This is a genomic window from Streptomyces sp. NPDC034037, from assembly GCF_055575715.1.
The window spans coordinates 169,359-225,087 of the sequence record NZ_JBVISC010000005.1; the positions used below are offsets into that span (position 1 = coordinate 169,359).

The 55,729-nt window shown below is 70.6% G+C and carries 54 protein-coding genes and 3 pseudogenes (2 of these 57 only partly in view); 30 read left to right on the top strand and 27 right to left on the bottom strand.

From position 1 onward, the window contains the following. Positions 1–324 carry the 5' portion of a GntR family transcriptional regulator gene (locus tag ACZ516_RS18950; RefSeq protein ID WP_469011150.1) on the bottom strand. Its footprint begins 465 nt before the window's first position, so 324 of the gene's 789 nt are visible here — the first part of the coding sequence; the start codon lies at positions 322–324; the stop codon falls past the left edge of the window. A gap of 107 nt (positions 325–431) precedes the next feature. Here ACZ516_RS18950 and ACZ516_RS18955 point away from each other — a divergent pair, with 107 nt between their 5' ends. The 3 genes and pseudogenes from ACZ516_RS18955 to ACZ516_RS18965 form a co-directional block, all read left to right on the top strand. Then, the gene (locus ACZ516_RS18955; protein ID WP_469011357.1) at positions 432–839 is read left to right on the top strand and encodes an NUDIX hydrolase; all 408 of its coding nucleotides are present in this window, start codon (positions 432–434) and stop codon (positions 837–839) included. A 46-nt stretch (positions 840–885) separates the two neighbouring features. Beyond that, positions 886–1,303 (top strand): annotated as a pseudogene (locus ACZ516_RS18960) (ATP-binding protein). 11 nt (positions 1,304–1,314) lie between these two features. Continuing rightward, positions 1,315–1,707 (top strand): annotated as a pseudogene (locus ACZ516_RS18965) (hypothetical protein); the annotation flags it as partial. Positions 1,708–1,747: 40 nt separating this feature from the next. Here the strand turns inward: ACZ516_RS18965 and ACZ516_RS18970 are convergent. The 5 genes from ACZ516_RS18970 to ACZ516_RS18990 form a co-directional block, all read right to left on the bottom strand. After that, positions 1,748–2,203: a hypothetical protein gene (locus tag ACZ516_RS18970; protein ID WP_469011358.1), complete on the bottom strand. Its 456-nt coding sequence runs from the start codon at positions 2,201–2,203 to the stop codon at positions 1,748–1,750. 614 nt (positions 2,204–2,817) lie between these two features. After that, positions 2,818–3,732 (bottom strand): HNH endonuclease family protein, encoded by a 915-nt coding sequence (locus tag ACZ516_RS18975; RefSeq protein ID WP_469011364.1) that lies wholly within the window; start codon positions 3,730–3,732, stop codon positions 2,818–2,820. Continuing rightward, positions 3,674–5,158 (bottom strand): AAA family ATPase, encoded by a 1,485-nt coding sequence (locus ACZ516_RS18980; protein ID WP_469011152.1) that lies wholly within the window; start codon positions 5,156–5,158, stop codon positions 3,674–3,676. Before ACZ516_RS18980 ends, ACZ516_RS18975 begins: the two co-directional genes overlap by 59 nt. Positions 5,159–5,232: 74 nt before the next feature. Beyond that, entirely contained in the window at positions 5,233–6,852 is a 1,620-nt protein-coding gene (locus ACZ516_RS18985; protein ID WP_469011153.1) for a restriction endonuclease subunit S, read from the bottom strand. Next, a complete protein-coding gene (locus ACZ516_RS18990; RefSeq protein WP_469011154.1) occupies positions 6,849–8,255 on the bottom strand; it encodes a class I SAM-dependent DNA methyltransferase in 1,407 nt (468 codons plus the stop codon). Before ACZ516_RS18990 ends, ACZ516_RS18985 begins: the two co-directional genes overlap by 4 nt. Positions 8,256–9,405: 1,150 nt before the next feature. On the opposite strand from ACZ516_RS18990, the pseudogene ACZ516_RS18995 reads away from it, so the two are divergent. From ACZ516_RS18995 to ACZ516_RS19040, 10 genes and pseudogenes are all read left to right on the top strand, one after another. Continuing rightward, positions 9,406–9,950: pseudogene (locus ACZ516_RS18995) on the top strand (DUF5994 family protein). 691 nt (positions 9,951–10,641) lie between these two features. After that, a complete protein-coding gene (locus ACZ516_RS19000) occupies positions 10,642–10,845 on the top strand; it encodes a cold-shock protein (RefSeq protein ID WP_004986771.1) in 204 nt (67 codons plus the stop codon). A gap of 432 nt (positions 10,846–11,277) precedes the next feature. Beyond that, complete coding sequence (locus tag ACZ516_RS19005; RefSeq protein WP_469011156.1) at positions 11,278–12,732, top strand: DEAD/DEAH box helicase; 1,455 nt, start codon at positions 11,278–11,280, stop codon at positions 12,730–12,732. Positions 12,733–12,773: 41 nt separating this feature from the next. After that, positions 12,774–13,109, top strand: coding sequence for a CBS domain-containing protein (locus ACZ516_RS19010; protein ID WP_469011157.1), 336 nt, complete (start codon positions 12,774–12,776; stop codon positions 13,107–13,109). 41 nt (positions 13,110–13,150) lie between these two features. Next, positions 13,151–13,510, top strand: coding sequence for an SCO5918 family protein (locus tag ACZ516_RS19015; RefSeq protein ID WP_469011158.1), 360 nt, complete (start codon positions 13,151–13,153; stop codon positions 13,508–13,510). Positions 13,511–13,689: 179 nt separating this feature from the next. Continuing rightward, positions 13,690–19,368: a caspase family protein gene (locus tag ACZ516_RS19020; RefSeq protein WP_469011159.1), complete on the top strand. Its 5,679-nt coding sequence runs from the start codon at positions 13,690–13,692 to the stop codon at positions 19,366–19,368. A 29-nt stretch (positions 19,369–19,397) separates the two neighbouring features. Then, positions 19,398–19,817, top strand: coding sequence for a hypothetical protein (locus ACZ516_RS19025; RefSeq protein ID WP_469011160.1), 420 nt, complete (start codon positions 19,398–19,400; stop codon positions 19,815–19,817). After that, positions 19,814–20,449, top strand: a complete 636-nt coding sequence (locus ACZ516_RS19030) for a hypothetical protein (protein WP_361079961.1) — start codon at positions 19,814–19,816, stop codon at positions 20,447–20,449. Before ACZ516_RS19025 ends, ACZ516_RS19030 begins: the two co-directional genes overlap by 4 nt. Before the next feature lie 62 nt (positions 20,450–20,511). Then, the gene (locus tag ACZ516_RS19035; protein WP_469011161.1) at positions 20,512–20,889 is read left to right on the top strand and encodes a hypothetical protein; all 378 of its coding nucleotides are present in this window, start codon (positions 20,512–20,514) and stop codon (positions 20,887–20,889) included. A 248-nt stretch (positions 20,890–21,137) separates the two neighbouring features. Then, the gene (locus ACZ516_RS19040; protein WP_358582866.1) at positions 21,138–21,911 is read left to right on the top strand and encodes a mechanosensitive ion channel family protein; all 774 of its coding nucleotides are present in this window, start codon (positions 21,138–21,140) and stop codon (positions 21,909–21,911) included. 29 nt (positions 21,912–21,940) lie between these two features. On the opposite strand, the gene ACZ516_RS19045 is transcribed toward ACZ516_RS19040, so the two are convergent. From ACZ516_RS19045 to ACZ516_RS19055, 3 genes are all read right to left on the bottom strand, one after another. Next, on the bottom strand, positions 21,941–22,237 hold the full coding sequence (locus ACZ516_RS19045) for a DUF6401 family natural product biosynthesis protein (RefSeq protein ID WP_358700073.1): 297 nt from the start codon (positions 22,235–22,237) through the stop codon (positions 21,941–21,943). A 209-nt stretch (positions 22,238–22,446) separates the two neighbouring features. After that, a complete protein-coding gene (locus ACZ516_RS19050) occupies positions 22,447–23,391 on the bottom strand; it encodes a DUF2382 domain-containing protein (protein WP_361079957.1) in 945 nt (314 codons plus the stop codon). A gap of 253 nt (positions 23,392–23,644) precedes the next feature. Further along, positions 23,645–24,859, bottom strand: coding sequence for an FAD-dependent monooxygenase (locus tag ACZ516_RS19055; RefSeq protein WP_361079955.1), 1,215 nt, complete (start codon positions 24,857–24,859; stop codon positions 23,645–23,647). Positions 24,860–25,050: 191 nt separating this feature from the next. Between ACZ516_RS19055 and ACZ516_RS19060 the strand changes: the two genes are divergently transcribed. Together ACZ516_RS19060 and ACZ516_RS19065 are read left to right on the top strand one after the other, a co-directional pair. Continuing rightward, a complete protein-coding gene (locus tag ACZ516_RS19060) occupies positions 25,051–25,239 on the top strand; it encodes a hypothetical protein (protein WP_358582858.1) in 189 nt (62 codons plus the stop codon). Between the two features lie 116 nt (positions 25,240–25,355). Further along, positions 25,356–26,009: a M23 family metallopeptidase gene (locus tag ACZ516_RS19065; protein ID WP_361079952.1), complete on the top strand. Its 654-nt coding sequence runs from the start codon at positions 25,356–25,358 to the stop codon at positions 26,007–26,009. 12 nt (positions 26,010–26,021) lie between these two features. Here the strand turns inward: ACZ516_RS19065 and ACZ516_RS19070 are convergent, their stop codons facing one another. Then, entirely contained in the window at positions 26,022–26,306 is a 285-nt protein-coding gene (locus tag ACZ516_RS19070; protein WP_361079950.1) for a hypothetical protein, read from the bottom strand. A gap of 247 nt (positions 26,307–26,553) precedes the next feature. Here ACZ516_RS19070 and ACZ516_RS19075 point away from each other — a divergent pair, with 247 nt between their 5' ends. Next, positions 26,554–26,958 carry a chaplin gene (locus tag ACZ516_RS19075; protein WP_361079948.1) on the top strand — a complete coding sequence of 135 codons (405 nt, stop codon included), beginning with the start codon at positions 26,554–26,556 and terminating at the stop codon, positions 26,956–26,958. Between the two features lie 99 nt (positions 26,959–27,057). On the opposite strand, the gene ACZ516_RS19080 is transcribed toward ACZ516_RS19075, so the two are convergent. The 8 genes from ACZ516_RS19080 to ACZ516_RS19115 all read right to left on the bottom strand — a co-directional run bounded on the left by ACZ516_RS19080 (position 27,058) and on the right by ACZ516_RS19115 (position 32,086). Beyond that, positions 27,058–27,930 carry a tyrosinase family protein gene (locus tag ACZ516_RS19080; RefSeq protein WP_358700402.1) on the bottom strand — a complete coding sequence of 291 codons (873 nt, stop codon included), beginning with the start codon at positions 27,928–27,930 and terminating at the stop codon, positions 27,058–27,060. A gap of 37 nt (positions 27,931–27,967) precedes the next feature. After that, a complete protein-coding gene (locus tag ACZ516_RS19085) occupies positions 27,968–28,402 on the bottom strand; it encodes a tyrosinase family oxidase copper chaperone (RefSeq protein ID WP_361079946.1) in 435 nt (144 codons plus the stop codon). A gap of 2 nt (positions 28,403–28,404) precedes the next feature. Then, entirely contained in the window at positions 28,405–28,911 is a 507-nt protein-coding gene (locus ACZ516_RS19090) for a hypothetical protein (protein WP_358701532.1), read from the bottom strand. A gap of 97 nt (positions 28,912–29,008) precedes the next feature. Then, a complete protein-coding gene (locus tag ACZ516_RS19095) occupies positions 29,009–29,677 on the bottom strand; it encodes a vitamin K epoxide reductase family protein (RefSeq protein WP_361079944.1) in 669 nt (222 codons plus the stop codon). After that, complete coding sequence (locus ACZ516_RS19100; protein WP_358701225.1) at positions 29,677–30,177, bottom strand: DUF5949 family protein; 501 nt, start codon at positions 30,175–30,177, stop codon at positions 29,677–29,679. Before ACZ516_RS19100 ends, ACZ516_RS19095 begins: the two co-directional genes overlap by 1 nt. Before the next feature lie 282 nt (positions 30,178–30,459). Then, the gene (locus tag ACZ516_RS19105; RefSeq protein WP_358701227.1) at positions 30,460–30,738 is read right to left on the bottom strand and encodes a hypothetical protein; all 279 of its coding nucleotides are present in this window, start codon (positions 30,736–30,738) and stop codon (positions 30,460–30,462) included. A 229-nt stretch (positions 30,739–30,967) separates the two neighbouring features. Further along, a complete protein-coding gene (locus ACZ516_RS19110) occupies positions 30,968–31,666 on the bottom strand; it encodes a hypothetical protein (RefSeq protein ID WP_469011162.1) in 699 nt (232 codons plus the stop codon). Positions 31,667–31,846: 180 nt separating this feature from the next. Continuing rightward, a complete protein-coding gene (locus ACZ516_RS19115) occupies positions 31,847–32,086 on the bottom strand; it encodes a chaplin (protein ID WP_358701484.1) in 240 nt (79 codons plus the stop codon). A gap of 318 nt (positions 32,087–32,404) precedes the next feature. Here ACZ516_RS19115 and ACZ516_RS19120 point away from each other — a divergent pair, with 318 nt between their 5' ends. The 8 genes from ACZ516_RS19120 to ACZ516_RS19155 are packed head-to-tail and all read left to right on the top strand — an operon-like array spanning position 32,405 to position 41,750. Beyond that, entirely contained in the window at positions 32,405–33,544 is a 1,140-nt protein-coding gene (locus ACZ516_RS19120) for a glycosyltransferase (RefSeq protein ID WP_469011163.1), read from the top strand. Beyond that, positions 33,541–35,019, top strand: coding sequence for an exopolysaccharide biosynthesis polyprenyl glycosylphosphotransferase (locus ACZ516_RS19125; RefSeq protein WP_469011164.1), 1,479 nt, complete (start codon positions 33,541–33,543; stop codon positions 35,017–35,019). The genes ACZ516_RS19120 and ACZ516_RS19125 overlap by 4 nt, the downstream gene beginning before the upstream one ends. A 5-nt stretch (positions 35,020–35,024) precedes the next feature. Further along, positions 35,025–36,377, top strand: a complete 1,353-nt coding sequence (locus ACZ516_RS19130) for an O-antigen ligase family protein (protein ID WP_469011165.1) — start codon at positions 35,025–35,027, stop codon at positions 36,375–36,377. Next, entirely contained in the window at positions 36,374–38,005 is a 1,632-nt protein-coding gene (gene murJ, locus ACZ516_RS19135; RefSeq protein WP_469011166.1) for a murein biosynthesis integral membrane protein MurJ, read from the top strand. Before ACZ516_RS19130 ends, murJ begins: the two co-directional genes overlap by 4 nt. Beyond that, a complete protein-coding gene (locus tag ACZ516_RS19140) occupies positions 37,995–38,813 on the top strand; it encodes a polysaccharide deacetylase family protein (protein WP_469011167.1) in 819 nt (272 codons plus the stop codon). The genes murJ and ACZ516_RS19140 overlap by 11 nt, the downstream gene beginning before the upstream one ends. Further along, positions 38,810–39,973: a glycosyltransferase gene (locus tag ACZ516_RS19145; RefSeq protein WP_469011168.1), complete on the top strand. Its 1,164-nt coding sequence runs from the start codon at positions 38,810–38,812 to the stop codon at positions 39,971–39,973. Before ACZ516_RS19140 ends, ACZ516_RS19145 begins: the two co-directional genes overlap by 4 nt. After that, complete coding sequence (locus ACZ516_RS19150) at positions 39,970–40,623, top strand: YveK family protein (protein WP_469011169.1); 654 nt, start codon at positions 39,970–39,972, stop codon at positions 40,621–40,623. The genes ACZ516_RS19145 and ACZ516_RS19150 overlap by 4 nt, the downstream gene beginning before the upstream one ends. Then, on the top strand, positions 40,620–41,750 hold the full coding sequence (locus tag ACZ516_RS19155; RefSeq protein WP_361079927.1) for a GNAT family N-acetyltransferase: 1,131 nt from the start codon (positions 40,620–40,622) through the stop codon (positions 41,748–41,750). The genes ACZ516_RS19150 and ACZ516_RS19155 overlap by 4 nt, the downstream gene beginning before the upstream one ends. 24 nt (positions 41,751–41,774) lie before the next feature. Here the strand turns inward: ACZ516_RS19155 and ACZ516_RS19160 are convergent, their stop codons facing one another. The 4 genes from ACZ516_RS19160 to ACZ516_RS19175 all read right to left on the bottom strand — a co-directional run bounded on the left by ACZ516_RS19160 (position 41,775) and on the right by ACZ516_RS19175 (position 45,340). Next, positions 41,775–42,959 (bottom strand): glycoside hydrolase family 26 protein, encoded by a 1,185-nt coding sequence (locus ACZ516_RS19160; protein WP_469011170.1) that lies wholly within the window; start codon positions 42,957–42,959, stop codon positions 41,775–41,777. A gap of 571 nt (positions 42,960–43,530) precedes the next feature. Further along, a complete protein-coding gene (locus ACZ516_RS19165) occupies positions 43,531–44,328 on the bottom strand; it encodes a chaplin (protein WP_469011171.1) in 798 nt (265 codons plus the stop codon). Positions 44,329–44,448: 120 nt separating this feature from the next. Next, positions 44,449–44,640, bottom strand: coding sequence for a chaplin (locus ACZ516_RS19170; protein WP_467465619.1), 192 nt, complete (start codon positions 44,638–44,640; stop codon positions 44,449–44,451). A 295-nt stretch (positions 44,641–44,935) separates the two neighbouring features. Further along, positions 44,936–45,340, bottom strand: coding sequence for a rodlin (locus ACZ516_RS19175; RefSeq protein WP_361079923.1), 405 nt, complete (start codon positions 45,338–45,340; stop codon positions 44,936–44,938). Between the two features lie 292 nt (positions 45,341–45,632). On the opposite strand from ACZ516_RS19175, the gene ACZ516_RS19180 reads away from it, so the two are divergent. The 6 genes from ACZ516_RS19180 to ACZ516_RS19205 all read left to right on the top strand — a co-directional run bounded on the left by ACZ516_RS19180 (position 45,633) and on the right by ACZ516_RS19205 (position 50,698). Then, on the top strand, positions 45,633–46,043 hold the full coding sequence (locus ACZ516_RS19180; RefSeq protein WP_358698387.1) for a rodlin: 411 nt from the start codon (positions 45,633–45,635) through the stop codon (positions 46,041–46,043). A 207-nt stretch (positions 46,044–46,250) separates the two neighbouring features. After that, a complete protein-coding gene (locus ACZ516_RS19185) occupies positions 46,251–46,658 on the top strand; it encodes a rodlin (RefSeq protein ID WP_469011172.1) in 408 nt (135 codons plus the stop codon). Positions 46,659–46,730: 72 nt separating this feature from the next. Next, positions 46,731–47,228 carry a hypothetical protein gene (locus ACZ516_RS19190; RefSeq protein ID WP_361079920.1) on the top strand — a complete coding sequence of 166 codons (498 nt, stop codon included), beginning with the start codon at positions 46,731–46,733 and terminating at the stop codon, positions 47,226–47,228. 123 nt (positions 47,229–47,351) lie between these two features. Continuing rightward, entirely contained in the window at positions 47,352–47,885 is a 534-nt protein-coding gene (locus ACZ516_RS19195) for a GNAT family N-acetyltransferase (RefSeq protein WP_361079918.1), read from the top strand. A gap of 97 nt (positions 47,886–47,982) precedes the next feature. After that, positions 47,983–49,827: a S9 family peptidase gene (locus tag ACZ516_RS19200; RefSeq protein ID WP_358582812.1), complete on the top strand. Its 1,845-nt coding sequence runs from the start codon at positions 47,983–47,985 to the stop codon at positions 49,825–49,827. Positions 49,828–49,900: 73 nt separating this feature from the next. Continuing rightward, positions 49,901–50,698 (top strand): SURF1 family protein, encoded by a 798-nt coding sequence (locus ACZ516_RS19205; protein WP_469011173.1) that lies wholly within the window; start codon positions 49,901–49,903, stop codon positions 50,696–50,698. A 13-nt stretch (positions 50,699–50,711) separates the two neighbouring features. On the opposite strand, the gene ACZ516_RS19210 is transcribed toward ACZ516_RS19205, so the two are convergent. The 5 genes from ACZ516_RS19210 to ACZ516_RS19230 form a co-directional block, all read right to left on the bottom strand. Continuing rightward, complete coding sequence (locus tag ACZ516_RS19210) at positions 50,712–51,863, bottom strand: hypothetical protein (protein ID WP_469011174.1); 1,152 nt, start codon at positions 51,861–51,863, stop codon at positions 50,712–50,714. Further along, positions 51,860–52,522, bottom strand: coding sequence for a SigE family RNA polymerase sigma factor (locus ACZ516_RS19215; RefSeq protein ID WP_358582804.1), 663 nt, complete (start codon positions 52,520–52,522; stop codon positions 51,860–51,862). Before ACZ516_RS19215 ends, ACZ516_RS19210 begins: the two co-directional genes overlap by 4 nt. Positions 52,523–52,886: 364 nt before the next feature. Next, entirely contained in the window at positions 52,887–53,945 is a 1,059-nt protein-coding gene (locus tag ACZ516_RS19220) for an aspartate-semialdehyde dehydrogenase (protein WP_358697704.1), read from the bottom strand. Then, the gene (locus ACZ516_RS19225) at positions 53,942–55,216 is read right to left on the bottom strand and encodes an aspartate kinase (protein WP_358582800.1); all 1,275 of its coding nucleotides are present in this window, start codon (positions 55,214–55,216) and stop codon (positions 53,942–53,944) included. The genes ACZ516_RS19220 and ACZ516_RS19225 overlap by 4 nt, the downstream gene beginning before the upstream one ends. Positions 55,217–55,433: 217 nt before the next feature. Next, a protein-coding gene (locus tag ACZ516_RS19230; RefSeq protein ID WP_358582797.1) for a DUF5063 domain-containing protein crosses the window boundary here: on the bottom strand, positions 55,434–55,729 show its 3' end. Its footprint extends 379 nt past the window's final position; 296 of the gene's 675 nt are visible here — the last part of the coding sequence; its start codon lies beyond the right edge, outside the window; it ends in the stop codon at positions 55,434–55,436.

A 55,729-nucleotide genomic window follows, 5' to 3' on the forward strand; every position in this document is an offset into this window, starting at 1 on the left:
GGCGGACTTGCCCTGCTCCCGATGCCGTCGCGCGAACCGGTCTGAGGCGAGACGTCGTACGGGGGGCCGTGGTCGGACGAAGACGCCCTTGCCGTGCCTGGCGTGCACGAGTCCTTCCCCTTGGAGGATGGAGAAGGAGTTTCGGACCGTCATTCGGGATACGCCGTAGTGCTCGACAAGGTCTGCTTCCGAGGGCAGCTTGTCGCCCTCGTGGAATCGCCCGCGGTCGATGGCCTCGCGCAGCTGGTCGGCGATCTGGCGGAAGACCGCACGATCACTCGTGGGGTCGAGGTCGCCGAGGAGGCCGGAAGGAAGAGGGCTCACGCGTACTCCTTTAGGTATCTAGACGTGTGGCCGAGTCTAGTTGCTACGGTGGAGAGCCTAGCTAGCCGAGAGAGCCGAGCAACGTGAGCATGGACCGTCCGCACTCCGTGAGCGTCGCCGGAGTGATCGTCGACGCCCAGAACCGCGCCCTCTTGATCCAGCGCCGCGACAACGGCAAGTGGGAGCCCCCGGGCGGCATCCTCGAACGCGAGGAAACCGTCCCCGAGGCCCTGCAACGCGAAGTCCTCGAAGAGACCGGTATCAAGATCGCGCTTCCGGCGACCCTGACCGGCGTCTACAAGAACATGGCCGGCCTGATCGTCTCGCTGGTCTTTCGCTGCGAAGCCGCCGACGGCGTGCCCACCACCGGCGACGAGACCCGTGCCCTGCGCTGGGCGACCCGTGAAGAAGTGTCCGACCTTGCCGACGAGGCGTACGCGATCCGCGTCCTGGACGCACTCGACGCGGCGTCCCCGCCGGCCCTCCGCGCTCACGATGGCGTGAAACTCGTCTAGCCCGAACCCGCTACACATGGCGGCCTACCAGCATGAAGAAACTTGCATACACGAGTATACGAGTACAGTCCGGGTCTGGGGACTCACTTGCCCAGGATTTCCCGAACAGGTCAGCCGGGCCCGCCGCTGGACCCGTGACATCCTGCGCAGCTCACCCCTGGCCGAGGGCGCCGAACTGATCGTGAGCGAACTGAGCGCGAACGCCATCCTTCACACCGCCAGTGGCCGGGACTCGGGCAGCTTCCATCTGGCCCTGGCAGTCTCCGCCCAGGTCGGTGACGGACGGCGGAGGCGCCGGCACAGCACCCAAGGCCGAGCACCAGGACCAAAACGCCGAGCACGGCCGGGGCCTGGGGATGGTCAGCGCCATCGCCCACCGAGTCGTCGTCCACAAAAGTGACGGCGGCCACACGGTCACGGCGGAACTCTTCACCGGCACGCACGCAGGAGGTCACCCGTGCTGAACACCTAGACCCGCCGCGGCTACTGGTGCGAGTGCTGGACCCAAGAGCTCCCAGAGCAGGATCGGCCGGCACTCCGAGCCTCCTTTGACGCCTACTCGGCCCCTCAGGCAGACCGATGGGTCGCGGTCATACTCCGCACGATCTCACCGGCACTCGACCCCGCAGCCTCCGACGAAGCATGGGTCTGGCTGTACCAGGGGCGCATCGCAACCCGGCAGGCACTCTTACGGGGGCAGCCCTGCGAGGTCTCAGTGACCCACGGCAGCACCACCATCACGTGGACCATCCGGCCAGTGACCTTCCTACCGCTCGCACACCGACAAGGGGTCGAACTCCCCGCCTGGGTAGACGACTACAAGCCCCACGCAATCGACCACCAATGCAACAGTCCCCAAGGAAGCTGATAAGGGACTGGGCTGTTTCTGAGTCGACAACGGGTGACGCTCACCCCAGCGTGGCCCCGAATCCGCTACCTCTAGCCTCCGCCTCCGTCAGCTGCACAGCCCCTCGGTGAGACACCTCCACCTTGTAGAACCGTTTGCCCGTAGGCACACCACCGACGGCCACGTCGAATCGACATGTGCTGCCCGCTCGCGTCGACTCACCAAGGCCGCCGGTAGCCACCACCGTCCCAGCCGCGTCGTACACCGTGACAGCCGTGCCTTCAGAGATGTCGCTATAGCCCTCACTGCCCTTACACCCACCAGCACCGTCGCCAACAACCCCGTCGGTCAGCTCGAAGGTGCCGGTCAGGACAAACGTCGTTGGTGTCGGGTGCGTGACGCGCGATGGAGTCGCGGTCGGAGTCTGCTTCGCGGTGTGCCGGCTGCCCCCTGTGAGGCCCCAGGCGACTCCGACGGCGCCAGCCCCAACGACGGCACCAATGAGAGCCGCGAGCATGAGATGCACACGGCTTCGCCCTGCCGCGCCCGAAGACTTCGGAGGCGGATGGGTTGATGGCGCTGGATAGCCCGTGGTCATGGCCGGGCCAAAGCTTCTCGCTGCCGACGGGCAGAGCTCCCGCCGTTCATAAGCTCAGAGTGCGCCCAGTGGGACAGCTACGCATCCGGGGTGTTTCGCGCCAGCCTCGGGCAATGACAGCAGGGTGATCTGGCACCCCAAACAGCCGACTGCGTTACAACTTTCTCTACTGGTTCAAGGCGGCTCGCTCCGCTCCCCGCGCGGCACGGACGCCGGCCGGGCCTGCGCTCCTGTCTCCGCCCCGCTCCGGCCCGGCCGGCGTCCGTGCCGCGCTCAAAGCGTGCAGCCGCCTGACGCCAGAGAAGGGGTGCATCGTGGCTGGGGCGGTCGGCTCCACGGCTTGACGGAGCCACTTTGACGCGAGCCTCGAAGATCATGGCCCCAACGTCGTGCTTTACCGGGCAGGTCCACAGACTGCCCGACGCGCCGGAAGCTTACGGGGCCATGATCACTCGCGCCAAAGCAGCGTCACCCCAAAGCCACTCCACCGACCTCGACGGCTACCTGCATGTGCCGTCAGGCTCTGAGAAGCATCACAAGGGAGCATCACAGAGAACATTCGCTGTGAGACTGGCCTCTCTGTGACCACGAATAGCACATCGAGCGACAGCCGAGTACTCCGCCGACCGAGTGAGAAACTGCGCCAATTCCGCTAGGCGCTCTTTATACAAATACTGCAAATCTGGATTTCCGCTAGAATACTCCTTATAGATCAAATCCGCCTTATTGCAGAGAGATATGATCTTCAGGTAGATCCGTTTCCTTTCTTCGACAGTATACGGGTGATCTAAATGCAAAATGGTTCGCGATATATCGATACGATTCTGAGATACTGGATCAGCGATGACCGTAGAAGGGTTTAGCTTGATCTTTCCCTCCTCGTCATACCAAACCATGGAAACGTCGATAACTGAGCACGGGTCGAGAAGGAGCGGCCGCTCAAGGTCTACAGAGTCACTTGACCTATAGGCTCGAAACGATCCTACAGCGAGAGGAAAGTGGTCCTGCTTCCCTCCGGCGCTTCCCGATTGAACATGTTTACGTCTACTATTGCAATACGTGCAGGAGAATCGATAGTTCTTATAATCGAAGGCAAGCCACCAATACCCGGGATGGTTGGAATCTTCAGCAACTCTCCCCTTTGGCCTGAAGTGGTCCACAGCATTATCCGCTCGGACATTCTTCGATTCGCAGTACCAACATTTTCCGTGAGAAGCCTCAGCAAGCTTCTCTTTGACTTCGCGCCATAGATCAGAATTCGCTTTTAGGATTTCATCTCGATCTTCAGCGGTGGCCGCCTTCTCCAGCTCCCGAGTGACAGAGAGACAGTGATTCTTCCATTTGGCGGGTAGAAGGGCAGCAACCTCTTCGAGATCTACAAAAATCACGTTACTCTCCCCCGAGTGATTCGCTGCCTTGTTCGCCAAGAACTTCTCGCAGAAGATCATGAGCTGCCTCGCGATTTTCCTCAATCTCTTCACGCGAGAAAACAAGGGGTGCATCCCCTTCAGTCACATCGCTAAACTTCGCGCGAAGGTACTCCTGGAACTCTGGGTCGCGATCTTCCATCAGCAAACCGAGCGCTTGAAGCTGTTCACTAAGATCACGAAGTTCATCCGCCTCGACTGGAGACAGATGACCTCGGGATGCGAGGTCTCGTTTTCGGTCCAAAATTTGCAGCGTTTCGAGATCCAACTGCGAACGGAGGCCGTAGACGTCACTTGTAAGCAAGTTGCCGACCCCCATTCCTCGCGGATCCTCAAGGGGTTCTGATGCTGAAACCGTTCCGTCGTCATGGCGCTCAAGAATGCGTACTTCAGACTTGAGGAGGCCGGCGACCACCAAGGGGTCGTGAGTGGCCATTAGGACGTGCGACCCCTCGTCAAGAGCCCCGAAGTCGTGCAGAAACTTCCGGTACTGCACACTCCATGCAGGATTAAGATGAGTGTCCGGCTCATCAAGGAGAAATAGTGATTCTTCCTCTCTGGTAAACCTCATCAAGCCAAGAACGAGCAACAACTGTTGTTCGCCTTCGCTGAGCTGCCTAAAGGTGAGAGAGGTGGTGCCGCGTGCCGTCGAAACTCGTATGCGAACGTCGTGAATGAGTTCCGACATGTATGTGCTTTCAAGAGCTTTAAAGAACTCTTGATTGCTCGTATATGCACTCGCCAGAGCACGTGTCTCCGCAAGACCGGATAGATAGAGAAAAAGGTGCTCGGAACGAGCAAACCTGGCCAACCCAACCGGCACCCTTCTGTCGAGTCTCATTGGGGCCAGCGCGAGTGCATACAACCTGTCGAGAAAACCTCGCACGGTACCACGAGCGTTCCAGAAGCGCTTGTCGCCAGCTCTGCTACTCCATGAGGGCTTTTGCATCACAAACATGACGGAGTCGAGATCGTGAATACCGAGTTGCCCTCTGAGGAGATCCTGGACAGTAGGATCATCGTCAAGAAAGAAGGCGAGCAAGACAAAGCTGGAATATACATTCCGCGCATAAAACAATGGGCGTAGAGGTTTCTCTACACCTCGGAGGAGATCTCTATAGAATCGCTCCTGATGGGCGCTAAAGTGTTCCTCAAGTCGATTACTGGGACCGGAATAGTAGCCAAAAACATGCCGCGGTCGGTACCGAGCCCCAGCAGTACCTACAAACTTGCTAGCCGGCACTTGCTCGCCATTAACCGAACAAGACAAATGGCGGACACCTTCGATTTCCGCAGCGGAGATTTCGATAATTTGCCCTTTGATCTCATACTTGAGATCGTATGCAAATGAGGGAGGGAATCCCAGATCGAGGTCTCGAAATATAACTGTCAGTGCTTCGAGAAGATTCGACTTCCCTGCACCATTACGGCCGACAAGCACTGACACCGGAGCTTCCCTGTCAAACGAAACACGGAAGTTGTGTAGGTTCTTAAAGCTAGGTAGCGAGACTTCAAGAATTCTCACACCTCACCGCCCGCGGTAACGAAGACAAATTCTTCGTCGGGGCGATCAATGTCGATGCGCCCCTCCCTCCGCATCTCACGTAGAAGGGCATAGAAATCATCAACAGCGTTATCCTCAAGGCTCATGCTGCGATACAGCTCTTCTGGGCTAATACGACCGCCAGACGCTTGAACGACCTGTAGCAAATGATCAGCGTTCAATTCACCGCTTTGCGGACTCATTTCCTTGGGGTTCCTTTTTGAGGGGGCTCTTCTTTTGACATTTCGCTTCAATGGAACTTGCCTCTCTCGCAAGCGAGTTGCGAGGCCCACGCCTTCCATTGAGTTTTCTGTTCCGAGACCCTGCGAAACTTCGCGCGCGAGATGGCCGTAGGCCAATTCCGGGAGTGTCCGCACTTCAGTTTCCACCAGCTCCCGTTGGCTTTCCAAGAGAGTGGCCCTAGTCTCGTGCACCTTATCAACCACTTGGTTTATAAGGTGTACCTTCCTCCGCTGCTCTGCAAGCTTCGGCACTGGTACAGGAAGTAGCCGGACATCCCGAAGGTTAAGACCCGGCATGTCGATTCCACGCATGCGTTCTGATAGCCACCTCTGAACCCATTCGCTTGAAAGCCAATGTGCCAAATACTCGCTTTCAAGATCCTCACGCGGCCTCAGCCGAGCGATACCTCGATTGATGTTCCCACCGTCAAGCTCAGGGGGCACCACCGCGACCCGCGTATTACGGATGATGCCCAATAGCACATCACCGGACGCGATGGCAGATCGAGAAAACTTGTCGTGAACCTCCAACGAAGTGTTTCTCAGTCTTTCTTCTGTGATTTGTTCGTTCTGAATATCCTGCTGTTGGATATACGGAATACCTGTCCCATCATCGATATCTGGGCCAGGTTGGAGAATCCCGTAGACGATCGGAGCATCCACTGCTACTGATTCTGCTGCGGTCTTCCAAGGAAAAGCTACTCCAGCAGAGATGCCGCGTTCCTCTGGAACTCCATCGCCGATCAATACTTGGTCGCGTACTTTACGCGCCAGTGATTCGATTTCTGGAATCGATTCAGTTAGAACGTGTCGCGCGGTGTCGACGCGTTCTTGAAAGTCTCGTGCCACGTCTGCCAATGACTCTTGCACAGCGCGAGGGGGAACCGGAAAGGGAAGCGCTTTGAATCTGTTCAGTCCTAGATGTGCAATATTCGTGGTTGATTTCGCAATCCGGGAGAATACGCCCTCTTTCTGGTATGCCCGAAACACGAGCAAGGCATACTCGGGAAGAATTTCTTTATGCGGACGGAATCTAATAATGCTGTTCTGAAAATAGAGCTCTTCTACTTCTCCACGGTACAAAGCGCACCGGCCCACTAGCTCTCTACTCTGCCCTTCGCAGAGAAGCACATCACCTTCTCTTAGGAGGAGCCTCTCCCTTGCCTCCACAGAAAAATACATCGTGGCCAGGTCACTGAAGTCGCACTCGTCGTCAAAGACGTTCGCAACTCTTAGATAGGGATACTGTTCCGAGGCATGAGAAGCAGCAGGGGTCTTTTGCTGCCCAGAAATTGCCACACCGGCTTCTGATACCTGACAGACACCCCAGTTAGGCGGGAAATCTTTCTTAATCACGCTTCACCATCTGCAATCGAGCTCTGCTCAACAGCAGACCTCAATGAATCGTCCCTCAGCATTTCTTCGACTTCGCCGATGGCGATTTGAGCTGCGGTAATGTGATGCAGAAGGCTTACCGCTAGGTCATGAGGCGTGCGGCGCAGGCCATCGCTGCTTGGTTCAATTTCTGATTTTCCTACTAGGTCTAGTCTGTCTTCCGCCAGCCGCAAGTCCTCACGCCTTACGCATTTAAAGCGTTCAGTCTCTTGCCGCTCTGCATGGCCTAGTGGATCGCTGCCGTAACATGCGAGGAAGTCTTCCAGGTCGGCAAGGGTCAGTGGCTTGCGTTTGGTGAACGAGTTAGCCGATGACCTGAGATCGTAAATCCATGTAGAGCTCGTAGCGCCATCTGCACAGAAGAAGAGGACAGACGTTCTAATCCCAGTCGCGTAAAAAATACCCGTTGGTAGCCTCAAAATAGTGTGCAGACGGTAATTTTCCAGCAGGTAAGTCCTAATTGATGACGCCACCCCACCCTCGAATAGCACATTGTCAGGAACTACAACAGCAGCCCTGCCTCCCTTGGCGAGGCTCTTGTAGATATGCTGAAAGAATCCCAGTTGCTTGTTAGAGGTTGGGAAGTCCATGTGTTTGCTCTGTGTTGCCGACAAGGCTCCTTTGACTCCAAAGGGAGGATTCGTCAGGCACACGGACACTTGGAACTTGCTCGGGTCTCTGCTCAGAGAGTCGCCCAGATCGATTTCTCCATCGAGGCCGTGTAGTAGGAGGTTCATCAAAGCCATGCGTCGGACATCGTGCACCAACTCAACGCCATGAAGTTCAGGCTGGTTTTCTCCGTTGCCGCTTGTGTGAAGCCCAGCAGCAACCAAAAAACCGGCAGTCCCGGCTGCTGGATCATAGACTGTGTCCCTACTTGTAGGATTAAGTGCTTTCACCAGGGCATCGACGACTGCCCTGGGTGTGAAGTATTGCCCCGTTCCATACCTCGACTCTTGGGCGTTCTTCTCGATTAGCCCTTCGTAGACGTCCCCCAATCCATTCTGGCGAGCGCGATACCAGTCAATTTCATCAATGCCTTCGATCAACTGTCGCAGTGCCGCGCCGGATGTTAGCCGAGTTTCGGCTTCGTCGTAGATTATTGCTACCGTAGAATCTTCGGAGTTCCCAAGTCGCTCCAGAAGGGTACTGTAGAATTCTGCGACGGTATCTTCATTTTCTTCCCGGAGTGCCGCCCATCGACACTCCGCCGGCAGCCGGTCTTCCATCTCGAGTTCAGCGGCCAGCTTCAGAAAGAGCAAATAGGTAAGTTCGTTCAGATATTCGTGGTATGTGACGCCTTCATCACGAAGAACGGCACAGAGCGACCAAAGCCTTCGCGTGACGTCTGACGTGTCTCTCATCTGATCCCTCGTGCCTCAGGTGCAATCAGGGCTACTTTACCCTACGCGTTCGACCAAAGTAGCCCTGATTGCAGTTCTCAATCGATGGTTATTAAGTTCTCGGACTTCCCTAAGGTACGTTGGATTTAGTTATTCCCGGTCACCATGATTCGGCTTTGCGTACGCCCCGACGTCAGCTTGCTGACGCTCGCACTGCCACGTGTAGTGAGAGTTGGACGTCGGCGCGTTCCGCACCGCCCGTACGCTACTTGACCTTCGCAGACGGCGCGCAAGTCACTGAAGCAGCCTTTCAGACCGCACAGGACGCGCACTACATGGCCGCCCACGCCGCACCTCTGGACCAGATCAACGGGTTCGAAGGAGAGCCCTTACGGCTGGTCATGGAGCGGTTCGACTGCGAAGGACTCGTGCCCGACGCAGGCCAGATCGTGCGGGAACCACGGGGAACATAGGGAAACCGATTGACCGTCTACTGAGGGCTGGTGCCAGCCTTGAGCGCGATCGATCCGCGCTGATCAGCTGAGCCCATGCCCGCGGAACCCAACGAGTACGACCAGGCAATGCCGATCGTGGCAGCCTATCTTGTGAAGATCGAGCGAGCGGTTGACCGGCCTCGTGCCTCACATGCAGGGCAGCCTTTCGCTGCGGTCCATCGAGCACTTGCCAGAGCGCTACAAGACGAGGGGGCTCAACGTGTCGTGCCTCAAGTCGTGGAGGAGTTGGTGCGCCAGACCTCTGGTGCAGCGACCGAGCAAGGGGAGCGGCGGGGTGAGTGTGTAACTGCGTGACAACGCCGACGAACAGCGGCGGACGAGCGCGAATGTCTGCGGACCGTCAGTGCAGGTGAGAGGCACAGCACCCCGAGGCAGCGCCCCCATCCAAGTTGCTTCGGGACGAAGAGGTCGTGGGTTCAAATCCCGCCACCCCGACAGCTGAAGTACCAGGTGAGGCCCGGTCCTGAGAGATCAGTACCGGGCCTCACCTGCGTTGGGGGCCCAGGTGGGGGCATACGGGCATTCATCGTGGTCGGAGGCCACCTCGGAGTAGGCTCGGAGGGGCCGGGAGGGATTTGGGATCGGCTTTCGTGTCGGTTTCTCGCTCGGCTTCAGCGCACCGGGCCGGTATCTCTGCCCGGGGACAGGTCGACACCATGACGGTGCTCACCGTACGAACGTCGACGAACCCGCCGCCCGTCTCGACTTTCGACCGTTCGGGCTTGCGGTTGTCCTTCAGGCCTCCGGAGCCGCAGGTCGGGCTGCTCGACGGAACCTGGTGGCCGCGATCCCGTGACCTCCTTCGTGAACTTCCCTCGCTGGCCGCGCAGTGGACTCCGTGTGGGGGCGCATCACCCGGGTCGCCGTCAATCCGGCGTACTGGGGCGTCGTGCCGCGCGAGGTGGTCGTCCGCGGCCATGTGGTCAAGGTGGGCGGGTTCCGTACCGAGCAGGACCCCCACCATCTCCTGCTGCTCTCCTATCGCGTCGGGCGCTGGGATCTATTGGTCGTTCCTCCCGAGGCTGATCCGGATGTCGCCTCACGGCTCATGGCCGCCGCCTGCGACCCCCCGCGTCGTCCGCACCGCCAGCGCGCTCATCGACACGCAGGCAATGGCGGCCACAGCGGCAGCGGTAGCGGTGTGGGAGGTCGAGGGGGCGCCACCGTCGGCCGCCTCGGCGCTCCCGGTGGGAGGAGGTGACAGTCATGGGTATCGGTGTCACCATCGGCGGCCTTCTTCTGTTGCTCTTGATCGCCCTTGCGGTGTTCTTCATTCGTCTTCTGCATCGTCGGCACTCCTCCTCTCGTCGGCTTCCCGTGCGCCCCGGTGGCCGTGACCACGCCCCGCAGCAGCCTGATGCGGAGGGCAGGTCGCCCAGGTCCTCAGCCGGTTCTTCGTCTCCGACGAACCCCGCAGCTACCCCACGGGCAGCGAAGGCGGCGGCAGCCGCTTGCACATGACCGTGGACACCCGGCTCGCCCCGGAAGCCGAGCCGCCGGCCGGGTCCTGGCTCGCCGACAGCCGCTCGCAGGCCCGGCGCACCCACGTCGGCGAAACGGTCTGTCCCCCGAGTTCGTCCCGTCTGCGGCCACATTTTCGTGGCAGGAAAATCCGTGATCTGTGCTCGCGAAGTGAGAGTTTAATGATCCGGGCAGGAAGGGTTTTTGGTGGAACGGGTGGAGGGGAATTATCCGGCGCGCACCGGCCGAGATGTCGTGCTACTGTCTTCATCAGTTGCAGTTGTGGTTCCCGAAAAACTTCAAGTGCTCCTGGTCGAATACTGCGATCGGAGCGCTTTTGTATGACCGGTCTTTTCCGGCGGGGTAATCATCGCGGCGACACGGTGTCCGCGCAGCGCGGATCCCGATGTACTGCCCCAAAGGAGATTGACATGGCTACTGGCACTGTGAAGTGGTTCAACGCGGAAAAGGGCTTCGGCTTCATCGAGCAGGACGGCGGCGGCGCCGACGTCTTCGCCCACTACTCGAACATCGCCGCCCAGGGCTTCCGTGAGCTGCTCGAAGGCCAGAAGGTGAGCTTCGACATCGCGCAGGGCCAGAAGGGCCCGACGGCCGAGAACATCGTTCCCGCCTGACGCGTACGCGCACACTTGCAGCTGGGGCCCGCATCCTTCGGGGTGCGGGCCCCAGCTGCATGCATTTCTCGCACGTCCTGGGGTCCGCCCCTGGTGACGGTGCGGCCGCCCTACCGGCCGCACCCGTGCGCGGGGATGGGTGCGGGCTTTCCAAGCCCCCCTCCCCCGCCCCACCAAACCCGTAACTCGTCATCCCCTCCGCGCCCTGCGTCTGCCCGAGCGATCAGCGGCATCAGCGGCATCAGCGGTCAGTTTGATTCCGACTTCCGGTCTTTGATTCGGCTCCGGTTTCGGCTCGCGTCTGGGTTTGGGTTTGGGTTTCAGTTCGGGTTTTAGTCTCTGTTTTTTCTTCGGTCCATTCTTGTGATTCTCTGCGCTGCTCATCGCTGCGGGAATTCCTTGATATGCGCCGCATCGAGGAAGGTTCCCCGCATGAACCGCACACGTTCCAACGACCGTTTCGCCCGCCCCCGTAGTGGCAGTGGTCACAGTCGTCGGCCCGCCGCCGTGCAGGGTGAGTTCGCTCTCCCCAAGACCATCACCCCGGCTCTTCCCGCCGTGGAGGACTTCGCCGACCTGGGCATGCCGGGCCCGCTCCTCGCCGAGCTCGCCAGGCAGGGGGTGGCCGTCCCGTTCCCGATCCAGGGCGCGACGCTGCCGAACTCCCTCGCTGGCCGTGACGTGCTCGGCCGCGGCCGCACCGGCTCCGGCAAGACCCTCGCCTTCGGCCTCGCCCTGCTCGCCCGTACGGCGGGCCAGCGCGCCGAGCCCCACCAGCCGCTCGGGCTGATCCTCGTACCCACCCGTGAGCTCGCGCAGCAGGTGACCGACGCGCTCACCCCGTACGCCCGTTCCATGCGGCTGCGGATGACCACCGTCGTCGGCGGGATGTCGATCGGCAAGCAGGTCGCCGCGCTGCGCGGCGGGGCCGAGGTCGTCGTCGCCACTCCGGGCCGGCTGAAGGACCTCATCGACCGCGGCGACTGCCGGCTGAACCAGGTCGGCATCACCGTCCTGGACGAGGCCGACCAGATGGCCGACATGGGCTTCATGCCGCAGGTCACCGAGCTGCTCGACCAGGTACGTCCCGAGGGCCAGCGGATGCTCTTCTCCGCCACCCTGGACCGCAACGTCGACCTGCTCGTGCGCCGCTACCTGACGGACCCCGTCGTCCACTCCGTCGACCCCTCGGCGGGCGCCGTCACGACGATGGAGCACCACGTCCTGCACGTCCACGGTGCCGACAAGCACACGGCCACCACCGAGATCGCCGCTCGCGACGGCCGCGTGATCATGTTCCTGGACACCAAGCACGCCGTCGACCGGCTCACCCAGGACCTGCTCAACAGCGGCGTACGGGCCGCCGCGCTGCACGGCGGGAAGTCGCAGCCCCAGCGCACCCGCACCCTGACGCAGTTCAAGTCCGGGCACGTCACGGTGCTCGTCGCCACGAATGTCGCCGCCCGCGGCATCCACGTCGACAACCTGGACCTCGTCGTCAACGTCGACCCGCCGACCGACCACAAGGACTACCTCCACCGCGGCGGCCGCACCGCCCGCGCCGGCGAGTCCGGCAGCGTCGTCACGCTGGTCACCCCGAACCAGCGTCGCGGCATGGTCCGCCTCATGTCGGACGCCGGGATCAGCCCGCAGATCACCCAGGTCCGCTCCGGCGAGCAGGAGCTGCACCGCATCACCGGCGCCCAGGCCCCCTCGGGGATCCCGGTCGTCATCACCGCGCCGGTGACGCAGCGCCCCAAGCGTGCCGGTGCCGCCCGTGGCCGTCGCCGTCCCGTCTCGGCGGCGCGGCGTGCGCACGTACAGCAGCAGCGGAGCGCCGGTGACGCGCCGGTCGCCGCGGCCGCCGCGGCCGTGACCGCCGCGTAGCTCTCGTCCCCCGAAGCCGTCCCCTCTCCGTAGGAGCACCCTTGACGCTGGTTCAGACGCTGGTCCGCCCCATGAGCGCCGGGTCCGTGCTCACCTCGCAGGACGACACCGCGGAGGAGGCCGGGCCGCGGGTCTGGGCCGACATGACCGTCGAGGACGCCCTGTGCGTCATGGCCGGCGCTCGCGTCAGCCGCCTCGTCGTCTGCGACGAGGACGGCAAGCGCACGGACGTCGTTACGTGGGTGGGGCTCACCGCCGTCCGGTCCGCTTCCGGGTACACGGATCGGGTCCGCCTGCGCGACATCGGGGCCCTCGGGGCCCTCGGGACCCGCGAGGCTGTCGGTGCCCTCAGGGCTGCCGACGCCCTCGCCGTCTGAAACAACTCATCGTCGTCGCCACCCTCTCCCTGCGAGGTCCCATGCGCTGTGTCATCGCTCGTTTCCCGTTCGACCTGACCAAGAGTGGCGTGCTCGAGACGATGAAGGGCGTCAAGCCCGAACCCGTCACCGGGCAGTCCGTGATCATCGGGCGGCGCCACTACCCCGTCAAGCAGGTCGGCCGGGTCATCACCCGCCAGGACCCCCGCGACTTCAGCGCGGGCGAGGTGCTCCGGTCCATGGCGCAGCTCGGTTTCACCTGCCGTGCCGCGCCTCCCGTCCGCGTGCCGGCCGTCGTCCCCTCGGCCGTCCTCAGCCCGCTCCAGCGGGCGTCCGCCATGCTGGGCGCCTCCGTGGCCCCCGTGGCCCCCGTGGCCCCTGTGCCCGCCGTGGCCGTCTGATCGGAACAGCAGCAGCGAGGGCCGGTACTGAGTCCAGTACCGGCCCTCGCTGTTTCCGTACCGGCCCTCCCGCTTTCCGCCACGGGCGGGCGGCGGGCGCCGGACGGAATGAAATCATGTGGCCCACGTGGCCCTTGTGGCCTTGAGGCGGTGGTGGCCCAGGGCCCGGGGGAGGGCGGATGGAGCGCGTCGTGCGGAAGGCGCTGTTGATCGGGGTGGGGGAGAGCCCCGGCGTCGAGCAGTACCTGCGGCCGCTCTCCGCCGCCGTCGACGCCGATCTGCGGGCCATGAGCGCCGCGCTCCGCGGCAGTGACTACGCGGTGGAAGTGCTGCGGGACCCGACGCGCAACGCCATCACCGAACGCATCACCGCCCTGTCCGCCGAGGCGCCCCCGGGCAGCACCCTGCTCCTCTACTTCACCGGGCACGGCGTACGCATCGGCGACACCGACTACCTGGTGCCCGCCGACGCCCGGGCCCCCGCCGCCGGTGCCCCTGCCGGGGACGCCGGGCCCACCGGGGCCACCGCCGATGCCCTCACCGGAGCCACCGGGCCCACCGCCGATGCCCCCACCGAAGCCGCCGCAGCCGCCAGCGTCCCCACCCTTGCCCCCGCCGACCGCTGGGACCAGCCGCACGTCCGTGAGTCGCTGCTCGGCGCCGACATCAGCAAGTACCTGCGCCGGTGCCGTGCCGACACCGTGCTGTGGCTCATCGACGCCTGTCGCTCGGCCGCGGGTGGCGGGGACGGCAGGGACGGCGGAGATGGCGGGGACACGGCGTTCGGCAGTCGGGTCGTCGAGGGCCCGCCGAACGCCCGCTTCGCGATGATGACCGGGTGCGCCCCCGGCGAGCGCAGCGGCTTCGCCGACACGGGCAGCTTCTTCTCGCTGGCCCTCGCGCACGCCTTCGACCCGCTGACCGAGGCCACCACGGTGGAGCAGGTGTACGAAGTGGCCCGGCGCGAGGCCCGGACGCTGGCCCGGCGGGCCCGGGCCGAGCCGCAGCGGGTCCTCGTCCGGTACGGCAGCGACCTGGAGGCCGAGTGCCGTGGCCGGCAGGTCGCCCAGGGCCGGCGGCTGCTGGAGACCTGGCGGGAGGCCGTGCGGACGCCGGCGCTCTGGCAGCACGTGCCGGCGGGCGACGCGGAGACCGTCGCCCGGCTCCAGGACTGCCTGGGCGCCCTCGCCGGGGACGTGGCCCGCCATGTGCACCGCGCCCAGGAGCGGCTGCCCGACCCGTGGGCCGACGACGACTTTCCCGTACGACTGTTGCGCGACCGGCTCCCGATGGTGCTCCCGAAGGACGCCGAGCTGTCCGCGCTGGAGGTCACTGCGCTGATCGCGGGCGTACTGCTGCACGAGGCGGCCTGGGCCGAGCGGCTGAGCCAGGCCGCGGAGCTCCACCCGCACCGCACCGACCGCCGGTCCGACGCGGACGCCCAGCGGCGGCACTACGAGCAGATCGCCGAGCAGCACCCCCAGGTCACCGAGAAGCTCGGGGGCTGGCACTGGTGGCGGACCGGCCCCTCGGACGACCGCAACGCCGTCATGCTCTGGCTCGTGCACCGCTGGATCGGCGAGCGGTTCGCCACCGACGAGGAGGCCGTGCCCGCGGCCTGGGCGGACGCGTTCGTCGCCCGGCTGCTCCAGCCTCAGGTGGCGCCGTCCGGGTCGGGCGTGCCCGCCGGCGAGGGGGCCGGTCAGGACGGTGCGGCCGGGCGAGCCTCGGCTCCGTCCCCGCTCAGCGGCCGCGCCGGCCAGTTGTCTCTCGCCCTGCGGACCGTCGCCGCCGGTCTCGCGCTCGGCGCGCCGCCCGACGAGCAACGGCTCGCGCTCCCGGACCGCCATGTCCTCCCCGCGTCCCCGAACTCCCCTGCCGGGCAGGCGATGTGCAAGAGTCCGCAGCGCCTGCGCGTACGTCCCCTCGCCGCGCTGTTGCGCCTGGCCGGGCTGCTCGCCCTCGACGCCCGGCGGCTGCCCGAGGTCCTCGCCGAGCATCTCGCCGTCTCCGATCCGGTCGTGCCGCGCGACGTGATCACCGTCTTCCGGGACGCCACGTGGGATCTCGAACGGGACGGTGCGGCCCCCGCGTACCTGCACCTGGACGCCGTCTGCCCGCACCCCTCCATCCACGCCGCGCTCGCCTCGGTGGTCGAGTACGCGGACGAGTTCGGGCACGCGCTCAAGGAAGCGGCGGCACGGCTGCCGGCCGACGACGCCGCGCTGCTGCGGAGCGTGCCCGCCCGGCTGACCGACCACCGGCTGCGTCCGGACGAGGTCGACGGCTTCAGCGCGTACGACATACCGCTCGCGCACTTCTCCCTCGCGCAGACGGAGATCCGTCGGCTGCTCATGGGCGAGCAACTCTATGACGGCAAACGGTCCCTGGCCTTGCGGGAGTTGTACCAGAACGCCCTGGACGCCTGCCGCTACCGGGAGATGCGGGTCCGCTATCTGCGCGGCTGCGGCAAGGAGCCGAGGCCCTGGGCCGGTCACATCCGCATCAGCACCGGCCGGGACGAGCGCGGTCCCTACGTCGAGTGTCTCGACAACGGCGTCGGCATGACCGTCGACCAGCTCAGGAACACCTTCACCCGGGCGGGGCGCCGGTTCGACCAGTCCCACGCCTTCCGGCGCGAGCAGGCCGCCTGGCTACGTCATGACCGGGCCCTGCGTCTCTACCCCAACAGCCGTTTCGGCATCGGGGTGTTCAGCTACTTCATGCTCGCCGACGAGATGACCGTCGTCACCCGGCCGGTCGGCCCCGACGGACGCCCCGCCCGACGGGCCCTGCGCGTGGACATCCCGGTGAGCGGGAGCCTGTTCCGGGTCCAGGAGGCCGACGAACGCGAGGGCGCCGTCCTGCCGGAGGGCGGTACCCGCGTACGTCTCCATCTTCGCGAGCCCGGTGCGCTGAGCGGCGACGCGTGCCTCGCCACCCTGCAGTCCCTCGTCCTATACAGCGAGTTCAGGCTTGAGGTGGATGGCAGGAGCGGGGGCGGGGGCGGGGGCAGTGACGAGGAGCGGCAGACGCATGTCTGGGCGCCTCGGTCGCTCCAGGCGGGCGGGGGCGCGTTCGAGGTCGGTGCGGAGTCGGCGCTCGAAGCGGTGCCGGGAGTCCTGTGGTGGGTTCCGGACGACGGCGCGATCGTGTGCGACGGCATCGTCAGCGACCAGCGCACCTTCGGGTACGTGCTCAATCTGACGGGCGCGCACGCGGGCAGGCTCAGCGTGAACCGGAACAAGCTGGAGGACTACGACTTCCGGTGGAAGTACCGGCAGATCCGGCGCGGCGCGGCCGCCCTCGCCGCGAGTCCCGGGCTCAGCCTGCCCTGGCTGCGCAGCATGGAGTCCAGGAACCCCGCCATCGCCCGCATCCTGTGGCAGGAGTGGCGGGGGAAGGGGGTCCGGGCCCTGGCCGACTTCGGCCGTACGGTCGATCTCGACGAGGTCGGCTGGTTCAAGCTGGACGCGTTCCTGGGCGGACGCGTTCCGGGACGGTACGAGGACGACTGGGTGAAGGGGGCGGTCCGGCCCTGGCGCAACGCGGTCCTGGGGTCCGGCGGCGGGCTCGGCGGGTTCAGTGGACCTGGTGGCGCGAGGGGTCCCGGCGACCCCGGCGGCCCTGGCGGCATGGGTGGACCCGGCGGCCCCGGCGGACCGAGCGGTCTCGGTGACCCCGCCGGCCCCGGTGCCCCCGGCCGCACCGGCAACCCCGGCGGCCCCGCCACCCCCACCCACCCCACGACGCAGCGGGAAGCGGTCCCCCTGTCCCTCGAAGGGCACCCGGTGCCGGGGCCGGGCTGGTCGGACATCGCCAGCGGCGTCCACGGCGACTGGCGCAACGCCGTCCGGCTCGCCAACGTGCACAAGATGACCGTGTCGGAGGCGGTACGCGCGGCCCGAAGCCTGCGCATCGCCCACCCCCGCCTGGCGGCCCCCGCCGTGTACGCCCCGCACCCCCCGTCCCCGCCCCCGGCGGACGCCCCCCACGCGCCCCCCGGCGACGGCCTGGAATGGCGGCCGGGCTTCCTCGATCTGGAGATCGTCGCCGGCCTCCTCGGCCCCGAGCCCCATCCCATGGACGCCTCCCCCGGCCCGGTCCTGGGGCGTCGCTCGGCCTCGCGGGACTCCGGGCGGAAGATCTACTACCGGCACGCGCCCGACGACCTCAGCGGCATCGTGCGCACCTCCGCCAAGTGGCGCCGGACGCTCGGTGAACTGGCGGACGAGTGCGCCAAGTTCGCCCCGTTCCTGGCCACCGCACCGCCCAGCGCCCCCGCCCACCACCAGGAGTACGTCTGCACGGACGACGACCTCGCCCTGCTTTACCTCAAGGTGGACAAGCACAGCTGGCGGCCCACCACGACGCCGTGGGACGTGCGGGCGGCGGCGGAGTGGATCGGCTGCGCCCCCGCCGACGCCTGGCGGCGGCTGGCGGACTTCGACTGGCTGCGGCCCGTCCCCGACCCCGTCCTGACCAGCCGCTGGGCCGCCGTGCCGGACGACCTCTTCCCCATCCTGTGGCGCTACGTCGTGGCGGACGACGACGGCGGCGCGGCCCTCCCGTGGGCGGCCACCGTCGCCCTCGCCGCGGAGCACGAGCTGCCGCTGCGCAAAGCCGAGCGGATCCTCGCCGAGCAGGCACGGCTCCTCGGTCTGCGCCACCGGCGGCGGTACCGCAAGGGCGCGCCGGGACGCCACGAGGTGCCCTCGCCCGAGGCCGGCGATCTGACGCACTGGCTGCACGACGCCGGCGTACGCCTGGAGGACGGTGTCTCCCTACGGGACCTGGCCTACGTGCAGCCCCACCAGATGTCCCGCGTCGAACTCTCCTGGTACGCCGACGAGTTGCGGGCCGCCGGGGTGGACACCCCCGACGCCGCCCCTCTCCTGGAGGCGTGGGACGACCTGCCGACACCGAGCCGGTACGCGTTCTCGGGCATGGACCCGGCCCTCGACGCCGCCGACTACCCGGTGCCGGCCACCTCGGCCGTGCTGTTCGTGGCGAGTGAGCAACTGCGCGAGAAACTCTCGTACTTGTGGCGGACCGCCCGCCAGGAGGCGAAGCGCCTCGGGCTCGGCCCGGAACTGATCGCGCCCGCCCTCCCCAAGGGGCTGAAGAAGCTCTCCCCCACCTCGGACGAGACGGCGGCCCTGGTCGAGTACGGCTGGGAGGAGGACAGTGACTACGAGTGGTGCGAGAGCCCCGTCTGGACGCCCCTCACCGCGCGGCACCTGGTCGCCTACGCCCGCGCCCGCCACCTCGGCGTCCGTGCCGCCTTCGAGGCGCTGGCCCCGCTGCGCGCCATAGGCGCCCTGGTCCCGGAGCTGTCCGCCGAGGCCGTGGCCGCCCTCCCCGACGGCGTGCCCGGGCCGCACGACGTGGCGGTCGTCGACCCCGGGCACCGCGTCTCCGCGGCCGGGACGCCCTTGGTGCCGCTCGACCTCGTCAGCCTCGCGGGCCGGCTCGGCGAACCCGTACGGGACACCTGGCGCCGGCTCGCCCCGTACCTGCCGCTGGAGGGCACGGCCGCGGCGTTCTCCGGTGTCCCGGACACCGTGCCCCGCTGGCAGGACCTGGCGATCCTCTCCGAGCGGCTCGACGGCCGGCTGCCCGCCCTCGCCGGCCCCGTCGACCGGGAGCGGCTGGCCGTCTGCGCGGCGGCGGTCGGCGAGACGCCCGCCTGGGTGCGCGCCCGCCTGACGACGTACGCCGACTTGTTCGGCATCGAACCGCCACCCCTCGACGACCCCGACGCCCCCGACAGCCCCGACGGCCCCACCGACCCCGCCGATCCCGCCGACCCCGAGGACCAGCCGCCCCCCCGCCGCCCCCGAGAACGACGCCCCTGAAAACGGCGCACGATGACTGCGAGAACGCCATGACGATGCCGCACGGCCCCACCGGCCCCGCCGGCCCCACCGGCCCCACCGGCCCCACCGCCGCCAACGCCCCCGCCCACGATCACTCCTTGGCGTACGCCGAAGAGGACCTCGGCGAGATCGACGCCGCCTCGTTCAGCCGGCGTGCCGCGCCCGGCGACGCGGGCGTCCTCGTCACCGGGGCCTGCCCGCGCTGCCACGGCCGTACGCGGACCCTGTTCCCCTGGGGCATGCCGGGGACGGGCGGAAAGGGCGTACTGCGCCGGCTGCTGGGGGCGGGCCCGGCCGCGAGGCCGGCGGCCGGGACCGACCCGCTCGTCGACGAGGTGCACTTCTGCGAGTGCGGCCACGCGCACCCCCTGTCCCCCGCGGACACCTCGTACCGAGGGTGCGGGGCGAGCTGGCGGCTCGGCCGGTGACCGCGCACCGCGACCGGCGCTGGGCCGAACTGGCCCGCGACCTGGAGTTCACCCGCCTCCCGGAACTGCGCAGACAGGCCGAGGGCTGGCGCACCGGCCTCACCGGGCTGACGGCGCTCCTCGCGGTGCTCGTCCTGCTGAAGGGGCAGGACAGCCTGACCGCCCTGCCTGCCTGGGCCCGCCACACGGCGACCGGGCTGCTGCTGACCGCCTTCGTCCTGCTGGTGGTGGGCTCGCTGCTGGCCGTCCGCGCGGCGCACGGCGTCCCGGGCGGCGAGATCCTCCTGGGCGGTCAGTCGCTGCGGCGCTGGACCGAGCGGGAGGTCTCGCGGGTCACCCGGGCGCTGGGGTGGGCGTCCCTCTGCTGCGTCCTCGGGGTGTCCCTGGTGGCGGGCGCGCTCGTGCTCGCCTGGGCCACCACGGAGACCGCCCCCACGCATCTGGTCGAGGTCAGGACCGCCGACCGCGTCGCGTGCGGGGAACTGCTCGGCGCCGACCGCCGCCGCCTGTCCCTCCGTACGGAGACGGAGGGCATCCTGCGTCTGCGCCGGGCGACGGTGCTGGACGTGCGCCCGGTCCAGTCCTGCACGGCCGGCACGACCACGGAGGCCGCCGGCGCTCGCCGGGGGTGAAAACAGGGGGCGGAAGCTGACTCGGGCGTTCCGGGGGACGTTCGTACGTCGTTGGGCTCTGCATGGCGGTTTTCGACGACTCCCCCCGCGACACTTCCCCGCCCACCGCTCAGGGCGGCGCGGCGGCCTGGCCCCGCGCGGTGGCCTGGCCCGGTGCGGTGACCTGGCCCGGCGAGCTGGACGCGGCTCTCGACCACTGCGAATGGTGCGCGCGGCTGCGGCAGGCCGATGGATCCGCCCCGTCCGACGGGTCCTACGGGTCCGACGGGTCTCCCGGCACGTTCGCGCTCTCCGCGCATATGCGCGCGGCAAGGAGAAACGATTCCGTGGCCGCCCGTCGGCGGTGGCCCGGCGTGTGGCGGGGGCGCGGGCTGGTCGTCCTGTGGTCCGCCGCGACCGCCGCGATCGTGTCGGGAGTCCTGGCCGTCGCGCTCGGCTGACCAAGGCCCGAGGCGGCGGCCCGAAGCGGCCCGAGACGGTGACCCGAAGCGGCCCGAGGCGAAGGCCCGAAGCGGCGGCCCGGGGCCCGCCCCGCCCGTCATCCGTTCGGTTCGGCCCGAGCGGCCGGTGATCCAACCCGGTGGTAGACACGGACGCAGGAGCGGGCGCCGTTGCGAGAGCCCCGCTCGTGGGGATCCGGACGCCCGCCGCCACCCGCGCGCGGGCCACAGCGAGTGGAGGACCACTCATGTCCCAGGGCATAACCCTTTCCGTGAATTTCACCCGGGGTCTCGACGACGCCTGGTCGAAGGTCGCCCAGTTCGTGCCCAAGCTCATCGGGTTCCTGGTCGTGCTGGCGATCGGCTGGATGGTCTCGAAGCTGATCACACGGGTGCTCGACCGGGTACTGAGAAAGCTGGGCTCGGAGAAGCTCGCCGAGCGCGCCGGGGCCTCCCGGATGCTCGCCGGCTCCAAGTACGACATGACCGCGATCATTTGCAAGGTGGTCTACGCGGCCCTGCTGCTGATCACGCTCCAGCTCGGCTTCGGCGTCTTCGGCCCGAACCCGGTCAGCGCCATGATCGACGGCATCGTCGCCTGGCTGCCGCGCGGCATCGTCGCCGTCGTCCTGATCGTGGTCGCCATGGCCGTGGCGAACCTCGTGCGGGACATCGTCACCAACGCCCTCGCCTCGCTCTCGTACGGCAAGACGGTCGGCACGGTGGTCTGGGCGTGCATCGTGGCGCTCGGCGTGATCGCCGCGCTGGGCCAGGCCGGCATCGCCACCGCCGTCACCCAGCCCGTGCTGTACGCGGTACTCGCCTCCGTCGCCGGAATCCTGATCGTCGGTGTCGGCGGCGGCCTCATCGGGCCGATGCGGGAGCGCTGGGAGCGCTGGCTGCACACGGCCGAGCAGGAGACCGCCAAGGCCCGCACCAGCGCCGGCGCCTACCAGGCCGGGCGGGAGGACGCGCTGGCCAACCAGCCCGTACGCGACCGGGAGCCGACCGACCCCTTCTGAGCCGGACCCGCCCCCTCGGGGACGGACCGTCAGAGCAGACCGTGCCGTCTCACCAGCCAGGAAATGGCGGTGAGGCGGCACACCGCGTAGTCGTGGCCGACCGGCTCGCGCCAGTCCGACTCGGCCAGCGCGTCGAGGAAGCCGAGGGCGTAGTCGCCCAGCACCTCGGGGTCGGGAGCCCGCGGCACCAGCCCCGGGCCGCCCGCCGCCAAGCGGTCCCGCAGATGGGCCACATGCTGGTCGACGGCGGCGGTGAACGCCGCCTCGAAGGCGAATTCCGCGAACCGCGGGGTGTACGACGCGGTGATGCGGGCGAGCGGGGACATCCCTCCAAATTAGGGCAGCCGGACCGCCCCTCAGGGGGTATTTCGCCATGCCGTTGGTCACAGGAGGACGAGGCGGCCGCACGCACCCGGACGCGCCACCGGCCGCGCACAGCGGCAGAGGGAAGCACCCGGAGATGAGTGCTTCCCTCTGTGACCCGCTCTGTGACCTGCTCCGTGACCCGCTCAGTGCCGGGATCGCGGTGCCACGGTCAGTGGCGCGGGCCCTGCTTCCCCTCGCGCCAGCCCTCGCCCTCGACGCCGCGCTCGCCCTTCATCCCGCGCTCGCCCTTCAGGCCGCGCTTGCCCTTCATGCCGCGCTCACCCGTGGCGTCGTCGAACTCGATCTGCTCCTTGCGGACGGTGTCGGAGATCTCGCGGGTCTCGGTGACCTTCTCCGTCTCCAGGTGCACGCGCTCGACCGGCACGGTCTCCTTGCTGACGACGGGCCGCTCGGAGTGCAGGGTCACCTCCGTCTCGGCCTCGCCGATGGTGCCGCGCACCCGGTCGCCCTCGCGGATCGGCTCCCGTACGACACGGACCTCCTCGTGGGAGAGGGGCACGGATGTCGTGACGTCCTCGGTCACGACGACCTTCCGCAGCCGGGCGCGCCCGACCTCCTCCTCCTCGGTGCCGACCCGCAGCCGCTCCTCGGAGCGCACCATCTCCTGGTCCTTGGACCGGTCGCCCGCCCCGGCGCGCGTCGCGTACTCGCGCTGCCCGGCGCCCGCGCCCACTCCGGTGCCGCCCGTTCCGGCCAGGCCGGCCGCGCCGGTGAGCGGGTGCTCACGGGTGCCCGCCGTGCCGGTGCCGGTGCCGGTCGCCGCCGTGCCGGGCCGGGTCAGCCCGTAGTGGGCGTAGAGCTCGTGCTCCTGGCCAGGGTCGAGGTGCTGGTCGGCGTCCACCCGTGGGGCCTCCTTCACGGCCTCCTTGGTGGCCGTGACGTGCAGGTCGTCGCCGCGCAGCCGGGCCCCCGTCAGCGGCACGAAGCTCTCCTTCATGCCGAAGAGGCCGGTCTTGACGGTCACCCACTCGGGACGGCCGCTGCGGTCGTCGAGGTAGACCCGTTCGATGCTGCCGATCTTTTCGCCGGTCCGGTCGTAGGCTGTCAGGCCCTTGAGCGCGTCGGGGTTGGTGAAGGCCTCGCCCTGGGTCATGGATGATCACTCCCTTGGAGCGTGCGACGGGCAGGAACCGATCCGCCACGGAACGACGCACGCCTCAAGGTCCATCGCGCTCCCCCGACGTCCGCCGCGCAAGGCGAAGAGTCACGCAGCGTACGGAGAACGCGCCGCGCTCCTGCGCCATCCCGGTCCGTGCCGCGATCCGGCCGCCCACTCGCGCCCCGCCCCCGATAGGGCCATTCGGGTGAACGCGCAGGCACCCCACCCCGCCCCGCCGGGTCCGGCGTCAGCCCCGTGGCCGTCGGCTCTGCAGGGCCCGCGCCAGGCGGGGGCCGAGGTGCTGCTTGAGCCGGCGCAGGGAGGGGAGGCGGCCCACGGTCTGGTCCAGGTGGTAGTAGAGCTGCGGCGGCACATAGGGCAGCAGCGGCGAGTGGCGCTGGCCGAGCAGCGCGAACATCCGCCGGGGCTCCAGGCCGATGTACCGGGGCAGGTTCTCGTACCACTGGGCGCTGTGCCGGGCCGCGCTCTGCACCGGGAGCAGGGCCTGTTTGCGTTCCTGCTCGTAGCGCGCGAGCGCGGCGGGCAGCCCGGTCGGACCGGTGGACTCCAGCGCGCGGGCCAGGCACACGGCGTCCCGCAGCGCGAGGCTGGTGCCGGCCCCGATGGAGTAGTGCGTGGTGTGCGCGGCGTCCCCGATCAGGGTGAGGTTGCCGTGCGACCACGTCTCGTTGGTGACGGTGGGGAAGGCCTGCCACTGGGCGTGGCTCTCGATGTCGGTGCGGCCGAGCAGCGCGTGACCGTCGAGCATCTTGGCGAAGAGCTTCTCCAGCAGGCGCAGGGCGTCGCCGTGGTCGAGGCGGTCGAGGCCGAGGCCGCTCCATGTAGCGGCGGAGCACTCCACCACGCAGGTGCTGTGCCCGGAGCTGTAGCCGTAGGCGTAGCACCAGATCCAGCCGTGCTCGCTCTCCACGAAGGAGAAGGTGAACGCGGTGAACACCCGGGTCGTGCCGAGCCAGACGAACCGGTTGGCGCCGGTCGTCACCCGGGTGCCGAAGTGGGCGGCGCTCTCCGTGCGGAGCCTGCTGTGGGCGCCGTCGCCCGCGACGACGAGGTCCGCGTCGGGCAGGTCGGCGCGGCCGCGGATCTCGGTGCCGAAGTCGAGGCGGACGCCCAGCTCACGGGCGCGGTCCGCGAGGATGGTCCGCAGGTGGTGGCGTCCGATGGCGTGGCCCACGTCGCCGTCGTGGGCCACGGTCCTGTCGCCCACGTACGCGAAGCCGCCGCGCCAGCACACTGACTGCTCCTCGACGGCCCGCGCGGAGACGGGGTCCTGGGCGCGGAGCTCCGCCAGGAGGTCGGGCCAGAACGTCACGCCCCAGCCGTGGCTCGCGCCCGCCGGATGTCTCTCGTGGACGGTGATCTCGTGGGCAGGATCGCGCAGCTTGGCGAGGATGGCCAGGTACAGGGAGGCGGGACCCCCACCGACGCAATGGATCTTCACGCCGCCAACGTAAGCGCCGCCCGCCGCCCGGCGGCCGACCCACGCCCCTGTGTCGCCGCCCCGGGGCGGCGCCTCCCCCACTCGGACGAGCGCCGCGTTTTCGTCACCGCCCGTGACGGAATAGCGATCATGAGTGACATCTGGGCAGGATCGAGAGGTCTCGGGATACGACGATGACGAGGAGAACGGACGTGTCGGTTCACCTCAGGCTGTTTCTGTCGCTGGTCGCGGTGCTGGTGCCGCTGCTCGTGTGCGTGCCCACCGCGGCCGCGCCCACCGGCCCCGCCGCCCCCCGGGTCGGCTCCGTCGGCGGCCAGGTCGAGTGCGACTGGAAGTACGGCAGGTCCTGCGTGGTCGGCGGCGGCATGTCCTTCATGTGACGCGCCGGCGCCTGTCCTTCATGCGACACGTCGGCGCGCGACCCGTGTCCTTCGCCTGGCGTAGTCCCGGCGGCCACGGGATGCGTGCCGGGCCCGCCGCTAGTGAGCTGTCGGGCATGGACCACGACATGGCCGACGCGCTCGCGCCTCCCTCGCGGCGCCGCGCCCTGCGCCTCACCGCCGCGGGAATCCTGACCGCCGGCGCGGTCCCGCTGACCGCGCACCGCGCCACCGCGCGATCGGACGACGTCTGTACGGGTGGCTACGACGCCGAGTTCGAGCGGGACCTGGCCGAGGCGGACGCCCGCGTCGCCCCGGAGGACGACCGGGCCCTGTTCCCCGAAGCCCTCGCCCCCCGCGGCCGGTACACCCTGCCTCTGCGCCGCGACTTCCGGGTCAGCGCGCGCTACGGCATCCGCGGCGACTGGCTCGCCGGGCACCACACGGGCATCGACCTCGCGGTGCCGCGCGGGACGCCGGTGTACGCCGTCGGGGCGGGTGTGGTGGTGCTGGCGCGCCGGTCGGGGGCGTACGGCAACGCGGTGACGGTGCGGATGCGGGACGGCCACTACGCCGTCTACGCCCACCTCTCCGCCATCCGGGTCCAGCAGGGGGACGCGATCGGCGCCGGTACCCGGGTCGGGAGCAGCGGCGCGACGGGCCGGGCCACGGGCCCGCACCTGCACCTGGAGATACGGGTCCGCCGCGGCTACGGCTCGGACATCGACCCGGTCCGCTACCTGGCCGAGCGGGGGGCCCGGCTCCTGTGAACCAGCCCGGTGCTACTGGACGGACGGCAGGAGGTTGGTGACGGGCGCCACGAGGTCGGTGACCTGGCGCAGCTGGTTGAGCTGGTTCAGGGCACCGAGCTGCTGCTCCAGGGTGGGTACGGCGGCGCGGTGCTCCTCGGGGATGCCGCTCATCTGGAGTTCGTCGAGCGTGCCCTGGACGGAGATCATGCCCGGCCCCGGAAGGGGGGCCGGGGCGGCGTGGGCCGCCGGGGCGGCCAGGGCCGCGGCTCCGGCGGCGAGCGAGACAGCGGCGAGGATTCGGCGTGCTGATGTCATGTCCTCAGAAACGTTCGAGGGGTGCGGAGGACACGGTTTTCGTGGCGCTCTCACTCAGGAGATCCGCAGAAACACGAATGCGGCGCGTCGCCTTGACGCCTGGAAAATGTGCCCTCCGAAAGAGCGTTTCTCTTCTCCTGTCACCTCTCTGCCGACGTGTCGCACGCCGTTACTTCGCCGGGAGAGCGGACGTTAGAAACATGCGGCTGCGCGCAGCAGTCGCTCTTTCGATCCAAAGGAGAACGTGATGTCTCGCATCGCGAAGGCAGCCGCCATCACCATCGGCACCGGTGCCGTCGTCCTGGCGGGCGCCGGCCTGGCTTCGGCCGATGCCGGTGCGCAGGGCAGCGCCGTCAACTCGCCCGGCGTACTCTCGGGCAACCTGCTCCAGGTCCCGGTCCACGTGCCCGTGAACATCTGCGGCAACACCGTGAACGTGGTCGGTCTGCTGAACCCCGCGTTCGGCAACCAGTGCGTGAACGACGGCGGCGGCCACCACGGCGGTCACCACCAGGGCGGTCACCACCAGGGCGGTCACCACAAGGGCGACCACCACAAGGGCGGTCACCACGGCGGCGGTCACCACAAGGGCGGTCACCACAAGGGCGGCAACCACGGCGGCGGCGGCCACAAGGGCGGCTACGGCAGCTGACCCCAGCAGCTCGAAGAGGCCCCCGGGAAGCGTTCCCCCCGGGGGCTTCACGCTGTCCCCGGCGGCCCTGGCGGCCCCGGCGTCTCCGGCCACCCGCGGCTAACGCCCGTACGTGTAGAGGCCCTTGTGGCCCAGGAGGTCGTCCGGGGCGATGTCCCACGGCGGCATCGGCTCGTGGCGGGCGACGATGCGCCGGTGCTGGGACGAGTCGGGGCCGGGGGGCCGCGCGGGAAGGTAGGGGGCCGCGCGGGGGTGGCGGCGCTGCCAGCGGTCCCACAGCAGGTCAACGAAGGCGTGGTTCAGCCAGAACACCGGGTCGTTCACCGAGGCCCCGCCCAGCATGTGCCCGCCGACCCAGCGGTGCACGCGGTTGTGGTTGCGCCAGCGGGCGTCGCCCTTCGCCGACGTCCAGCCCTCCAGCTTGTTGCGGAAGCCCGACGGGGACCTGGAGTCCCAGGGCGGGACGTCGTAGCGCGGGTCGGCCATGGCCCAGGCCACGTCCCGCGCGGTGGGCAGGGCGATGGGGTCGCGCGAGCGGCCGAGGTCACGGGTGAGGAAGTCCCCGTCGGTGATGCTCTCCCTGATGACCCAGTGCCCGTGGCGGTACGCGAACGGGCCGGTCGTGACCTGCCGGTCGGACCGCCGCCCGTTGCCGCCCATCAGGTCCTCGCCCCACAGGGACGCGGCCGGACTCCGGTCCTTCGTCCAGTCCCAGTAGGGCACGGTGACCCCCGCGTCCAGACGTTGCAGGGCGCGTTCGAAGTCGAGCAGGAAGCGGCGGTGCCAGGGGAAGAACGACGGGGCCATGTGCGCCACCCGCAGCCGGTCCTCCCCGTCCGACACGTAGTAGTCGATGTGCATCCGGACGAACTCGTCGTACTCCCCTCTGCGCTTGAGCCGCAGGACCGCGTCGACGAACCTGCGCCGTTCGGCCCGGCTGAGGCTGCTCTGGTTCCTGCGCGTGGGGGCCATGGCCGTCCGTTCTGCTGTCCGGTGCGGGCGGGGCGGCTCAGTGTCCGCGGCCGCTCAGGGCCTGGAAGGGACCCAGCTCGTCGACGGCGCCCCGGGCGGCGGCGAGCGGTGTCTCGTACGACTGGTAGTGGTCCACCATGCTGAGGTAGCCGCCGTCCGCGCGGCGCATGAGCGCGAGCGGCTGCCCGTCGACGCTGACCCGCCAGCCGCCCGGCGCGTGCCCCCGCGGCGCCGTCACGGGCTCGCCCCGGATGCGGCGGCCCCGGTAGGTCTCGTCGAACGGCGGCCCGTCCGGCGCGGCGGCCGGGACGTCCTCGGTGGCCGGGCGTGCGGTACGCGCGACACCGGCGGCGGCGAGCAGCGCCGAGGCCGCGACACCCAGGAGGTGGCGGCGCCGTACGCGCTCGGTCAGCGGCGGGGTGGTGCGGGCCCGGCTCGGGACCGGGCCCGCACGGGTCGGCAGCGGCGGCACGGTCAGGTGAGGCCGAGCTGCGTCATGGGGGTCGCGCTCAGCGTCGGCGCGTCCAGGCCAACGCTGGGCAGTGTCGGGGCGGGCAGCCCCCACAGCTCGCCGCGCGGGGCGGTCAGGGGCAGGCCGAGACCGGCGCCCGGGGTGACGGCCTCGACGTCCGACGCGTTCACCTCGGCCTCGACGGCCTTGAGGCCGCTGTCACCGAGCAGACCGGCCAGCGGGACCGCGGCGCGCACGGACGGCAGGCTGTTGTCGACCGGGACGCGCGGCACCAGGTGGTCGGGGAGCAGCTCGCCCGCCACGTAGTCGGGCCCCTGCGGGCCACCGCTGGGCGCGGGTACAGGGATGCCGAAGGTGACCTCGGGGGCCTGCAGGTGCAGGGAGTTCTCGATCCCCTGCAGCGGGACGGTCACCTCGGGCTGCTCGGCCGCCGTCGCCGAGGCGGCGCCACCGGCCGCCGCCGCACAGGCCATGACCGCGGCGAGGGCACCTCTGGTCGACTTCTTCATTGCGGGTCTCGTCCTTTCGCCGTGACGGCCGCTCCGCCGTCACCGAATCAACGATCCTGGACCGACATCAGCGCGAAATTCCCCCGTATGCAGCAATTCACTGCCCGGTCCAGAAGTCCCACCAGCGCGTCAGTACGAGCATTCCGATGACGCCCAGGTGCGCGAGAGGCAGGACCCAGGTGAATTCGTCGAGGAAAAGGCGTACGCCGCGCGGGACGGGGAGGAATCCGTGACGCGCGTTGTGCGACGTCACGTACCAGAACATGAGAAGGGTCGCCGCCCACGCCAGACAGCACCACAGGCACAGCGAATTGATGCGGTAGAGGGACTGGAACTGCAGCCAGGCGCAGAAGGCGACGCCGAGAGCCGTGCCCGCGTTCAGCGTCAGCCAGTACCAGCGCGGGAAGCGGGCGCCCGCCAGCACGGCCGCCCCGGCGCCGGTCACCACGGCGTAACCGACGAGGCCGAGCAGCGGGTTGGGGAAGCCGAACGCCGCCGCCTGCTCGCTCTTCATGACGTTGCCGCACGCCACCACCGGGTTGAGGCTGCACCCCGGGACGAAGTCCGGGTCCTTCAGGAGGGCGAGCTTGTCGAGGGTGATGACCCAGGACGCGAGGAGCCCCGCCGCGCCGGTGACGACCAGCAGCAGGCCCAACCACCGGCCCCCCTCCTGCCGGTGGGGGCCGTCCCCGGGCGCCGCGGGGGCCGGTCCGGGCGCGGCGGCGCCCTGCCTCGGCACCCGGCGGGGCAGATCGGTGGTGCTCATCAGCGCAGGCTTCGGGCGGGCAGCAGGCAGTGCGCGGCGTTGAGCAGCGTCTCCTCGGCGCCGACGAAACCGCTCAGGCGCTTCTCGTCGACGGGCTCGCCCGGCCTGGCCTCGGGCCACGCGCGCGTGGTGGCCATGAAGTAGGCGTGGCCGCGCTGCTGCACGGCGGTGATCCACTCCGGCGGCACCACGCACTGCGCGTGCAGGTGCGGCATGGTGACGACGGCCTGTTCGCCCTCGACGAGGAGGGTGACCGGCAGGGAGGGGTGCTGGCTGCCGTCGACGACGGGGCCGCCGACGGGCAGGCCCGCGTCGTGGAGCAGGACGCCCATGGCCCGGGCGGTGGCCTCGGGGCCCCCCTCGGTGTCGCCGAGGGAGTAGGCGAGCAGGAAGGGCATGTCCTTGTCGTCCTCGGGGTGCTCGCCGCTCCAGGCGAGAACAGCCAGAGTCCCGAGATCGGCCGCTTGGAAAGGGCGCTGTTCGCCGGCAGTTGAGGTCATGAGGGGAACCGTATAGACGCGAGGAGCCCCGACCGGCCCCGTTGTCACCCATGTGGCCGAACGCGGGGACGTCATCACACGATGGGGTCATGCGGGCGATGCCTTGACCCCGCTTCCGGGCCCGGGAAAGGCGCCCCCGGGCACACGAAAGGGCCGGCCCGTGGAAGAGGTGGCCGGCCCTTGCGTCATCGTCTGGTCCCTGTTCGCGCCCGGGGCGGTACACCGGGCTGACAGGCAAATTGACTGCGCGTCAGCGGGGAAAGGAGTGCGGGGGATGGCCGGTCACTTGGCGACGGGGAGTCCGCCGAGGAGCTTCGCCGGGCCGCCGTGGGCGTTCAGGCCGTCCGCGGTGTCCTTGACGGTGCTGACGACGGAGTCCTTGTTCTCGGTGTCGAGCATGTTCGTGTTCACCGGCTTGGTGTCGAGCAGGGACTTGCCGGCCAGGCTCTCGAGTCCGCCGTTCAGGCTGGTGGGCGTCAGGTCGCCGGCGAAAGCGGGCGCGGCGGAACCGGCGATGGCGATGGAACCGGCAAGGACAGCGGCAGCCTTCAGGGCCTTCATCATGTTCCTTTCTTTGGCAACGCGTGTCGCCTATGGGAGCACCGTTCAGGCATCGATTGCCTGGCGTCTCACTTCACCGGGGCTAACGAGCACACGCCGGTACGGAAACCCCTCTGCCTGAAACTTCCCCGAACCCGGAGAAGGGAGAAGGAGAAGGGAGAAGGCATCTCATCATCACATCGACCGGCCGATTATCGGGCCGGGCGCAAAGCCGCTTACTCCCCGGTGTTCAGGGCGCCTTGGGCGCCGGCGGCAGGCCCGGCAGGCTGGGGGCGGGCAGGCCGCCGCCGACCATCGTGGCCGCGACCACGTTCACCAGGGCGGGGACCACCTTGGGGGCCTGGGCGAGCACGGCCGCCTTGTCGCCCGCGCCGGTGGCCTTCAGCAGGGCGTCGACCGACTTCTGGAGCGCGGCCAGGGCGTCCGCCTTGGGGTCGAGCGGCACCGCGCCGCGGCCGGGCGCGCCCGCGGCCGGCGGGGGCGCGGCGGGGGTCTGCGCCCCGGGCACGGCGGGGGCCTGCGGCAGGGCGGGCATCTGCGGCAGCCGGACGGCGGGGGCGGCGGGGCCCTGGGCGGCGGCCGGGTCCGTCGCGGCCTTGGGAGCCGGGGGCTTGGCCGCCGCGAGGGCCTCCAGGGCCTTCTTCACCGCTTCGGTGTGCTTCTTGACGTCCTCGGGGGGCAACTTGTTGTCCTTCGCCTTGAGCACCGCGGTGAGCAGTTCCGAGACGGTGTTCAGGGCGCCGCCGAGGGCGTGCAGCTGCTGGGTCTGGGCCGCCAGGGCGTTGGCGTCGGGGGCCGGCGCGCGCGGGGCGGTCCCCGGCTTGTCCCGGGAGGCGTCGTCGTGGGCGAGGGCGGGGCCAGCCGCGCCGAGGAGCAGCATGGCGCACAGGGCGCTGGTCGCGATACGCCGCAGGGGCAGAGCGCGCATGGGGTGGGTCCCTTCCGGTGATGCGTCGGATCTTGTGCTCACCGTGGGAGCGGCGCACCCCCGCCGCAACCGAGCACCTCCATTCGGGGCACCGCCGTCCGAGGGCCCGTCAGAAATGAGCCGGTACGGCGAACGGCCGCCCCCGCCTTCGCGGGGACGGCCGTTCGACGGGACGACGTGTCAGTCGTTGACGCACGTGTTGCCGAACGCCGGGTTCAGCAGGCCGATGATGTCAACGGTGTTGCCGCAGAGGTTGATCGGGATGTGGATCGGCACCTGGACGGCGTTACCGGAGATCACGCCGGGGGAGTTGGTGGCGGCGCCCTGCGCGCCGGCGTCGGCGGTGGCGACGCCCGCGGTGCCGGCCACAGCGGCAGCGGCTACGGCGGAGAGGGCGAGTGCCTTGGTGGTACGCGACATGGAGTGCTGCTCCTAGGTAAGGGTGCGACGTACGGGCCGGGTGCCCGTATACAGGGATCAACTGTCGATCGGGACGGCGAGTTGTGCGCCCAGACGAGTGATGTGTGTCGGGCCTCCCGCCGCGCGCAGGTGGATCCACCACGCCCTTCACCGTTCCGACACACGTACGCAGGTTGACGAAGCGGAACCGCGCAGCGGCTACAGTTGCCCTTCTATTTAGGGCATTTCAGTCATACGCGCCAGATTCGCGCAATTACTGCGAACCTCTCATATCCGCTGTGGTCAGAGCTCTTCACACGTCGGAAGGCCAACGCCGTCATGCCACGGATCCTGCACGTCAGCCAGCCCGTGGACGGTGGTGTGGCACGGGTCGTCGCCGACCTGGCCGCGGCCCAGGCGGCCGCGGGGGCGGACGTCCACGTGGCCTGCCCCGACCAGGGCCCCCTGCCGCGCAGGCTGGCCGCCACCGCCGGTGTGCGCACCCACCCCTGGGCGGCGTCCCGCTCCCCCGGGCGGCGGCTGCGCGCCGAGGTGGCGGACCTGCGCCGCGTCATCGACGACGTGCGGCCGGCGCTCGTCCACGCCCACAGCGCCAAGGCCGGGCTCGCCGCGCGGCTCGCGCTGCGCGGGCGCGTCCCGACCGTCTTCCAGCCGCACGCCTGGTCCTTCGAGGCCGTCGGCGGGGCCACCGCGCTCCTGGCCAGGCTCTGGGAGCGCCGCGCGGTCCGCTGGACGACCCGCGTCGTCTGCGTCAGCGAGGCCGAGTGGCTCACCGGCCGCCGCGCGGGCGTCGACGGCTCCTACGCGGTGGTCCCCAACGGCGTGGACGTCGACCACTTCGCGCCCGGCGCCGGGCAGTGGGCCCGCGACCGGCTGCTGCCCGCCTCCTTCGCCCGCGCCCCCCTCGTGGTGTGCGTGGGCAGGCTCTGCCGGCAGAAGGGGCAGGACGTCCTGCTGCGCGCCTGGCCCGCCGTCACCGCCCGGGTGCCCGGCGCCCGGCTGGTCCTGGTGGGGGACGGGCCCGACGCCGCCCTCCTGCGCGGGCGGGCGGACGCCTCCGTGCTGTTCGCCGGGGCGGCGCGGGACGCCGCCGACTGGTACCGGGCGGCCGACGTGGTGGTGCTGCCCTCCCGGTGGGAGGGCATGGCGCTGGCCCCGCTGGAGGCCATGGCCTGCGCCCGGCCGGTCGTCGTCACCGATGTGAACGGCGCGCGGGAGAGCCTGCCGTCGGCCGCCCGCGCCCACGGACTCGTACCGCCGGAGGACCCCGCCGCGCTGGCCCGGGCCCTGGTCACCGTGTTGCGGGACGCGCGGTTGCGCGACGCGCTCGGCCGGCGTTGCCGACGGCATGTCCTGGACCACCACGACGCGCGGTACGCCGCGGACGCCATCGACGTGGTGTACCGCGAACTGCTGGACGCGGCGCCCACCGAGTACAGGGAGTGCACCACCACGTGAGTGCGGAACGAACCGTTGCCTCCTCGTCAGGTCAGTCCCGGCAGGGCACCTCCGCCCCGCCCGGCACCTTCGTCATCGCCCCCCGGGGGGAACACGGCGCACCCGCCCGGGACCGCGCGCGGCGCCCCGCCCGGCGGCGGCGCTCGGTCGCGGCGCTGGTGGCCGTCGACGCCGCCGCCGCGCTGCTCCCCCTGCTCCTGCTCGACGACCCACGGCGGTACGCCGTCCTCGCCCCCCTGCTGCTGGCCGCCGTCGTGGTCCTGAACGCCCAGGGGCGCCTGTACGCGTACACCGCGCTGCCCGCGACGCTGGACGAGGTGCCCGCGCTCGCCGGCCGCGCCGCGCTCGGCTGGTCCCTCACCGCCGCCCTCGCCCCCGCCCTGCCCGCGCCCGCGCCGCCGCTCGCCCTGCCGACGCTGCTCACCCTCGGTGCGGCCCAGTGCCTGCTCGGCGTCGGGGGGCGCGGCCTGGTGCACTGGCACCGGCGGGCGGGCGCGCTGCGCAGACCCCGGCCGGTGCTGGTCGCCGGGCCCGCCTCCGACGCGCGCTCGGTGGCCGCGGCCCTGCTGCGGCGGCCGCGCTGCGGCGTGCGGCCCGTGGGCGTGGTGGGCGACACCGACCAGCAGGGCGAGGCGGAGGCCCCCGGGCCCGCCGTCGAACTGCCGGTGCTCGGCACGGAGGACGAGGTGCACCGCGCCGTGATCCAGAACGACGTACGCACCGTGCTCCTGGTCCCCGGCGGCGCCCCCGGGCTCACCGGGCGGCTGCCGACGCTGGGCGGCTGCGAGCTCTGGGAGATCGAGGCGCGCCCCGCGGAGCCGGCGCCCGCGCGGGACGGTGTCCGGCAGTACGTGGCCGGGTTCGCCTGCCGCCCCCTCGCTCTCGCGGGGCCGCGCGGGACCAGCGTGGGCAAGCGGGCCCTGGACGTCGCGGTGGCCGGGGCGCTGCTGCTGGTGGCCGCTCCGGTGCTGCTGGCCTGCGCGCTGGTGCTGCGCGTCACCGAGGGGCCCGGCGTGATCTTCCGTCAGGAGCGCGTCGGCAAGGACGGGCGGCTGTTCACCCTGCTGAAGTTCCGCACCCACCGGCCCGCGGACCCGCAGGAGGCGGCGACGCGCTGGAGCGTGGCCGACGAGCACCGGATGAACCCGTTCTGCCGCTTCCTGCGCAGCACCTCGCTGGACGAGCTGCCGCAGCTGTGGAACGTCCTGCGCGGCGACATGAGCCTGGTCGGGCCCCGGCCCGAACGGCCCTTCTTCGTCGCGCAGTTCAGCCAGACCTACCCCGACTACGCGCGGCGGCACCGGATGCCGACCGGCATCACCGGGCTCGCCCAGATCCACGGGCTGCGCGGGGACACCTCCATCGAGGACCGCTGCCGCTTCGACAACGCCTACATCGACAGCTGGTCCTTCTGGCAGGACCTGTGCATCCTGCTGCGCACGCTCGGCTGCCTCGTGCGCCGCACGGGGAGCTGAGCGCCGTGCCCCCACGCGATGCCGTCCTGCGCGAACTGCGGCGCGGCGCACCGGTCCTGCCGGTCGTCCTGCTCGTCGCGCTGCTCGCCCTGCCGGTGCCGGCCGGCGGCCAGGCCGCGGGCGGCGGCGCCGGTCCCGGCACCGGGACGCTCGCCGACGCGGTCTCCGCCCTGGTCGTCGGCCACTGCGCCGTCCAGCTGGCCCGCACCGGCCGGCGGCCGCTGAGCGGGAGTGCCGCGGTGCTCCTCGCCCTGCCGGTCGTCGGCGTCACCGTGGCCGCCCTCGGCGCCTCCTCCGCGGCGACCGGTGTCGCCGGGGCCGCGCGCTACCTCCAGATCTTCGTGCTGGTCCCGGCGGCCGTCATGGTCCTCGTGCGCGACGCGCGTGACGTCCGGCTGATCGGCTGGGCGTTCGTCGGGCTCGCCCTCTGGCAGGGCGCCATCGGCGTGCGCCAGAACCTGACCGGCACCGGGGCCTCGTACATGGGCGAGGACATCCGCGCGGTGGGCACGTTCGGCTCCACGGACGTGATGGGGATGGCCACGGTCGTCTCGTACGGGCTCGTCTGCGCCCTGGCGCTGGCCTTCCGCCCGCACGCGCCCCGGCAGCGCGCGGCGGCCGGGATCTGCGCGGCCCTGCTGACCGTGCCGCTCGCCCTGTCCTACAGCCGCGGGGCGTGGATCGCCACGGTGGTGGCCTGCCTCGGCGTGCTGCTGCTGGCCGGGGCCCGCCGGGCGGGCCGGGTGCTGCTGGCCGGGGCGGCGGCCGCCGTGGTGCTCGTCGCGGGGCTCGGCGTGGGCTCGGCGATGCTCCAGGAGCGGCTCAGCAGCATCACCCAGGTCACCGACGCCCCCGACCAGTCGGTCACCGACCGGTACACGATGTGGGCGGCCTCCGCCGACATGTGGCGCGAGCGCCCGCTGACCGGCGTGGGCCTCAAGGGCTTCCCCGAACACCGCGACGGCCACGCCTCGCTGGCCCTGTCCTCGGGCAGCGACACCGCCGGGGCGGGCAGCGGCTTCGTGCGCCAGCCCCTGCTGTCCCCGCACAACATGTACCTGCTCGTCCTCGGCGAGCAGGGGCTGCTCGGCCTCGCCGCGCTCGCCGGCGGCTGGGCGGCGCTCCTGGTGTGCGGGCTGCTGCGGTGGCGGCGCCGGTGCGCGCGGCCGGGCGGACCCGGCGGCCCCGAGCTGGAGTGCGCGCTGCTGTCCTGCGGGCTGCTGATCTGGCAGCTGACCGACTTCGTCTACGCGGACATCGGCGGCCCCTCCACCGTCCTGACGGCGGTCGCCCTCGGCGTCGCGGCGTGGTGGGCGGTCGGCGTACGGCCCGCGCCCGGAGAGGCGGCCACGCGATGACGACCGTGCCGCCGACGGTGGCCCCGCCCCCGCCCTCCGGCGCGTCACGGACGGCCGACGCGGGCCCGGCGCCCGACAGGAGCGGCGGCTCCTTCCTCGCCAAGGCCGCGCTGGTCACGGCCGCGCTGTCGGTGGCCGGTTCGCTCCTCGGGCTCGTCCGGGACCAGGCGCTCGCGCGCTTCTTCGGCGCCGGCACCGACACCGACGCCTTCCTGGTGGCGTGGACCGTCCCGGAGCTGGCCGCGACCCTGCTCATCGAGGACGGCCTGGCGTTCTTCCTCGTACCGGCCTTCAGCCTGGCGCTGGCCCGCCGCGCCGAGAACCCCGCCACCGACCCCGTACGCGACCTCGTGCGGGCGTCGCTGCCCCGCATGTCCCTGTGGTTCGCCGCCGCCTCGCTCGTGCTGATGGCGGCGGCACCGTACGTGGTGGCGCTGCTCGCTCCCGGGCTGCCCGACGCGCACCGGGCCGTGGACTGCACGCGGCTGACCGCCACCTGCGCCTTCACCTTCGGCCTCACCGGCTACTGCAGCGCGGCGCTGCGGGCGCACCACCGGTTCGTCGCCCCGGCGGCCGTGTACGTCGCCTACAACGCGGCCATCATCACCGCCCTGTTCGTGCTGGCCGCGCCCTGGGGCGTACGGGCCGCCGCCGCCGGTGTCGCGGTCGGCGGCGCCCTGATGGTGGCCGTCCAGGCGCCGTCCCTGTGGCGGCAGTTGCGGCGCGGGCCGGGAGCGGCACCTACCGTGGCGGGCCCGGCGGCGGACCGGACGCTGCAGACGGCGATCATCTGGACGGTCCTGCTGTTCGCCCTCTGCCGTCAGTCGCAGGTCCTCATCGAACGCTTCCTCGCCTCGTCGCTGCCCGCCGGCGCCATCTCGCACCTGAACTACGCGCAGAAGGTCGCGCAGATGCCGATGGTCCTCTCCCTCATGCTGTGCACCGTCACCTTCCCGGCGCTCGCCCGCGCGCTGGGCGCCGGGGAGACGGAGCGCGCCCGGGACCGCGTCGAGCGCGACCTCGTCCTGGTGGGCTGCATGGTGCTCGGCGGCACCGCCGCCATCGTCGCGACCGCGCCCCCGCTCATCGAACTGCTCTTCCAGCGCGGCGCCTTCACCGCGCCCGACACCGCCACCACCGCCTCCGTCATGCGCGTGTACGCGCTCGGCCTGCTGGGCCACACGCTGGTCGGCGCGCTCGCCCGCGCCCACTTCGCCGTCGCCCGCACCACGTGGATCCCGCTCTCCTCGATGGCCGTCGGCATCGTCATGACGGCCGGGATCGGGTTCCTGAGCGTCGGCACCTGGGGCGTCCACGGCATCGCCGCCGCCAACGCCACCGGCATCTGCGTCACCGCGCTGCTCCTGCTGCGCGGCATGGGCCCGCGCACCGTGCCCATCAGGACGCGGGCCGTCGCCGGGCAGCTGGGCCGGCTGGTGCTCGCCGCCGGGGGCGCGAGCGTGCTCGGCGCCCTGTGCGCGGGGCGGGTGGCGCAGCCCGTGCCCGCCGTCGCGGCGGGCTGCGCGGTGGTCACCGTCTCCTTCGTGCTGCTCGGCCTGCTCCTGCGGGCGCAGCCCTGGCCGTCCCTCCTCCGCTCCGTCACAGGAAAGCCGCGCCATGCCCGTTGACACCACCCCGTCCCCGTCCTCCCCCTCCCCGTCCCCCTCTCCCTCCGGCACCGACGCCGAGCCCTTTCTGCGGCTCAAGCAGCCCCGTACCGCCGCGTGGATCGCGATGTACCACTCCGTCGCCGACCCCACCGACGACCCGTACCGCGTCACCGTCTCCCCCGACCGCCTCGCCGCCCAGCTGCGCTGGCTGCGCCGCCGGGGCCTGCGCGGGGTGTCGATGCGGCACCTCCTGGACGCGTGCGCGCGCGGCCAGGAGGAGAACCTGGTGGGGCTCACCTTCGACGACGGCTACCAGGACTTCGTCGACCAGGCGCTCCCGCTGCTGCGCCGCCACGACTGCTCCGCCACCCTGTTCGTCCTGCCGGGCCGCCTCGACGGCGACAACGCCTGGGACCCGCTGGGCCCCCGCAAGCCGCTCCTGGGCGCGGACGGCATCCGGCACGCCGCCGAGAGCGGTGTCGAGATCGCCTCGCACGGCCTGACCCACGTCGACCTCACCAGCGCCGACGACGAGGTGCTGCGCCGCGAGGTCGCCGGCAGCCGGGCGGCGCTGACCGGCCTGACGGGCACCGAGGTGCGGGGCTTCTGCTACCCCTACGGCCATGTCGACCAGCGGGTGATCGCCGCCGTACGGGACGCCGGGTACCGCTACGCCTGCGCCATCTCCCCCGGCCCCCTGGCGGGCGTCCTCGCGCTGCCCCGCGTCCACATCGGCCAGCAGGACACGGCCGCGCGCCTGCGGCTGAAGCTGTGGACGAACCGGCTCAGGCACCGCGCCCTGGACCGTCCGGCGGTCGCCGGATGAGGGTGCTGCACGTCATCACCGGACTCGGGGTGGGCGGCGCCGAACTGCAACTGCGCCTGCTGCTGCGCCACCTGCCCGCCGACTGCGACGTGGTCACGCTGACCGACGCGGGCGCGGTGGCCCGGGGCATCGTGGCCGACGGGACGCACGTCACCGACCTCGGCATGGCCGGCAACCGCGATGTGGCGGTGCTGCCCCGGCTGGCCCGGATCATCAGGTCCGGCCGGTACGACGCCGTCCACACCCACCTCTACCGCGCCTGCCTGTACGGGCGCCTCGCGGCCCGCGCGGCCGGGGTGCGCGCGGTGGTGGCGACCGAGCACTCGCTCGGCGACTCCCAGATGGAGGGCAGGCCGCTGAGCGCCGGGGTGCGCGCGCTGTACCTCGCCGGGGAGCGCCTCGGCCGGATGACGGTCGCCGTCTCCCCCGCCGTCGGGGAGCGGCTGAACCGCTGGGGCGTGCCCCGCCGGCGCATCCGGGTGGTGCCGAACGGCATCGACGTGGACCGCTTCCGGTACGACCCGGCCGCCCGCGCCAGGACCCGGCGGCAACTGGGGCTGGCGCAGGGGACGTTCGTCGTGGGGGGCGTGGGCCGGCTGACCGGCGGCAAGCGTTTCGACGTACTGCTGCACGCGGCCGCCCGGCTGCCGACCGACGTCACCGTGCTGCTGGTCGGCGCGGGCCCCGAGGAGCCCGGACTGCGGGCCCTGGCCCGGCGCCTCGGCCTGGCCGAGCGGGTGCGGTTCGCCGGCGAGGCCGCCCACGAGGACGGCCCCGACCGGGGCGCGGGCGCCGGGGGCGCGCCGGGCCTGCCCGCGCTGCTGTCCGCCATGGACGCGCTGGCCTCCCCCTCCCCCGAGGAGGCCTTCGGGCTCGCCCTCGTCGAGGGCCTGGCCTGCGGACTGCCGGTGCTCTACGCGTCCTGCCCCGCCGTCGACGACCTGCCGGCCGAGTCCCGGGGCGCGCCCGCCGCGTACTGCCCGAGCGACCCGGACTCCTTCGCCCAGGCGCTCCACGACCTGCGCGGCACCATCCCCCCGCGCCGCTCGGCACCACCGGCGGCGGCCCAGCACTACAGCATCACCCGCAGCGCCGACCGGCTGATGCGTGTCTACGCGTCCGTCGTCCCCGGCCCGACCCCGGAGGTGAAACCCCGATGAGCGACACCGTGAACGAGCGCCCGCGCGCCGCCGCCCTGCGCGCCCGCCTCGCGCGGCTGCCCCGCTGGTGGCCCCTGCCGGCCTGCGCGGCCCTCGGCCTGCTGGCCGGCGCCGGGTACGGCGCGTTCCAGACACCGCGCTACACGGCCACGAGTTACGTCGTCGCCGTACCGCAGTCCAAGGCCGACCCGGCCACCGCGCTCGGGTTCGCGCAGGCCTACGGCCGGGTGGCGACGCAGCTCGCCGTGCTGGGCGACGCGCAGGTGGCGGCCGGGATGTCCGCCGCCGAGCTGCGGGACAGCGTCACGGTGGCCACCTCCCCGGACGCGCCGATGATCGCGATCTCGGCGGCGGACGAGAAACCCGGGACGGCCGCCGTCACCGCCAACGCGGTGGCCCAGTCCCTCGCCACGAACGCCAACCACGCCAAGGACAGCACCCAGGTCAGGCTCCTGTCGTTCTCCCGGGCCCTGGAGCCGACCGAGCCGTCCTCGCTCTCCACCGGCGTGACGACCCTGGTCGGCGGCTGCGCGGGCGGGCTGCTCGGCGGCCTCGCCCTCCTGGTGCGGCCCCGCGCCCGTACGGAGGAGGCACCGGCCACCGCCTCGGTGCCGGGCCCCGCGTCCGCCCTGGCCAGGAGCGCCCCATGAGTACGGCGACGGGTGAGCGCCTGCTGACGACGCGGCTGTGCGTCGACGAAGACGAGTTCGACGCGCTGGCCGAGTCGTGGGGGCGCCTGCACCGGGCCTGCCGGGCGGCCACGCCCTTCCAGAGCCACGCGTGGCTGTCGTCCTGGTGGCGTTCCTACGGGCGGCCCGGGCGGCTGCGGGTGCTGCTGGTGCGCGACGGGGACCGGCTCGTCGCGGCGGCGCCGCTGATGCGGGTGCACCGCCCGCTCCCCGCCCTCAAGCCGCTCGGCGGCGCCATCTCCGACTTCGCGGACGTGCTGGTGGACGACTCCGTGCGCGAGGCCGGGACCGAGGCGCTGGTCGCGGGGCTCGGCGAACTGGCCGCGACCGCGCTGATCGACTTCGGCGAGGTCCGTCCCGGGGCCTGCCTGGAGGTCGTCCACGCCCGCTGGCGGGGGCCGCGCCGGGCGCTGGCCGACTCGGCCTGCCTGGAGCTGCCCGGCCTGCCCATGGAGGAGCTGCTCCAGCGGCTGCCGGCCCCCCGGGCCCAGCGCACCCGGGCCAAGCTGCGCAAGCTGGCCAAACTCGGGGTGGAGAGCCGCGTCGTGCCCCCCGACGAGGTGGAGGCCTCGGTGCGGACCCTGCTGCACCTGCACCAGTTGCAGTGGAGCGGCAGAAAGGTCACCTCGGAGCACCTGCGGCCGCGGTTCCGCGAGCACCTGCTGCGCGCCATGCGGCCGATGGTCACGGCCGGGGAGGCGGTGGTGACCGAGTTCCGCCTGGACGGCGAGGTGGTGGCCGCCGACCTGACCCTCCTCTCCGGCACGCTGGCCGGCGGCTATCTGTACGGCGCCCATCCGCGCCTGCGCGAGCGCAAGGTGGACGTGGCGACGATGCTCCTCGACGCGTGCACCCGCCACACCGGCGGCGAACAGCGCCGCGCGCTGAGCCTGCTGCGCGGCAACGAGCCGTACAAGCACCACTGGCGCCCCGAACCCGTCGCCAACCGGCGCTTCCTGCTGGCCCGCGGGCGCACCCGGCCGCTGCTGGCCGCCGCGGCCTGGGACGCCTCGGCCCGCCGGTGGGCCAAGGAGCGGCTGCGCGAGCGCGCGGCACGCCGCGAGGGCGGGGGGCCCTCCTCGGAGTGAGGGCCCCCGCGGCGTGCGACGGGCTCAGGGGCGCCGCTGGCCCTGCCACCAGTCGAGCCGGAGGCACAGCTTCCCGCCCAGCCAGTGCTCGACCCACTCGCCGAGTTCCAGGGGCGAGCACGCGGGCGGTGTCACCGGCGGCTGGGCCGGCGCCGTCGGGAGGTCGTCGCGGCCGGAGAGCACCTTCCGGTAGACCTCGGAGGCCCCGGGATTCTCCTTGCACTGCCAGATGCCGTGCGGGCAGTAGTCGGTGACCGTGTTGTACACGGGCTTCTTCTCGTCCATCCATTTCAGCATCCGGCGCATGTACTCCTCGTTGTCGCCGTTGCGGAAAAGGCCCCACTCCGGATAGGAGATGGGCTTCTTGTGCGCCGCCGCGAAATCGACGTGGTCCTGAAGCCCGTACGGCTCCGTGACCTGCTCGTCGAACGGCATGCCGCGCGGCTGGTCGTAGGAGTCCATGCCGATGATGTCGACCACGTCGTCGCCCGGATAGCACTGCGTCCAGGGAACGGCGTCCCGCCCTCTGCTGGGCGTGAAGTCGAACTGGAACTTCTGTCCGGCCACCGAGCGCATCGTGGTGACGATCCTGTTCCAGTACGTCTTCCAGGCCTCCGGGTCCGGGCCGCAACGGTGGGTGTACGTCGTGCCGTTCATCTCCCAGCCCGGCACGAGCACCGTGTCCGGCACGCCGAGGTCGACGAGGCGCCGGGCGAGCGCCCGGAAGTGGTGGTCGAAGCGGCCGGCGGCGCCCTGCCGCAGCAGGTCCGCCACCTCGCCGTCACCGAGGCCCTCTTCATTGCGTTCGAGCATCGGCACGTTGAGGACGAACAAGCGGTCGGCCCGCTCCTTGCGCCAGGCCGCCCACGCCTCCAGGAAGCGGGGGGCGCCCTCGATGTTGCTCCACCGGTCACCGGGGAGATAGGTGTGCCCGACCCGCAGCTCGGCCCCGCCGAGCCACTGGCTCAGTTCGTCGATGCGCTGGACACCGCGCGGCCCGTAATCGAGATAGGCGCCAAAGGCGGGGACCTTTTCCGCGGGGGCCGAAGAGGAGGGACCGCCCGGCGGATCGCCGTCGCGTGTGACGCCCGCCGGGTGGGCCGGGGCGACGGCGAGAGCCACCGCCGAGACGACCCCGGCGGCGATGAGGGAAAGTCGCTTTCGCCGCCGCCCGCCCATCGGGCCGGCGAACCTTCGCCGTGCATTCATAGCCGCTCCTCTTTCTCAGCCACAACTCATTGGCACCTTGCCGACTTGCCACCTCGAGACTTCGTCATATGTATTCTTATTGCGCCAATCGGGTTTCTAATCCCATGTCAGTTCATACCGCCCGTACGGACGATCGGGCCCGAACGGGTGGAACCGGCCCCCCTGCCGGGGTGTGGCAACCCCGCGTGCGGCACGCGACTCCTACGCTCGCCCCAGGTGACGCCGAGACGGCACCCGGCCCGGCTTGCGTGCATGCGATGGTCCACGGAAGCCGGGCCACCAACACCCCGCGCCCCTCCTGCGTCCGGCCGCTCTTATGAGTGACACGGCGGGCGAACGGGTGAACCTCGCAGCGCGCCGGGCCCGCCAAGTGGTGCACTGGAGAGGCTTCGTGGGAGAGGCCGGGTCGCTTCCCGCCAGCCGTCGGCAGCCATGCCGTGGGTGAGCGACTTCCCCGACGGGCCGGCCGCCCCTCCTCCCGAGTCGGTGGGGAAGCGATCGCGTCCGGTCTTCCCCACCGGTGACACCGTTGAGCCCCGCTACCCGGCAGGTAGCGGGGCTCAACGGGTTTCTAGCGGCGCGCGGAGGCGGTGCGTCCGCGCCGGTACAGGACCGCGCCGCCGACCAGCAGGCCGGTGCTCACGGCCGCCGCGCCCAGCAGCTTCTCGTCCGTGCCGGTCTCGGCGAGCCGGACCTCGGGGGCCGCCGCGTGGACCGGCCGGTCCGCCCGGGGCGAGTGCGGTACGTGCCCGGGTGCCGTGTGCGGCGGCACCGCCTCGCGCTCCCGCGGGCCGGGCTCGGCGGGCCGGGGCTCGGGGTGCTCCGGCGCGCCCGGCGGGCGGGTGCCGGGGTGCTCGTGCTCGTGGGGCTGCCCGCCGCAGCGGTTGCCGAAGGTGGGGTTGAGGACCCCGGCGGCGTCCACGGAGTTGCCGCAGACGTTGACCGGGACCGACACCGGCGCCTTCGCGCTGTTGCCGGACAGGACACCGGGCGACCCACTCGTGGCGCCCTGAGCGGCGGCGCCCGAACCCCCGTAGGAGCCGGCGGGGCCGGGAGAGGCGTGCTGCGCGCCGGGAGAGCCGGGTGTGCCGTGCGGGTGCGGCGCACCGGGCGCCGGGGCGCGGTGGTCGTGGCCCTGCCGGGCGGACGAGGACGTGTTCGCGCACTTGTTGCCGAAGGCGGGGTTGGCGGCTCCGACGGCGTCCACGGAGTTGCCGCAGACGTTGACCGGGACCTCCACCGGCGCTTGCACGCTGTTGCCCGAGAGGATGCCGGGCGAGTTCAGAGCCGGTCCGTCCGCCCCGGACGCGGCGAGCGCGGAGCCGCCGGACAGGGACAGGATGCTCGTGGCGGCCGCGGCCGAGAGCATGCCTTTACTGAGGGCCTGTCGCAATCTAGTGGTCTTTCTCTGTGCGATGGGGTGCCGGCCCCGGAGACGCGAGGCCTCCGGGGCCGGCCGAGACGCAGCTGGAGCAGCTGGGTCGCCGCGTCAGTCGTTGACGCAGGTGTTCCCGAACGCCGGGTTCAGGAGAGCGATGATGTCGACGGTGTTGCCGCACACGTTGACGGGCACGTGGATCGGCACCTGGACGACGTTCCCGGAGAGAACGCCGGGCGAGTTGGCGGCCACACCGGAGGCTCCGGCGTCGGCGAACGCCGGGGCGCCCATGCCCAGAACCATGACGGCACCGGCGACGAGCGTTGCGCTCTTCTTGAGCTTCACAGCTTTTCCCTTCTTTCGGGTCACGCCTAAACGGCGGCCGGGGCCGGACGGGGAGTTCCTGTTCCCGCACCGTGACCTGAGCCCTGCTTAACGAGTGACGCGGGGGGAGGAAACCGAGGTGTTGACCGGCCTCGGAAATTCACTCGAATGCGAGCCGGGCCCGGAAGAACCGGATTCGGCGGCGGAGCAAAAGAAAACTCGGGCCGCCCACCGTGAGGACGGGCGGCCCGAGCGGGTCCTACGGCGTGCCGGATCAGCCGTTGCCGGCGCCGTTGCCCGAGAGGATCGGGATGTCGTCCAGGATGTGCGACAGCGGCTCGTCGCCCTTCGCCTGGGTCGAGTTCTCGGTGCACTGCTGGGTCTGCGGCGCCGAGAGGATCGGGATGTCCTGGATGCCGACGTTGACCAGAGCGACGATGTTCTGGATGTTGAGCTTGGCCGGGAGACCGATGCAGGGCTTGTTCAGCGAGCCCTGGACCAGGGAGAGCTGCGGGCTCATGTCGCCCTTGGTGCCGGAGTTGCCGAACGACTGGACGGCGCCGTTGCCGCTCATCGACTGGGTGCCGGTGTCGTCGCCGATCGCCATCGCCGGGGAGCCGATACCGGCCACGGACACGGCGACCGCGGCTGCTGCCGTTGCCATTGCCTTCTTGAGCATGTGCGGTTCCTTTTTCTGGGGCGAACGCTCGTTACTGCGGCCTGCCCAACTCCCCGCCCCGCGTTTAGTTCCGCCCATTCACTCCATCGGATCTTTCGGGGAACGCCGCGACGACGGATCGCCCGTGAAAACGGCGCACAGAAATGACGGTCGGATTATTCGCAGATCGGCGTTTCACACCCCGCGCGGGACCGCGCATTGGGCCATCGGAGTGAATTTCAGCAACCCCTTCCGCTCCACGGCCGTTGCTCAGTGCGCTCCGAGGACGGGGCTAACTCAGAGAGGAATATCTGTGATCAAGAAGGTTATGACCGCGGCTGCGGTCACGGCTTCCGTCGTCGGCATGTCGGCCGCCGCAGCGCCCACGGCGCTCGCCATCGGCAACGACGGCGGCACCGAGACCATGAGCGGCAACAACGCGGTGCAGTCGTTCGGCAACTCCGCCACGTACGGCAACATGAGCCCGCAGATGGCGCTCATCCAGGGCTCGTTCAACAAGCCCTGCATCGCCCTGCCGGCCAAGCTCAACCTCCAGAACATCGTCGGCCTGGTCAACGTCGGCATCCAGGACATCCCGATCCTCTCGGCGCCGCAGACCCAGCAGTGCACCGAGAACTCGACCCAGGCCAAGGGCGACGAGCCGCTGTCGCACATCCTGGACGACATCCCGATCCTCTCGGGCAACGGCATCGCCAACGACTGACCCCCCGCACCGAAAAGCGGGCCACCGACTTCCTCCTCGGCGGCCCGCTTTTCGGCGTCGGCGGGCAGTCGCGACTTCCTCGCCGAAAGCGGACCATTCAGCACACTTATCCACCGAATGGGCCAATCGCCGCAACCCGAGCCCTGTCATCGAGTTGATGACCATGCGGCTCCGGAGTGGAGCCTCACTCGAAGGGAACCCCTCACCATGAAGAAGCTGCTCGCAACCGCCGCCATCGCCCTGTCGGCCGCCGCGATGTCCGCCACCGCGGTTCCGCAGGCCCTGGCCATCGGCGACGACTCGGGCACCGAGTCCGCCAGCGGGAACGGCGCCCAGCAGTCGTTCGGCAACTCCGGCACCAAGGGCAACATGAGCCCGCAGATGAGCCTGGTCCAGGGCTCGCTGAACAAGCTCTGTGTCGGCCTCCCGGTCAAGGCCAACATCCAGAACATCGTGGCCCTGGTCAACGTCGGCCTCCAGGACATCCCGATCCTCTCGGCGCCGCAGCTGCAGCAGTGCACCGAGAACTCGACGCAGGCCAAGGAAGACGAGCCGCTGTCGCACATCCTGTCCGACATCCCGGTCCTCTCGGGCAACGGTGCCGCCAACCACTGAACCTGAGTACCGCCAGGGGCCGGTCGGACACCGATCGGCCCCTGCGGCCCCGACGGCAACGGAAGGCTTCTGATGCAGCGAATCGCGAAGGCGGGCCTCACGGCGACGGTGGCCGTCGTCTCGGCCCTGGCGCCCGCGGTGGCGACCGCCGCCGAGCGGCCCCAGGTGACGCTGGACCCCACCGCCCGGATCGGCGCCGACCCGTCGGCCGCCGTGGTGTCCGGCACGTACACCTGCCGGGGCGTCAAGGGCGACGCACAGCTGAACGTGACCCTGCGGACCCGGCGCGACCGTACGCCGACGTCCGCCGAGGCCAAGGAGCTCCAGCAGCTCTACGGGCGTCTCGGCCTGGGGAACGCCCCCTCGACCCTGTCGAGCATCACGTCCCGGACGCGGACCGTCGCCGTGTCCTGCGACGGAAGCAGCACCGTGCGCCCCTGGAAGCGCTCCTTCACCGGAGAGTGGAAGAAGGGCGGCACGGCCGAGGCGTCCGTCACGATGATCACCGTCGAGCTTCCCCTGCGGATCAACCGGCTCGCCGACGCCTCGCGTACCGTGACGTTCTCCTAGCGGGGCACCGGTGGCGCGCTGATCCGCGCCGCACCGTTCCGCTGGGCGCTCCGGTGGTGTCACCATGCGGAGTCGGGATGCGGGGGGGGTCGCCCTTTTCAGGGGGCGGAGCGGGAGGCGTGCATGGCGGAAGTGTTCTTGCGGCGGCTGAGCCGTTGGCAGGCGGAGCAGCAGCGGGAGGCGGTCGCCAACCTCTACGTGGAGGCGTATCGGGGCGCGGCCGGAGCCGAGTACCGCGACCGGCAGGGGTTCTTGCGGCGCTTCGAGCACGACGTCCAGCAGCCCGACTTCGACATGGTCGTCGCCGACTCGGGCGGCCTGGTCGGCTGCCTGTACGGGTACCGCGCCGCTCCCACCGGTGAGTGGTGGGAGGGGTTCCGCGGCATCCTGCCGGCCGGCGTCGAGGAGCAGACCGCCTCGGGGCGGGTGTTCCTGCTGGGCGAGCTGATGGTGGCGCCCGCCCACCGCGGGACGGGCGTCGCCACCCGGCTGCGGACGCTGCTCATGGCGCGGCACGCCGCCGATGTCGTCGTCGCCGTGATCAAGCAGGACGACGAGCAGGGGCGGGAGGTCCTGCGGGCCTGGGACTGGGCGAAGCTCGGCGAGTTCGACCCCGGGCGCGAGGGGTGGCTGCGGCCGCCGTCGCCGCTGCCGTGAGCCGGGACGCGGGGGCGCTCGGTCGCTCGCGTGCGGTTGTCCACAGGCCGGGGACCCTCGCCAGCGGATTGTCGGCGGGTGCGGGCACTATGGGGGCATGAGCGAGACGGGTGCCGAGAAGGCCACGGGGTCGAAGTCCATGCCCGACTGGGAGAAGCGGTTCCGGGCGCCGAGGGTGTCGCTGCCGGACTGGGCGCAGGACGCGCCGCAGCGCTCCCTGTTCGTGTCGAACGCGACGGGGACGTACGAGCTGTACGCCTGGGACCGGGCGACGGGCGCCCAGCGCCAGGTGACCGACCGGCCGAACGGCACGACGGACGGCGTGCTGTCGCCCGACGGCGAGTGGATCTGGTGGTTCAACGACAAGGACGGCGACGAGTTCGGCGTGTGGATGCGCCAGCCCTTCGCCGGCGGCCCGGACGAGCCGGCCGTGCCGGACCTCGCCGGTTCGTATCCCGCGGGTCTCGCGCTCGGCAGGGACGGCAGGACCGTGGTCGTCGGCCGCTCGACGGACGAGGACGGCTCGACGATCCACGTCGTGGGGCGCGGCCCGGCCGGCGGCCCCGACGAGGTGGTCGAGGTCTACCGCCACCGCGAGTCGGCGGGCGTCGGCGACCTCTCGCACGACTGCACGCTGATCGCCCTGGAGCACACCGAGCACGGTGACGCCATGCACTCCGCGCTCCGCGTGATCAGGCCCGACGGCTCCACCGTCGCCGAACTGGACGACACCGAGGGTGGCACCGTCGAGCTGGGCCTGGAGGTCCTCGGCTTCGCGCCGGTCGACGGGGACACGCGGCTGCTGGTCGGGCATCAGCGGCGCGGCCGCTGGGAGCCGATGCTGTGGGACGTCGCGTCCGGCGAGGAGAGCGACCTCGCGCTCGGCCTGCCGGGCGACGTGAGCGCCGAGTGGTACGCGGACGGCTCCGCGCTGCTGATCGCCCACGGCTTCGAGGCGCGGGGCGAGCTGTTCCGCTACGACCTCGCCACCCGCGAGCTGGTCCGCATCGAGACGCCGGCGGGCTCGGTGTCGGGCGCCACCGCGCGCCCCGACGGCACCGTGGAGTACATGTGGTCCTCGGCCGCCGAGCCGCCGGTGGTGCGCTCGACCTCGGGCGATGTGGTCCTGGACCCGCCCGGCATGCGGGCGCCGAAGTCCGTCCCGGTGCAGGACGTGTGGGTCGAGGGCCCCGGCGGCCGCATCCACGCCCTCGTCCAGAAGCCGGCCGGCGCGGTGGGGCCGCTCCCCACCGTCTTCGAGGTGCACGGCGGGCCCACCTGGCACGACAGCGACTCCTTCGCGGCGGGCCCGGCGGCCTGGGTCGACCACGGGTACGCGGTGGTCCGGGTCAACTACCGCGGCTCCACGGGGTACGGCCGCGAGTGGACCGACGCGCTCAAGCACCGCGTCGGCCTCATCGAGCTGGAGGACATCGCGGCGGTCCGCCGGTGGGCGGTCGACTCCGGGCTCGCCGACCCCGACCGGCTGGTCCTCGCGGGCGGCTCCTGGGGCGGGTACCTCACGCTGCTGGGCATCGGCACGCAGCCCGACGCCTGGGCGGTGGGCCTGGCCGCGGTGCCCGTCGCGGACTACGTGACGGCGTACCACGACGAGATGGAGGCCCTCAAGGCGATGGACCGCACGCTGCTGGGCGGCACGCCGGAGGAGGTCCCGGAGCGGTTCGCGGCCTCGTCCCCGCTGACCTACGTCGACCAGGTCAAGGCCCCCGTCTACATCTCGGCGGGGGTCAACGACCCGCGCTGCCCGATCCGCCAGATCGACAACTACGTGGACCGGCTGGCCGCGCGCGGCGCGGTCCACGAGGTGTACCGCTATGACGCGGGCCACGGATCGCTGGTGGTGGACGAGCGCATCAAGCAGGTGGCCCTGGAGCTGGACTTCGCGGCGAGGCACCTGGGGGCGGTGGCGGGGCGGGGCTGAGCCCGGCCGGGAAGGCGCTCGGCGAGGGCGACCCCGCGGGTGGGCGGGGCGCGGGGCCCCGTACCGTGGAGGTGTGTACCGGTTTCTGCTGACGCCCCGCTGGTGGGGGATCAACCTCTTCGTCGCGCTGGCCATCCCGTTCTGCGTCTTCATGGGGTCCTGGCAGCTCGGCCGCTTCGAGGACCGCGTACAGGACCACGAGTCCGCGAAGGCGCAGGCGAAGGAGCGGAGCGCGCACGGCCGCGAGGCCGCGGCCCGGCCGCTCGACGCGCTGCTGCCGGTCGACCGGGACACCTCGGGCGAGCGGGCCACGGCCACCGGCCGCTACGGCACACAACTCCTCGTGCCTGATCGGGCGTTGGACGGCAAGCGCGGGTTCTACGTACTGACCCTGCTGCGCACGGACGGCGGCAGGTCGCTGCCCGTGGTCCGCGGCTGGCTCCCCGGCGAGGCCCGCACCGCCAAGGCCCCGGCCGCCCCGCAGGGCGAGGTCACGGTGACCGGCGCCCTCCAGGCCTCCGAGAGCCCCGGCGCCAATGGCGTCAGCGCCGCCGGCGGCCTGCCCCGAGGTCAGCTGGGCGCGATCAGCTCGGCGTCACTGGTCAATCTCGTGCGCGACGACGTGTACGACGCCTGGGTCACCCTCGACAAGGGCGACTCCGGCATGAAGGCGGTCCCGGCGACCGCGCCGGAGAACACCGGCCTGGACCTGAAGGCCTTCCAGAACCTCGGCTACACCGGCGAGTGGTTCGTCTTCGCGGGCTTCGTCGTCTTCATGTGGTTCCGGCTGTTCCGCCGCGAGGCGGAGGTCGCCCGCGACGCGCGCCTGGGCCTGCTGCCCGACCCCGCGGGACCCGCGCCCCGCCCCTGAGGCGGGGGCGGATTCAGGAGGCGGGCAGGATTCCCGTGCGGTAGACCGTGCCCGCGCACGCGTTGGCGACCGTCGCACCCGCCGAGGGGGCGCCCGCCTCCGCGGTCAGGGAGACCACGACGCTTCCGTCGACCACGCCGCCTTCGGAGCGGCCCAGCTGGGGATCCATGCCCCCCTCGGGCGGGCCGCCGTCCGTGGTGCCGCCGTCCGTGGGCGTCGGGTTCGGGGTCGGCTCGCCGCCGTCGGTGGGGCACGCCTCGGCCGGGACCCAGGCGAAGCGGACCTCGTAGGCCGAGCCGGGCTGCAGCACGAGCGGGCTGGCCTCCAGCGAGGGGTCGGGCAGCGCGGCCGCCGCGTCGCCCGCCGTGTGGTCCACCACCGTGACCTTCGCGGGGTCGGCCGCGCCCTGCGCCGTCACGGCGACGGCGCCCGCGGCCTCGACCGTACAGCTGGTGGCGGAGATGTTGGTGACGCGGAAGCTGCCGTACACCTTGTTCTCCGCGTCGGCCGCGCCCGCGCTGCCGGTGGCGCCGAGCTGGGCGGCGGAGCAGACGGGCGAGGTGGCGGCCTCGGAGGCGCCGGGGTCGGGCGACCCCGGGCCGACGCCGCCGGTGGCGCCCTTCCCCTTGCCGTCCTTCTTGCCCTTCTTGTCCTTCTTGTCCTTCTCCTTGGACTTGCCCGGCTTCTTGTCGGAGTCCTTCGGGCCGGAGGCGTGGCCCTTGTCCGGACCGGAGCCGCCCTGCGCTTCCTGGCTGTTGCCCGCGATCGAGGGGCGGTCGTCCGAACCACCCCGGGAGTTGGTGACGTGCACCAGGGCGGGGACGGCCGTGCCGATGAAGAGCGCCGCCGCGGCGAGGCCGACGAGGGCCTGGCGCTTGTGGGCCCGGCGGGCCGGCACCGCCCGCCGCAGGTGTTCGAGGGAGCGCTCGCTCGGCTCGATCTCCTCGACCGCCTGCCGCATCAGCCGCCGCAGCGCCAGCTCGTCGGCGCCGAGGTCGTCCGCTCCCCTCTCCTCGGGACCGGGGATCTCGGGACCGGGGATCTCGGGGCCAGGGGCATCGGGGCCGGCGGCCTCGCGGCCGGGTTCCCTGGGACTTGGGCCGTGATTCACGTTTCCGTTCCCGCCATGCCGCTCGAATCCGCCCTGCTCGTCCTGCTTGCTCATGCCGGGGCCTCCATGGCGACCCTGAGGGCCGCGATGCCGCGCGAACCGTACGCCTTCACCGAGCCCAGGGATATGCCCAGGGTGTCGGCGACCTGCGCCTCGGTCATGTCGGCGAAGTACCGCAGGACGAGCACCTCGCGCTGGCGCCGCTGGAGGCCCTTCATGGCCTTGATCAGCTCGTCGCGCTCCAGCAGGTCGTAGGCGCCTTCCTCGGCGCTCGCCATGTCGGGCATCGGCTTGGAGAGCAGCTTCAGGCCGAGGATGCGCCGGCGCAGGGCGGAGCGCGAGAGGTTGACCACGGTCTGGCGCAGATAGGCCAGGGTCTTCTCGGGGTCCCGCACCCGCTTGCGCGCGGAGTGGACCCGGATGAACGCCTCCTGCACCACGTCCTCGCAGGACGCCGTGTCGTCCAGGAGCAGCGCGGCGAGGCCGAGCAGCGAGCGGTAGTGGGCGCGGTAGGTCTCGGTGAGATGGTCGACTGTGGTGCCCGCGGTCATCGTGTCGTCAGCGCCCTCACGCTGCGCCGGAAGATGAGCGGGGCGCGCTGCGGGCATGGGCGCGATCACCGGCATGCCGCCGGGCGCGCGGGTACGACGAGGGGGACGCAGCGCTGCCGCGCCTCTCGCCTGTACCGCTGTGAAGTCGAGTACCTCTGCCACGCATGTTGGACACGCTTCCCCCCGTCAGGGTTGTACGCGTCCGGCATCGCGTTCGCGGCACGTCGTGCGCGCACCGCTCGGGACGATGCATCAAATGCCCCCATGCCTACCAGCTCTTCCCCTATGCCCCATTTTTCGCGGCGTCCAGGTCACCCCTGAGGGCGCTCGCTAAAGACGCCCCTCGCCGCGCCGCTGGTTGCAATGATCGGACGCGAAATCTTCGAATGCGGAGATGATCCAGTTCAAGCGTCCTGGGCCACCGAGTTGGACACAGAACTTACACAGATCACACAAACTCGTTCGTCGCGGGGCCGCGTAGCGATCAGTTCCGGGGAGAGAACGACCGGGGCACGCGTCGCCCGGATCAGCGCCCGGTGAACTCCGCGGCCACCAGTTCCGCGATCTGCGCGGTGTTCAGGGCGGCCCCCTTGCGGAGGTTGTCCCCGCACACGAAGAGCTCCAGGGCGGTCGGGTCGTCCAGCGCGCGCCGCACGCGGCCCACCCAGGTCGGGTCGGTGCCGACCACGTCGGCGGGGGTCGGGAACTCCCCGGCGGCCGGGTCGTCGAACAGCACGACCCCCGGCGCGGTGGCGAGGATCTCGCGCGCGCGGCCGACCGTGACCTCGCCCTCGAAACGGGCGTGCACGGTCAGGGAGTGCGTCGTCACGACCGGGACGCGCACACAGGTGGCGGCGACGCGCAGCCCCGGCAGGCCGAGGATCTTGCGCGACTCGTCGCGCACCTTCATCTCCTCGGAGGACCAGCCGTCCTCGCGCAGCGACCCGGCCCAGGGCACGACGTTGAGCGCCACGGGCTCCGGGAAGGGCCCGGTGTCCTCGCCCACGGCCCGGCGCACGTCCCCGGGGCTGGTGCCCAGTTCGGAGCCCGCCACGAGCTTCAACTGGCGCCGCAGCGTCTCCACGCCGTCACGTCCCGCGCCGCTCACGGCCTGGTACGAGGAGACGATCAGCTCGCGCAGCCCGAACTCGGCGTGCAGCGCGCCGACGGCGACGATCATCGACAGGGTGGTGCAGTTGGGGTTGGCGACGATGCCGCGCGGGCGCACGCGCGCGGTGTGCGGATTGACCTCGGGGACGACGAGCGGCACGTCCGGGTCCATCCGGAAGGCCGCGGAGTTGTCGACCACGACGACGCCCTTGGCCGCGGCGAGCGGCGCCCACCGCGCGGACACCTCGTCGGGCACGTCGAACATGGCGACGTCGACCCCGTCGAAGACGTCCTCGGACAGCGCGAGGACCTCGACCTGCTCACCGCGCACCGCCAGCTTGCGGCCGGCCGAGCGCGGTGAGGCCACGAGTCGGATCTCGCCCCAGATGTCGGCGTGCTGCGACAGGATCTGGAGCATGACCGTGCCGACGGCCCCGGTCGCCCCGACGACCGCGAGCGTCGGCTTTCGGCTCATCGGCCGGTGCCTCCATAGACCACGGCCTCGTCCGTGTCGGAGTCCAGGCCGAAGGCGGTGTGCACGGCGCGCACGGCCTCGGTGACGTCATCGGCGCGCGTGACGACGGAGATGCGGATCTCGGAGGTCGAGATCAGCTCGATGTTCACGCCCGCGTCGCTGAGGGCCTCGAAGAAGGTCGCCGTGACGCCGGGGTTGGTCTTCATGCCGGCGCCGACGAGGGAGATCTTGGCGATCTGGTCGTCGTAGCGCAGGGAGTCGAAGCCGATGGCCGAGCGGGTCTTCTCCAGGGCGTCGATGGCCTTGCGGCCCTCGTCCTTGGGGAGGGTGAAGGAGATATCGGTCAGGCCCGTCGAGGCGGCCGACACGTTCTGCACGACCATGTCGATGTTGACCTCGGCGTCCGCGATGGCGCGGAAGATCGAGGCGGCCTCGCCCGGCTTGTCCGGCACGCCGACGACCGTGACCTTGGCCTCGGAGGTGTCGTGCGCGACACCGGAGATGATGGCCTGCTCCACCTTGCGGGCTCCTTGCTGTGATTCGTTGCTGACCCAGGTGCCCTGGAGCCCGCTGAAGGACGAGCGCACGTGGATCGGGATGTTGTACCGGCGGGCGTACTCCACGCAGCGGTGGAGCAGCACCTTGGACCCGGAGCTGGCGAGCTCCAGCATGTCCTCGAACGAGATCCAGTCGATCTTCCGCGCCTTCTTGACCACGCGGGGGTCGGCGGTGAAGACACCGTCGACGTCCGTGTAGATCTCGCAGACCTCGGCGTCGAGGGCGGCGGCGAGGGCGACGGCGGTCGTGTCCGACCCGCCGCGGCCCAGCGTGGTGATGTTCTTGCCCTCCTGGCTGACGCCCTGGAACCCGGCGACGATGGCGATGTTGCCCTCGTCGATCGAGGTCCTGATCCGCCCGGGGGTGACATCGATGATCCGCGCCTTGTTGTGGACGGAGTCGGTGATGACGCCGGCCTGGCTGCCGGTGAACGACTGCGCCTCGTGGCCCAGGTTTTTGATCGCCATGGCCAGCAGAGCCATGGAGATCCGCTCTCCGGCGGTCAGCAGCATGTCGAATTCGCGTCCGGCAGGGATCGGGGATACCTGTCCGGCGAGATCGATCAACTCATCCGTCGTGTCGCCCATCGCCGACACCACGACGACGACCTGATGGCCGTTCTTCTTGGCGTCGACGATTCTCTTGGCGACCCGCTTGATGCCCTCGGCATCGGCTACGGAGGAGCCTCCGTACTTCTGCACGACAAGGCCCACGTGCGCTCCTCGCTCAATCCGTTGTGCGGTCGGCTCAGTTTAACGAGCGACCGAAATTCGCCTCGCGGATATCACATCGTGAGATGTTCCGCTCACCGCTCGATCACCCCAGGGCATACGTGCCCGCTGGTCGGGTCGTACGTTCCGGTCGCTCGGCTTGGCACATGCCCGCTGTGGAGCACCGCACTCCGGAAAGTGGGGCGGCTCACAGGCGGCCCTAGCGCACCGGCTTGACCGTGTGCAGGCCGAGCGGGCCCGCGATCTCCTCGGCCATGACCCGGCCGGCCGCCTCGGCGAGCGCGTCCTCGGTCAGGTCCTCGTCGGTGTCCAGGCCGTCGAGGTCCTCCAGGGGCTGGTTCAGCCGGACGTGGGCGACCAGGGACTGGAGCGCGCGCAGGGCGGCGGACGCCGTGCCGCCCCAGTTGGAGAAGTACGAGAACTGCCACCACCACAGCGCCTCGACCGTGCGGCCGGCGCGGTAGTGGGCCAGGCCGTGCGAGAGGTCCGCCACGA

Bases quoted from the DNA above. Each gene is read 5' to 3' on its own strand.
- ACZ516_RS19045 (WP_358700073.1), bottom strand. From the start codon at position 22,237: ATGTCCCCGCTCGCCCGCATCACCGCGTCGTACACCCCGCGGTTCGCG.
- ACZ516_RS19075 (WP_361079948.1), top strand. From the start codon at position 26,554: ATGTCTCGCATCGCGAAGGCAGCCGCCATCACCATCGGCACCGGTGCC.
- ACZ516_RS19185 (WP_469011172.1), top strand. From the start codon at position 46,251: ATGAAGAAGCTGCTCGCAACCGCCGCCATCGCCCTGTCGGCCGCCGCG.
- murJ (WP_469011166.1), top strand. From the start codon at position 36,374: ATGACGACCGTGCCGCCGACGGTGGCCCCGCCCCCGCCCTCCGGCGCG.
- ACZ516_RS19035 (WP_469011161.1), top strand. From the start codon at position 20,512: ATGGCGGTTTTCGACGACTCCCCCCGCGACACTTCCCCGCCCACCGCT.
- ACZ516_RS19165 (WP_469011171.1), bottom strand. From the start codon at position 44,328: ATGCTCTCGGCCGCGGCCGCCACGAGCATCCTGTCCCTGTCCGGCGGC.
- ACZ516_RS19145 (WP_469011168.1), top strand. From the start codon at position 38,810: ATGAGGGTGCTGCACGTCATCACCGGACTCGGGGTGGGCGGCGCCGAA.
- ACZ516_RS19195 (WP_361079918.1), top strand. From the start codon at position 47,352: ATGGCGGAAGTGTTCTTGCGGCGGCTGAGCCGTTGGCAGGCGGAGCAG.
- ACZ516_RS19025 (WP_469011160.1), top strand. From the start codon at position 19,398: ATGACGATGCCGCACGGCCCCACCGGCCCCGCCGGCCCCACCGGCCCC.
- ACZ516_RS19200 (WP_358582812.1), top strand. From the start codon at position 47,983: ATGAGCGAGACGGGTGCCGAGAAGGCCACGGGGTCGAAGTCCATGCCC.
- ACZ516_RS19150 (WP_469011169.1), top strand. From the start codon at position 39,970: ATGAGCGACACCGTGAACGAGCGCCCGCGCGCCGCCGCCCTGCGCGCC.
- ACZ516_RS19065 (WP_361079952.1), top strand. From the start codon at position 25,356: ATGGACCACGACATGGCCGACGCGCTCGCGCCTCCCTCGCGGCGCCGC.
- ACZ516_RS19220 (WP_358697704.1), bottom strand. From the start codon at position 53,945: ATGAGCCGAAAGCCGACGCTCGCGGTCGTCGGGGCGACCGGGGCCGTC.
- ACZ516_RS19175 (WP_361079923.1), bottom strand. From the start codon at position 45,340: ATGCTCAAGAAGGCAATGGCAACGGCAGCAGCCGCGGTCGCCGTGTCC.
- ACZ516_RS19190 (WP_361079920.1), top strand. From the start codon at position 46,731: ATGCAGCGAATCGCGAAGGCGGGCCTCACGGCGACGGTGGCCGTCGTC.
- ACZ516_RS19000 (WP_004986771.1), top strand. From the start codon at position 10,642: ATGGCTACTGGCACTGTGAAGTGGTTCAACGCGGAAAAGGGCTTCGGC.
- ACZ516_RS19115 (WP_358701484.1), bottom strand. From the start codon at position 32,086: ATGTCGCGTACCACCAAGGCACTCGCCCTCTCCGCCGTAGCCGCTGCC.
- ACZ516_RS18975 (WP_469011364.1), bottom strand. From the start codon at position 3,732: ATGATCTTCTGCGAGAAGTTCTTGGCGAACAAGGCAGCGAATCACTCG.
- ACZ516_RS19105 (WP_358701227.1), bottom strand. From the start codon at position 30,738: ATGAAGGCCCTGAAGGCTGCCGCTGTCCTTGCCGGTTCCATCGCCATC.
- ACZ516_RS19170 (WP_467465619.1), bottom strand. From the start codon at position 44,640: ATGGTTCTGGGCATGGGCGCCCCGGCGTTCGCCGACGCCGGAGCCTCC.
- ACZ516_RS19080 (WP_358700402.1), bottom strand. From the start codon at position 27,930: ATGGCCCCCACGCGCAGGAACCAGAGCAGCCTCAGCCGGGCCGAACGG.
- ACZ516_RS19040 (WP_358582866.1), top strand. From the start codon at position 21,138: ATGTCCCAGGGCATAACCCTTTCCGTGAATTTCACCCGGGGTCTCGAC.
- ACZ516_RS19140 (WP_469011167.1), top strand. From the start codon at position 37,995: ATGCCCGTTGACACCACCCCGTCCCCGTCCTCCCCCTCCCCGTCCCCC.
- ACZ516_RS19090 (WP_358701532.1), bottom strand. From the start codon at position 28,911: ATGAAGAAGTCGACCAGAGGTGCCCTCGCCGCGGTCATGGCCTGTGCG.
- ACZ516_RS19020 (WP_469011159.1), top strand. From the start codon at position 13,690: ATGGAGCGCGTCGTGCGGAAGGCGCTGTTGATCGGGGTGGGGGAGAGC.
- ACZ516_RS19070 (WP_361079950.1), bottom strand. From the start codon at position 26,306: ATGACATCAGCACGCCGAATCCTCGCCGCTGTCTCGCTCGCCGCCGGA.
- ACZ516_RS19120 (WP_469011163.1), top strand. From the start codon at position 32,405: ATGCCACGGATCCTGCACGTCAGCCAGCCCGTGGACGGTGGTGTGGCA.
- ACZ516_RS19015 (WP_469011158.1), top strand. From the start codon at position 13,151: ATGCGCTGTGTCATCGCTCGTTTCCCGTTCGACCTGACCAAGAGTGGC.
- ACZ516_RS18990 (WP_469011154.1), bottom strand. From the start codon at position 8,255: ATGAGAGACACGTCAGACGTCACGCGAAGGCTTTGGTCGCTCTGTGCC.
- ACZ516_RS19095 (WP_361079944.1), bottom strand. From the start codon at position 29,677: ATGAGCACCACCGATCTGCCCCGCCGGGTGCCGAGGCAGGGCGCCGCC.
- ACZ516_RS19110 (WP_469011162.1), bottom strand. From the start codon at position 31,666: ATGCGCGCTCTGCCCCTGCGGCGTATCGCGACCAGCGCCCTGTGCGCC.
- ACZ516_RS19050 (WP_361079957.1), bottom strand. From the start codon at position 23,391: ATGACCCAGGGCGAGGCCTTCACCAACCCCGACGCGCTCAAGGGCCTG.
- ACZ516_RS19210 (WP_469011174.1), bottom strand. From the start codon at position 51,863: ATGAGCAAGCAGGACGAGCAGGGCGGATTCGAGCGGCATGGCGGGAAC.
- ACZ516_RS19005 (WP_469011156.1), top strand. From the start codon at position 11,278: ATGAACCGCACACGTTCCAACGACCGTTTCGCCCGCCCCCGTAGTGGC.
- ACZ516_RS18970 (WP_469011358.1), bottom strand. From the start codon at position 2,203: ATGCTCGCGGCTCTCATTGGTGCCGTCGTTGGGGCTGGCGCCGTCGGA.
- ACZ516_RS19160 (WP_469011170.1), bottom strand. From the start codon at position 42,959: ATGAATGCACGGCGAAGGTTCGCCGGCCCGATGGGCGGGCGGCGGCGA.
- ACZ516_RS19155 (WP_361079927.1), top strand. From the start codon at position 40,620: ATGAGTACGGCGACGGGTGAGCGCCTGCTGACGACGCGGCTGTGCGTC.
- ACZ516_RS19100 (WP_358701225.1), bottom strand. From the start codon at position 30,177: ATGACCTCAACTGCCGGCGAACAGCGCCCTTTCCAAGCGGCCGATCTC.